This is a genomic window from Pedobacter sp. JCM 36344 (genome assembly GCF_046546555.1).
GTDB lineage: Bacteria > Bacteroidota > Bacteroidia > Sphingobacteriales > Sphingobacteriaceae > Pedobacter.
This window is the reverse complement of the sequence record NZ_JBKHKK010000009.1, coordinates 1-57671: the sequence shown is the minus strand read 5'-3', so window position 1 is coordinate 57671 and position 57671 is coordinate 1. Positions and strand designations below refer to the sequence as shown.

Annotated in this window: 56 protein-coding genes, 1 tRNA gene and 1 pseudogene (1 of these 58 running past the window's edge); 18 read left to right on the top strand and 40 right to left on the bottom strand. The window is 39.6% G+C overall.

The genetic code is table 11. From position 1 onward, the window contains the following. The 4 genes from ACHFIZ_RS10290 to ACHFIZ_RS10275 all read right to left on the bottom strand — a co-directional run. Positions 1-492, bottom strand: the 5' end (the start) of a protein-coding gene (locus ACHFIZ_RS10290; protein ID WP_410885474.1) for a sensor histidine kinase. Its footprint begins 831 nt before the window's first position; only the first 492 of its 1323 coding nucleotides appear in the window; the start codon lies at positions 490-492; its stop codon lies off the left edge, out of view. A gap of 1 nt (position 493) precedes the next feature. Beyond that, a complete protein-coding gene (locus tag ACHFIZ_RS10285; protein ID WP_410885472.1) occupies positions 494-1168 on the bottom strand; it encodes a response regulator transcription factor in 675 nt (224 codons plus the stop codon). 11 nt (positions 1169-1179) lie between these two features. Further along, positions 1180-2022: a hypothetical protein gene (locus tag ACHFIZ_RS10280; protein ID WP_410885470.1), complete on the bottom strand. Its 843-nt coding sequence runs from the start codon at positions 2020-2022 to the stop codon at positions 1180-1182. A 117-nt stretch (positions 2023-2139) separates the two neighbouring features. After that, positions 2140-2370 (bottom strand): hypothetical protein, encoded by a 231-nt coding sequence (locus tag ACHFIZ_RS10275; protein WP_410885468.1) that lies wholly within the window; start codon positions 2368-2370, stop codon positions 2140-2142. Between the two features lie 262 nt (positions 2371-2632). Here ACHFIZ_RS10275 and ACHFIZ_RS10270 point away from each other — a divergent pair, with 262 nt between their 5' ends. Both ACHFIZ_RS10270 and ACHFIZ_RS10265 read left to right on the top strand, forming a co-directional pair. Next, complete coding sequence (locus tag ACHFIZ_RS10270) at positions 2633-3433, top strand: DUF4382 domain-containing protein (RefSeq protein ID WP_410885466.1); 801 nt, start codon at positions 2633-2635, stop codon at positions 3431-3433. 32 nt (positions 3434-3465) lie between these two features. Next, positions 3466-3987: a hypothetical protein gene (locus ACHFIZ_RS10265; RefSeq protein WP_410885464.1), complete on the top strand. Its 522-nt coding sequence runs from the start codon at positions 3466-3468 to the stop codon at positions 3985-3987. Positions 3988-4085: 98 nt separating this feature from the next. On the opposite strand, the gene ACHFIZ_RS10260 is transcribed toward ACHFIZ_RS10265, so the two are convergent. After that, positions 4086-5129 carry a hypothetical protein gene (locus ACHFIZ_RS10260; protein ID WP_410885463.1) on the bottom strand — a complete coding sequence of 348 codons (1044 nt, stop codon included), beginning with the start codon at positions 5127-5129 and terminating at the stop codon, positions 4086-4088. Between the two features lie 295 nt (positions 5130-5424). On the opposite strand from ACHFIZ_RS10260, the gene ACHFIZ_RS10255 reads away from it, so the two are divergent. The 4 genes from ACHFIZ_RS10255 (at position 5425) to ACHFIZ_RS10240 (ending at position 9993) form a co-directional block, all read left to right on the top strand. After that, positions 5425-8748, top strand: coding sequence for a VCBS repeat-containing protein (locus tag ACHFIZ_RS10255; protein WP_410885461.1), 3324 nt, complete (start codon positions 5425-5427; stop codon positions 8746-8748). A 105-nt stretch (positions 8749-8853) separates the two neighbouring features. Further along, on the top strand, positions 8854-9285 hold the full coding sequence (locus tag ACHFIZ_RS10250; protein ID WP_410885459.1) for a hypothetical protein: 432 nt from the start codon (positions 8854-8856) through the stop codon (positions 9283-9285). Positions 9286-9387: 102 nt separating this feature from the next. After that, positions 9388-9519: a hypothetical protein gene (locus tag ACHFIZ_RS10245; protein WP_410885457.1), complete on the top strand. Its 132-nt coding sequence runs from the start codon at positions 9388-9390 to the stop codon at positions 9517-9519. A 111-nt stretch (positions 9520-9630) separates the two neighbouring features. Further along, complete coding sequence (locus ACHFIZ_RS10240) at positions 9631-9993, top strand: hypothetical protein (RefSeq protein WP_410885455.1); 363 nt, start codon at positions 9631-9633, stop codon at positions 9991-9993. 434 nt (positions 9994-10427) lie between these two features. On the opposite strand, the gene ACHFIZ_RS10235 is transcribed toward ACHFIZ_RS10240, so the two are convergent. From ACHFIZ_RS10235 to ACHFIZ_RS10200, 8 genes and pseudogenes are all read right to left on the bottom strand, one after another. After that, positions 10428-10925 (bottom strand): transcriptional regulator, encoded by a 498-nt coding sequence (locus ACHFIZ_RS10235; RefSeq protein WP_410885453.1) that lies wholly within the window; start codon positions 10923-10925, stop codon positions 10428-10430. Between the two features lie 8 nt (positions 10926-10933). Continuing rightward, positions 10934-11437, bottom strand: coding sequence for a hypothetical protein (locus tag ACHFIZ_RS10230; protein WP_410885451.1), 504 nt, complete (start codon positions 11435-11437; stop codon positions 10934-10936). A 90-nt stretch (positions 11438-11527) separates the two neighbouring features. Beyond that, positions 11528-11824: a tyrosine-type recombinase/integrase gene (locus ACHFIZ_RS10225; RefSeq protein ID WP_410885450.1), complete on the bottom strand. Its 297-nt coding sequence runs from the start codon at positions 11822-11824 to the stop codon at positions 11528-11530. Then, entirely contained in the window at positions 11821-12363 is a 543-nt protein-coding gene (locus ACHFIZ_RS10220) for a phage integrase SAM-like domain-containing protein (RefSeq protein ID WP_410885448.1), read from the bottom strand. The genes ACHFIZ_RS10225 and ACHFIZ_RS10220 overlap by 4 nt, the downstream gene beginning before the upstream one ends. Positions 12364-12421: 58 nt before the next feature. Continuing rightward, positions 12422-12658, bottom strand: a pseudogene (locus ACHFIZ_RS10215) (hypothetical protein); the annotation flags it as partial. Between the two features lie 403 nt (positions 12659-13061). Further along, positions 13062-13135, bottom strand: a tRNA-Asp gene (locus ACHFIZ_RS10210). An 86-nt stretch (positions 13136-13221) separates the two neighbouring features. Continuing rightward, positions 13222-14295: a peptide chain release factor 1 gene (gene prfA / locus ACHFIZ_RS10205; RefSeq protein WP_410885446.1), complete on the bottom strand. Its 1074-nt coding sequence runs from the start codon at positions 14293-14295 to the stop codon at positions 13222-13224. Between the two features lie 63 nt (positions 14296-14358). Further along, positions 14359-15105, bottom strand: coding sequence for a UDP-2,3-diacylglucosamine diphosphatase (locus ACHFIZ_RS10200; protein ID WP_410885444.1), 747 nt, complete (start codon positions 15103-15105; stop codon positions 14359-14361). Between the two features lie 127 nt (positions 15106-15232). Here ACHFIZ_RS10200 and ACHFIZ_RS10195 point away from each other — a divergent pair, with 127 nt between their 5' ends. Beyond that, positions 15233-16243, top strand: coding sequence for an NAD(P)/FAD-dependent oxidoreductase (locus ACHFIZ_RS10195; protein WP_410885442.1), 1011 nt, complete (start codon positions 15233-15235; stop codon positions 16241-16243). 2 nt (positions 16244-16245) lie between these two features. Then, positions 16246-16566 carry a 2Fe-2S iron-sulfur cluster-binding protein gene (locus ACHFIZ_RS10190; protein WP_410885440.1) on the top strand — a complete coding sequence of 107 codons (321 nt, stop codon included), beginning with the start codon at positions 16246-16248 and terminating at the stop codon, positions 16564-16566. Here the strand turns inward: ACHFIZ_RS10190 and ACHFIZ_RS10185 are convergent. The 3 genes from ACHFIZ_RS10185 to ACHFIZ_RS10175 all read right to left on the bottom strand — a co-directional run bounded on the left by ACHFIZ_RS10185 (position 16563) and on the right by ACHFIZ_RS10175 (position 19932). Continuing rightward, positions 16563-18254, bottom strand: a complete 1692-nt coding sequence (locus ACHFIZ_RS10185; protein ID WP_410885438.1) for a S41 family peptidase — start codon at positions 18252-18254, stop codon at positions 16563-16565. The two genes, ACHFIZ_RS10190 and ACHFIZ_RS10185, sit on opposite strands and share 4 nt — an antisense overlap. Positions 18255-18340: 86 nt before the next feature. Beyond that, positions 18341-18556: a hypothetical protein gene (locus ACHFIZ_RS10180; protein ID WP_410885436.1), complete on the bottom strand. Its 216-nt coding sequence runs from the start codon at positions 18554-18556 to the stop codon at positions 18341-18343. Positions 18557-18732: 176 nt separating this feature from the next. Further along, complete coding sequence (locus ACHFIZ_RS10175; RefSeq protein ID WP_410885434.1) at positions 18733-19932, bottom strand: anhydro-N-acetylmuramic acid kinase; 1200 nt, start codon at positions 19930-19932, stop codon at positions 18733-18735. Positions 19933-20548: 616 nt separating this feature from the next. Between ACHFIZ_RS10175 and nagB the strand changes: the two genes are divergently transcribed. Beyond that, a complete protein-coding gene (nagB, locus tag ACHFIZ_RS10170) occupies positions 20549-22468 on the top strand; it encodes a glucosamine-6-phosphate deaminase (RefSeq protein WP_410885432.1) in 1920 nt (639 codons plus the stop codon). A 27-nt stretch (positions 22469-22495) separates the two neighbouring features. Continuing rightward, on the top strand, positions 22496-23653 hold the full coding sequence (locus tag ACHFIZ_RS10165; protein WP_410885430.1) for an acyltransferase family protein: 1158 nt from the start codon (positions 22496-22498) through the stop codon (positions 23651-23653). Between the two features lies 1 nt (position 23654). On the opposite strand, the gene ACHFIZ_RS10160 is transcribed toward ACHFIZ_RS10165, so the two are convergent. Further along, positions 23655-25184: a glycoside hydrolase family 10 protein gene (locus ACHFIZ_RS10160; RefSeq protein WP_410885428.1), complete on the bottom strand. Its 1530-nt coding sequence runs from the start codon at positions 25182-25184 to the stop codon at positions 23655-23657. Positions 25185-25368: 184 nt separating this feature from the next. On the opposite strand from ACHFIZ_RS10160, the gene ACHFIZ_RS10155 reads away from it, so the two are divergent. Then, positions 25369-26277, top strand: coding sequence for a hypothetical protein (locus tag ACHFIZ_RS10155; protein ID WP_410885427.1), 909 nt, complete (start codon positions 25369-25371; stop codon positions 26275-26277). Here ACHFIZ_RS10155 and ACHFIZ_RS10150 read toward each other — a convergent pair. From ACHFIZ_RS10150 to ACHFIZ_RS10135, 4 genes are read right to left on the bottom strand one after another with little or no spacing between them, the layout of a single operon-like run. Next, on the bottom strand, positions 26269-29988 hold the full coding sequence (locus ACHFIZ_RS10150) for an ATP-binding protein (protein WP_410885425.1): 3720 nt from the start codon (positions 29986-29988) through the stop codon (positions 26269-26271). The genes ACHFIZ_RS10155 and ACHFIZ_RS10150 overlap by 9 nt on opposite strands. 30 nt (positions 29989-30018) lie before the next feature. Further along, a complete protein-coding gene (fabD, locus tag ACHFIZ_RS10145; RefSeq protein ID WP_410885423.1) occupies positions 30019-30906 on the bottom strand; it encodes an ACP S-malonyltransferase in 888 nt (295 codons plus the stop codon). Positions 30907-30919: 13 nt separating this feature from the next. Continuing rightward, the gene (folE, locus tag ACHFIZ_RS10140) at positions 30920-31549 is read right to left on the bottom strand and encodes a GTP cyclohydrolase I FolE (protein ID WP_410885421.1); all 630 of its coding nucleotides are present in this window, start codon (positions 31547-31549) and stop codon (positions 30920-30922) included. A gap of 10 nt (positions 31550-31559) precedes the next feature. Continuing rightward, positions 31560-31970: a 6-pyruvoyl trahydropterin synthase family protein gene (locus tag ACHFIZ_RS10135; protein WP_410885419.1), complete on the bottom strand. Its 411-nt coding sequence runs from the start codon at positions 31968-31970 to the stop codon at positions 31560-31562. Between the two features lie 68 nt (positions 31971-32038). Between ACHFIZ_RS10135 and mqnB the strand changes: the two genes are divergently transcribed. Next, positions 32039-32692 (top strand): futalosine hydrolase, encoded by a 654-nt coding sequence (gene mqnB, locus ACHFIZ_RS10130; protein ID WP_410885417.1) that lies wholly within the window; start codon positions 32039-32041, stop codon positions 32690-32692. Positions 32693-32705: 13 nt separating this feature from the next. After that, positions 32706-33548 carry a menaquinone biosynthesis family protein gene (locus ACHFIZ_RS10125; RefSeq protein ID WP_410885415.1) on the top strand — a complete coding sequence of 281 codons (843 nt, stop codon included), beginning with the start codon at positions 32706-32708 and terminating at the stop codon, positions 33546-33548. Here the strand turns inward: ACHFIZ_RS10125 and ACHFIZ_RS10120 are convergent. From ACHFIZ_RS10120 to ACHFIZ_RS10090, 7 genes are all read right to left on the bottom strand, one after another. Then, positions 33545-33922: a hypothetical protein gene (locus ACHFIZ_RS10120; protein ID WP_410885413.1), complete on the bottom strand. Its 378-nt coding sequence runs from the start codon at positions 33920-33922 to the stop codon at positions 33545-33547. The genes ACHFIZ_RS10125 and ACHFIZ_RS10120 overlap by 4 nt on opposite strands. Positions 33923-33926: 4 nt before the next feature. Continuing rightward, positions 33927-35159: an ABC transporter permease gene (locus ACHFIZ_RS10115; protein WP_410885411.1), complete on the bottom strand. Its 1233-nt coding sequence runs from the start codon at positions 35157-35159 to the stop codon at positions 33927-33929. 14 nt (positions 35160-35173) lie between these two features. Then, positions 35174-35812, bottom strand: coding sequence for an MBL fold metallo-hydrolase (locus ACHFIZ_RS10110; RefSeq protein ID WP_410885409.1), 639 nt, complete (start codon positions 35810-35812; stop codon positions 35174-35176). A 4-nt stretch (positions 35813-35816) separates the two neighbouring features. Further along, entirely contained in the window at positions 35817-36401 is a 585-nt protein-coding gene (locus tag ACHFIZ_RS10105; protein WP_410885407.1) for a gliding motility lipoprotein GldD, read from the bottom strand. Beyond that, positions 36401-37144, bottom strand: coding sequence for a shikimate dehydrogenase family protein (locus ACHFIZ_RS10100; RefSeq protein WP_410885405.1), 744 nt, complete (start codon positions 37142-37144; stop codon positions 36401-36403). The genes ACHFIZ_RS10105 and ACHFIZ_RS10100 overlap by 1 nt, the downstream gene beginning before the upstream one ends. Before the next feature lie 5 nt (positions 37145-37149). Beyond that, on the bottom strand, positions 37150-37920 hold the full coding sequence (locus ACHFIZ_RS10095) for a phosphosulfolactate synthase (RefSeq protein ID WP_410885403.1): 771 nt from the start codon (positions 37918-37920) through the stop codon (positions 37150-37152). Between the two features lie 65 nt (positions 37921-37985). Beyond that, complete coding sequence (locus tag ACHFIZ_RS10090; protein ID WP_410885401.1) at positions 37986-39389, bottom strand: tetratricopeptide repeat protein; 1404 nt, start codon at positions 39387-39389, stop codon at positions 37986-37988. A 233-nt stretch (positions 39390-39622) separates the two neighbouring features. Between ACHFIZ_RS10090 and ACHFIZ_RS10085 the strand changes: the two genes are divergently transcribed. Continuing rightward, positions 39623-41161 carry an aldehyde dehydrogenase family protein gene (locus ACHFIZ_RS10085; RefSeq protein ID WP_410885399.1) on the top strand — a complete coding sequence of 513 codons (1539 nt, stop codon included), beginning with the start codon at positions 39623-39625 and terminating at the stop codon, positions 41159-41161. 113 nt (positions 41162-41274) lie between these two features. Next, positions 41275-44169 carry an SNF2-related protein gene (locus tag ACHFIZ_RS10080; protein WP_410885397.1) on the top strand — a complete coding sequence of 965 codons (2895 nt, stop codon included), beginning with the start codon at positions 41275-41277 and terminating at the stop codon, positions 44167-44169. Here the strand turns inward: ACHFIZ_RS10080 and aat are convergent. After that, positions 44166-44798, bottom strand: a complete 633-nt coding sequence (gene aat / locus ACHFIZ_RS10075) for a leucyl/phenylalanyl-tRNA--protein transferase (RefSeq protein WP_410885740.1) — start codon at positions 44796-44798, stop codon at positions 44166-44168. The genes ACHFIZ_RS10080 and aat overlap by 4 nt on opposite strands. Before the next feature lie 15 nt (positions 44799-44813). Continuing rightward, positions 44814-45791, bottom strand: a complete 978-nt coding sequence (locus ACHFIZ_RS10070; protein ID WP_410885395.1) for an App1 family protein — start codon at positions 45789-45791, stop codon at positions 44814-44816. Positions 45792-45844: 53 nt separating this feature from the next. On the opposite strand from ACHFIZ_RS10070, the gene ACHFIZ_RS10065 reads away from it, so the two are divergent. Beyond that, positions 45845-46735: a diacylglycerol/lipid kinase family protein gene (locus ACHFIZ_RS10065; RefSeq protein WP_410885393.1), complete on the top strand. Its 891-nt coding sequence runs from the start codon at positions 45845-45847 to the stop codon at positions 46733-46735. Between the two features lie 12 nt (positions 46736-46747). On the opposite strand, the gene ACHFIZ_RS10060 is transcribed toward ACHFIZ_RS10065, so the two are convergent. From ACHFIZ_RS10060 to ACHFIZ_RS10020, 9 genes are all read right to left on the bottom strand, one after another. Continuing rightward, a complete protein-coding gene (locus ACHFIZ_RS10060; protein ID WP_410885391.1) occupies positions 46748-47392 on the bottom strand; it encodes an energy transducer TonB in 645 nt (214 codons plus the stop codon). A gap of 17 nt (positions 47393-47409) precedes the next feature. Further along, positions 47410-48081: a peptidoglycan DD-metalloendopeptidase family protein gene (locus ACHFIZ_RS10055; RefSeq protein WP_410885389.1), complete on the bottom strand. Its 672-nt coding sequence runs from the start codon at positions 48079-48081 to the stop codon at positions 47410-47412. Then, the gene (gene rbfA, locus ACHFIZ_RS10050) at positions 48082-48471 is read right to left on the bottom strand and encodes a 30S ribosome-binding factor RbfA (protein ID WP_410885387.1); all 390 of its coding nucleotides are present in this window, start codon (positions 48469-48471) and stop codon (positions 48082-48084) included. Positions 48472-48491: 20 nt separating this feature from the next. Next, a complete protein-coding gene (hflX, locus tag ACHFIZ_RS10045) occupies positions 48492-49682 on the bottom strand; it encodes a GTPase HflX (protein ID WP_410885385.1) in 1191 nt (396 codons plus the stop codon). Positions 49683-49704: 22 nt separating this feature from the next. Then, positions 49705-50496 (bottom strand): indole-3-glycerol phosphate synthase TrpC, encoded by a 792-nt coding sequence (gene trpC / locus ACHFIZ_RS10040; protein WP_410885383.1) that lies wholly within the window; start codon positions 50494-50496, stop codon positions 49705-49707. Between the two features lie 2 nt (positions 50497-50498). Continuing rightward, positions 50499-51071: an anthranilate synthase component II gene (locus tag ACHFIZ_RS10035; protein WP_410885738.1), complete on the bottom strand. Its 573-nt coding sequence runs from the start codon at positions 51069-51071 to the stop codon at positions 50499-50501. Between the two features lie 26 nt (positions 51072-51097). Beyond that, the gene (locus ACHFIZ_RS10030; RefSeq protein WP_410885381.1) at positions 51098-52501 is read right to left on the bottom strand and encodes an anthranilate synthase component I family protein; all 1404 of its coding nucleotides are present in this window, start codon (positions 52499-52501) and stop codon (positions 51098-51100) included. 241 nt (positions 52502-52742) lie between these two features. Beyond that, positions 52743-53189, bottom strand: a complete 447-nt coding sequence (locus ACHFIZ_RS10025; RefSeq protein ID WP_410885379.1) for a cytochrome B — start codon at positions 53187-53189, stop codon at positions 52743-52745. A gap of 38 nt (positions 53190-53227) precedes the next feature. Further along, positions 53228-53632 (bottom strand): Dabb family protein, encoded by a 405-nt coding sequence (locus ACHFIZ_RS10020; protein ID WP_410885377.1) that lies wholly within the window; start codon positions 53630-53632, stop codon positions 53228-53230. Positions 53633-53725: 93 nt separating this feature from the next. On the opposite strand from ACHFIZ_RS10020, the gene ACHFIZ_RS10015 reads away from it, so the two are divergent. Together ACHFIZ_RS10015 and ACHFIZ_RS10010 are read left to right on the top strand one after the other, a co-directional pair. After that, complete coding sequence (locus tag ACHFIZ_RS10015; protein WP_410885375.1) at positions 53726-54142, top strand: hypothetical protein; 417 nt, start codon at positions 53726-53728, stop codon at positions 54140-54142. Between the two features lie 68 nt (positions 54143-54210). Then, positions 54211-54801 carry a GNAT family N-acetyltransferase gene (locus tag ACHFIZ_RS10010; RefSeq protein WP_410885373.1) on the top strand — a complete coding sequence of 197 codons (591 nt, stop codon included), beginning with the start codon at positions 54211-54213 and terminating at the stop codon, positions 54799-54801. A 35-nt stretch (positions 54802-54836) separates the two neighbouring features. Here the strand turns inward: ACHFIZ_RS10010 and ACHFIZ_RS10005 are convergent, their stop codons facing one another. Then, complete coding sequence (locus ACHFIZ_RS10005) at positions 54837-57473, bottom strand: zinc-dependent metalloprotease (protein WP_410885371.1); 2637 nt, start codon at positions 57471-57473, stop codon at positions 54837-54839. Between the last annotated feature and the right edge of the window lie 198 nt (positions 57474-57671).

Sequence of the window (57671 nt, the reverse complement as noted above, 5' to 3'; positions counted from 1 at the left end):
AATTCGTATAAACGTTAGATCGATCAATATGGTCAAAACTATTAGCGTAATCAGCACGTACAATGTAAAGCGTTGAAGAGGTTTATTATATCGGTTGATACTTGCATCCGTCTTACCTATTTCGATAAGGTAATTTCTGTTTTTACTTCTAAACGAATAACTTAATATTCGATAATTGAGTGTGTCACCTTCTATCAATACCTGAGAATTTTTAATAGTATCTACAATTACCCTGGCTCCAACTGGTGAAATAGCGATAAACTCTTCCTTCAGCATTGTGTAGCCACTATAATTCGGCTCTCCCCGCAAATAATAATCAATACCATTTTCTTTTAAAATTGAGAGTACCTTTTTTCGCTGCTGCTTCAAAGTATAGTTGGCATATTGAGACGCAATTTCCTTAACCAGGAATGGCAACGCCAACACAAACAGTAGCACAATAACCAACTTTGATCCAGCAATAAAAAGAGTAAGTTTTGTAGAAAGCTTCATCTTATTTTTTTATTCGATAACCTACCCCTCTAACGGTTTCCAGCCAATCCGTTTCAGAATAAGCATTTAATTTTTTCCGAATATTTTTGATGTGGGCATCAATATAATTGGAGTCATAATCATCATTGACAAAAGTTCCCCAGATATGCTCACTGAGTTGCACACGTGTAAGAACCCTACCCTTATGCAATAAAAGGTAGCTAAGTAAGTCGAATTCTTTACGTGACAATTCTATTTGTTGTTGACTAAAAACGATCAGCCGTTTCTGAATATCAACACCAAATTTACCCAATGCAATAAGATCTTCAGTAATATTGAACTTTCTACGAGCTATTGCCTGCATTCTGGATTGAAGTTCGAGTAAATAAAATGGCTTTGCCAGATAATCATCAGCACCTAGATCAAGACCCATAACTCGATCTTTTAGATTTGTTTTTGCAGTGATGATAATATAGACGGCTTCAGGATTATTTTTTTTTGCATGTTTCAGGATTTCCAAGCCATCACCGTCTGGCAGACTCAAATCAATTAAAATAAAGTCGTATTGATTCAGCTCAAGCTGCATTACTCCGCTTTGGAAGGAATGGGCAAGATCGCAGTGGTAAAAACTCTTTTTCAGGAATGCCTCCATTTCATAAGCCAGTGTTTTTTCATCTTCTACAATCAATACTTTCATGGCTATGTCAATTAAAACTGGTAATAAAAAGCTAATCCAAAAAAGGACTGCTGCTGTTTGAGCCCAGGCGCTGCCTTAGCACCAAGGACTGACAGCTGATAGCTGATTTCTGCAACATAACCAGCTCTACTGAAACTGAGTGGAAGTTTGAAATTATAGGATAATAAATTGAAATTACTTGATTCAACGGCACTTGAGTTGATAGCTGGGGAACCTGAGCTTTCTGGAGATAAAGGACCCTTTCCTTTGCTCTTCTCACGCTTCACTTTAGATATTTTATAAGTCTCATAAAAATACCTTGTGCCTGCAACCACTTCTAAAGCAGGCTCAATGTAAACAGAATTCTTGTCATTGAATAAACTACCCAGACTGATTTCTTTTGAATTGGTCAAGCTTAGAAATATATCCCTTTGTTCCCCAAATGCATAGTCGGCATTCAGAGAAGTTTTCATCGACAGCCAGGAATAGGTGCCAGATAGGTTAAAATTATTCTCATTCGAAGCTTGAAGGAGCGGCGAGTTGGCCGGAAAAAAAGAGCGTGTAAATGCTAGCCCTATATTAAAATGTTCATTAAAGTCGTGATCGATGCCCACCCCTAGGTCTGTTTCTGATAAGCCCGAGCCATAATTAAGCAACTTAAAAGATCCCGCAGACAGATAAAGACCTATAGGGAACCTCAAGGTAGCATTTACCAAAACATAGGGCATTTTATCGCTGGTGGCCTGTCCATAATAGCTGACATCGCTGTTAAAAAGCGATGCTACTGTTATCGTAGCCTTCTTAGTGCTATCCTGCTGGGCAATTACTAGAATTGAAGACAAGCAAAAAAATGTTATCAATGATAATGTCTTCATTTGTTATTGATTTTAGTCGTAAGGATGGCTATACCGGTGCTCCAGATTCGTTCATAATGTTTCAATATTTTTCAAGTTAACTAAAAAGGTGGATTAAAGCTAATGGCGATTCTTCTGCTATGGTCTTTTAATTTTTGGCCGTATAATCTTGATAGGTTTCACCTTAATTGGTTTAACGATTATCTCAGGTCGGGACTGCTTTCGTGCCTTGGGCACCTCTACAATCTCGGACTTCCCTGGATCTGTCTTTTGCTCCTGTTTTTCCTTCTTATCAGACTCCTTAGAATCCTGTTTTTTATCATCCTTCTTTTTTTTCTCTTGCTGCAGGCATGGTACATCCAGTATCACAATTGGATGTTTTGCAAACACCAGCATGGGTAAGATCAACATCAACAGGAAAGCGAAACATCTTTTGAAAATAAATGAGCTGTGCATAAGATAAATGTATCAAGTTAAAGTTTTAAAACTGTTGTTCTTTAGACAAAAATCCTTTTTGAAGATGAAATTAACATGAAAATACATGCTCCAAAAAACTTGTAATTTCATGTTTGTTTCATGTTGAACCTGCAATTTTGATTTATAATCTAATTAAATACTAAAATCTAATAACATGAAAAACAAAATTGCTAACATCGCATTCGCCATTATACTAGGCGGGATCACTACTTTTACCGCGTGTAAAAAAAACAGCGACAACAGTGTTGCAGGAACAACTAAAGTACAAATTAGAATGACAGATGCACCTGGAAACTTTGAGAAGATCAACTTGAATGTTAAAGAAATTGTTCTGGTTTCGGCAGGTAAAAAGTACGTATTTGCCACAACCACAGCAAAATTCAACATCCTTGACTTCAGGATCGGAAGCAGCAATCCAGATATTCTGGTTGCCTCAGGTGAGATGCCTAGTGGAGACATCACCGAGATTAGACTAGTACTGAATGATTCTGGGAACACCATAGTTGTTGGTGGAGTTGAATCTGCTTTAACCACTCCAAGTGGACAGTCATCAGGTTGGAAGGTAAAACTGACTACTAATCCTTCGCTGGTTGCAGGAGTTACGTATTCGTTGCTTTTGGATTTTGATGCAGCAAAATCTATAGTAAGTACAGGTAGCGGCAAATACCTGTTGAAACCAGTAGTAAGAGGTATAACTGTAGCTAGTTCTGGATTAATTTCCGGCACAGTATTACCTTTGTTAAGTCATCCGGAAGTTCTTGTAATTACAGGAACAGATACTGTAGGCACTGTGGCAGATCCGTTAACTGGTAGATTTACAGTTGGTGGACTATCTGCGGGAAAATATTCGGTTAAATTTGCTCCTTTAGCAGGTTATAGGGATAGCACAGTTACCAATATTTCAGTTAGTCTTGGTCAAAACACCACATTGGGTACTATTAACCTAAAACAATAAAATAAACAAATTTCAGCATTAAATATATGATCATGAAAAAGCTATTTATTTTTATCGTATTGGCATTATTTGGTTTTGTGCCGTACCATGCATCAGCCCAGATAAATGTCGGCATCAACATCGGATCACAACCACTCTGGGGGCCTACGGGATATGACCATGTTGATTACTACTACTTGCCCGATATTGAAAGTTATTACTATGTACCAACTAGGGAGTTTATTCATTTAAATAACGGAAACTGGATACATACTTCTAACTTACCATCAAGATATCGCAGTTACAATCTGTACAATGGTTATAAGGTGATTATTAACTCACCGAAACCATATTTAAATTTTAAAGAGCAGAAAGTAAAATATGCCAAGTACAAATCTAACCACTCTCAAAAGGTGATTTTAAAAAGCAATAATCCTAAATATTATGTTTTAAAGAATCATCCAAAACATTCAGTGAAAATTAACAACAATCAAGGTAAACCCGAAAAAAACAAGAATAGGGGAGGTGCTAAAGGTCACAACGGATCCAATTCCAAGGGGAAAGGGAAGCATTGAGTATATTAACTGACAAAGGCCCTTCTGGGCCTTTGTCTTTTTACTAAACCAGTAAATGCATTAATTTCATTTTTGGTTATCCATATTGGAAACCTATTTTATAGAATCTGGTAGCGAACTTGTTTGTTTTCTTCCCATATACAAAGACTTCTCTCCCTATCAATAATATATAGCTTTGGCGAACTTCCCTTTCCAAGATCTTTGGTTGTATTGTCATCTAGATTCATCACAATGATATTGCCATTCGCCTGCCAGGCAACAACTGGACTGCCGCCATCTTGTGACATATTTACGTCCCTACCGGAACTTAGTCGCCTTTCGAGGAAGTTTTCACCCCAGAAGAATACTTCTCCATTGCGTTGCCAAGAAGTAGAAACCAAACCTTTATCATTTATTGAAAGGCCACCCCCATCCATAGGGCATCCATTTAGTTTCCAAGTCCCGGTTCCTGCTTTCGTTGGTATGCTAAAAGTTTCTCCTTTATCAACTGACCAAGTATAATAAATATCTCTGGAACCCGTAAGCCAGTTCCGAAACGTGATCGCAAGCTTGCCTGCATTAAAAGCAATATTAGGTTTGCAACACTCACATACATGACCTTCAGGAGACTGATAAACTAGTTTGTTTTTTGTCCATTTACCGTTTCCGTTAGCCTTTGATAAATAGATATTGTTTTGTTTAGACAATCGGAGGTCAAGCCAGACAGCATAAAAATTATCTTCTTTATCAGCAGTAAGTGCCATCAAGCCTTCCGGTGCAGAACCCCTAATATCATTAACTTCGGCAGCGCTTTTCCAGCCTCCACTTTGGTGTTTTAGTAAATAAGAATGAATATCACCAGTCTCGTCCATTGCGGTAATTATACTATAGTTTTTTGACGATGCAATTTGCGGCCCTCTGGTATGTCCAAGGTGCATACCCGATAGTTCAGCAACTAATACGGGTTTTGAAAAACTGTTTCCATTAGTGGTTGAAGTCATGCAGTAAATCTGCTTTCCTTTTCCAAAAGCAATCCTAACAACACCTTTTGTATCTATCGCTGCGTTAGGCTGCTCACCCAAAATTGCTGAATCTATTCTTTGAATGCCTGCTAAAGCCGCAAAATTAAATAGGATAAATAAGAAAGCTAAAAATGATCTCATAAAAGGTGATTGATGTAAAATTACATGACTTTTTCAGAAAGTCATGTAAAAATTATATGCACCAAATTAGCTAAATTGTTTCAATAATAATTTAAAAGCAGTTAAGAATGAATGGAACATACGTCGCGGTGCCGGACAGCCGCTATACTAGGAGTCAGCTGGGCAATGTTATAATGCATATTTATTACAAAGTCAAATTAAAAAGTATAACTTTAGTATAACCAAACAAACCAAGTATAACCGGATTGAGAATTTAAAGCATCTATATCCCAACTATACTTTAAATACTAAATCAATGAGGATACTAACCCTTTGTCTCTTACTTTTTCTTTTCCTAAATAGCTGCACACCACCTAATAAAACAGCAGAAAACAAAACGGAACCTCCTCTTTTTAAGCTACTTGATTCCTCACAAACTGGAATTGTTTTCAACAATGTTGTCAAAGAAGACTTTGAGAAAAACATGCAGGGCTTTTACCAGGGTTTTTATAGTGGAGGGGGTGTTGCCATCGGCGATCTTAATAACGATGGGCTCGATGATGTTTATCTGTCGGGAAATATGAATTCAAATAAACTTTATCGTAACCTAGGTCACATGAAATTTGTTGATATCACCCAAGTTTCAGGAACAGGCGGACGTATTCCCGGATGGAAAAATGGTGTCAATATGGTGGATGTCAATGGCGATGGATTTCTAGATATTTATGTTTGTTATGCAGGCAGGCAGGCAGGCCCAGAGTCTAAAAATCAATTGCTGATCAATCAGGGCTTAGATAAAGATGGGAATCCTACATTCAAAGATGAGGCAGAAAATTACGGGCTGGCAGACCCTTCCTACAGCACACAATCTGTTTTTTTTGATTATGATCGCGATGGTGACCTCGATCTTCTTTTAATAAATGACAATATAAAGGTATTAAGCAATCTTGATGATGTCACTATCGAACAACTGAAAAAACAAGATGACACCCTCGCAGCCTCTAAATTATTCAGAAATGACAACGGACATTTCAAAGAAGTTACTAAACAGGCCGGACTCACATTATCTACTTTATCTTATGGTTTAGGAGCTGGTGTTGCAGATATCAATGGCGATGGCTGGCCAGATATTTATTTATCCAATGACTATGCAGTTCCCGACCGGATGTACATCAACAATGGTGACGGCACATTTACTGACGAATTGCGCAACCAATTGGACCATATTTCCTTATTTTCTATGGGCAACAATATTGCTGACATTAATAATGATGGCCTTCAAGATATATTCACCCTGGACATGCTTCCGGAAGATAATAAGCGTCAAAAACTATTATCAGGTGGGCTCGATAACTATGAGTCGTTCAACATCAATCTTCGAAACGGGTTTTTCTATCAGTACGTTAGGAATATGCTACATATCAATAATGGCAATGGCACTTTTAGCGAAATAGGACAGCTCGCAGGGATTTCCAATACTGACTGGAGCTGGTCACCGTTATTTGCAGATTACGATAATGATGGCTGGAAGGATCTCTTTATAACAAATGGATTTATGCGTGATTTTACAAATATGGACGTACTTAAATTCAACGAAAACTATATGAGGAACCTAAACGGCGAAGTATCTCCAAAGGATCTGGAAACTATCCTCAAAAATGTACCCTCGTCTGACTTAAAGAGTTACTTCTATAAGAACAATGGAAATCTCACTTTCAGTAATAAAAGTACAGCATGGGGCATCACTATTCCGTCAAATAGTAATGGTGCTGCATATAGTGATCTGGACAATGATGGCGATCTTGACCTTGTCGTAAACAATATCAATAAAGTAGCATTCGTCTATCAAAACCAAGGTATTTCTACCTCACACTACTTAAAAGTAAAGCTGGAAGGAGCAGGTAAAAATACTGATGGTCTTGGCGCCAAGGTTACAGTATTTAACAAGGGCAAGCAGCAGTGTTTGGAGCAAATGCCTTCTAAGGGCTATTTGTCCAGCATGTCTCAAAATCTGCATTTTGGCTTGGGCACAGATAAATCTATAGATTCTCTTAGGATCGTATGGCTTAGCGGCAAACAACAGGTAATTAACAAAGTACCTGCGAATACTCAAATCATATTTAATGAAAAGGATGCAAGGGATACTTATCAGAGACCTAAACTAACTAAGCCTGTATTTACTGAGATCCCATCACCAATAGCATTAGCCCAAGTCAAAAACGAAATCAACGATTACAAACGCCAGCCTTTATTGGTTAATGCCCTGTCTTTTACTGGGCCTTGTATGGCTAAAGGCGACGTGAACCGGGATGGTCTGGAGGATGTATTTGTTGGTGGCGGTGTAAATCAATCAGGAGCGTTATTTATTCAACAAAAAACTGGGAAGTTTTTGAAAGAGAATAGACCTTTCATAGCCGACTTGGCAAGCTATGACTCAGATGCAGTATTTTTTGATGCAAATGCTGATGGGTACGTCGATCTTTATGTGGTAAGTGGTGGATATGGTAATTTTACCGAGAATGACCCCTTATTGCAGGACAGGTTATATTTGAACAACGGCAAGGGAGAGTTCACAAAAGCGACTAATTCACTTCCGCAAATGTGGGTAAGCAAAAGTTGTGCACGGATAGGTGACTTTAACGGAGATGGGTATCCAGACTTATTTGTGGGCAGCCGCGTCAAACCATCACGGTATCCCGAAACGCCGAATAGCTTTCTTTTGATCAACGATGGAAAAGGCCATTTTACCAACCAAATTAAGAAGTTCGCTCCCCAGCTTGAGCAAATTGGGATGGTTACCGATGCTGCAGTCTTAGATTTGAACGGAGACAAAAAGCAGGATCTCATTGTTGTGGGCGATTGGATGCCGATCACAGTCTTTATCAATGAAAATGGAAAGTTACAGAACAAAACCAACCAATATTTTGACGAGAAATACAGTGGTTGGTGGAACACGGTAAAAGTCGAAGACTTGAATGGGGATGGCCGGCCGGACCTGGTAGTAGGCAATCTTGGACTTAATAGTCAGTGCCGCGTGAGCGACAAAGAACCTGCGGAAATGATCTATAAAGATTTTGATGAAAATGGGTCTATTGACCCAATTATGAGTTTTTACATTATGGGCAAAAGTTATCCTTACCCAAGTCGAGACGAGATGTTGGACCAGATAAGCATGATGAGAACCCGTTTCCCTGATTACAAAAGCTATTCAGAAGCTGGTCTCAAAGATATTTTCACACCGGAGGAGCTTAAAGGCGCCAAGTATTTAAAGGCTAACTACCTTAAAACTGCATATTTTGAGGGGACTGCCAATGGGAGGTTTAAGAAAAAATCTCTGCCCATACAAGCTCAGTTTGCGCCTGTATATACCATCACGAGTCTAGATTATGATAAAGATGGCAACAAAGACCTGCTATTATGCGGCAACATTTACCAGTCGAGGATTCGTTTTGGTAAGTATGATGCCAATCATGGAGTATTATTAAAAGGAAATGGTAAGGGTAGTTTTACTTATATTCCTGAGGTTAATTCCGGTCTTATGCTTAAGGGAGACGTACGCAGTGTAATTGCGTTAAATAATACGCTTTTGTTTGGAATAAATCAGCAAAACATTAGAGCCTTTACATTTGGCGTTAAATAAAAGGTTCTTGAAGTGTATAAGAGTTGACGATTCCATAACTACTTGATATGGCTCAAAAAGAACATGTGACCGAATCGTATGATTTGATACGTAAGACAAAAAACTATGAAAACGCTAAAAAAATTATCTTTATTTGATCTTTCTAAGGAACAGATTACACTTACATTAGCTGAAATGCAAGAAATTTATGGTGGTGGGCCAGGAGATGATTGTGTATTTCAGACTTTATCTTACCTCTCTGCATTTTATGGGGGAACTTCTGGTTATAATGATTACAATAGTCAATACTCTGGAGACAGTTCATATGTGCATGAAGGTGATCAGGCCAAACTATTAAATAGAAACTTCGAAGGATATTACATTGCATCTAATCTTAGTGGTAAAGCCGTCAATGATGAATTAGCTGCTACTCTTTCTGAATGCAAGGCAATTAGTGTGAATCTAAAGCATGGTACAGGTGCTCCTGGTAGTGGATCAGGCGCATTACACAATGTTGCAATTACTGCCAGAGAAGCGAATGGAGATTATCGATACTGAGATGCTCAAAACAACAGATCCGGAATTATTCAAAACATTAATGAATGTGATACGAAAACAATGTTCATCGTTGATGGTATAAGAAAACCTTAATTTAAATAAATGAAAATTCCTTTTTGGTCGCTACTGTTGATTTTTTCAACTTTTGGTTTTGCTATTGCACAAGACTCTGTAAAAGTTGAAGAAACTGAAGCAGCTTTTTACTCATTATTAAAGGGAGGGAAGGTTGATTAAAAGGTTCCTAAAGGATATAAAAAAAAATTTATTGCACAAAATGCTCATATTGGAACAATATTGTTGTCTGGATCAAGACATCAACTTGAGAATCAGAAAGATAGTATTTTCATGTATTTTAGCTTTGATCGAATTGATACTGCTGAGGCATATATTTCCAAAATGAAAAGGTTTGGTTTTGGGTGGGATATGAATAAAAACTATCTGCAAACCCAGAGTGATACTGTGAAATTTCCGATAAAAAGAAACTCAACAAGTTTTACAAAAAACAAATATAATGCTGATGTTTCTGGATTTTATGAACTGCCCTTAAAAAAATTGTACAAAGAAAGATATAGTAAGTGTAAAGTGGCTTTCATTCATAAGGAAAATAGGGCAGATATAACTTTATATTTCTTTTATAATCCAAATAAGGCAGCAACTGTATCAAAACACATGGCTAAAGTTTTAAGAAACATCAAATTTGTCAGTTAAATGGTATATTACTGAGTGTCCGCGACAAAATTGATCTTAAAGATGTTACATTTATAATTCCTGTTAGAATCGATACTATTGAAAGGCTTGAAAACTTACTCTTAGTTACGAACTATTTACTTGAACATTTCACAACAAGCATTTATGTTGTAGAAGCAGAAGAAAGAAATAATTTGATTTTGAAACAAAGTCTACACTCGGAAATTCAATATTTTTTTATTGATGTATTGGTCGCTGTTGAGCACAAATTGAGATTGCAATTAATTTGCTTCGAAGGAGGTTAGATGATTTTGTATATCCTTATGACGGCCGATTTTTCGATACAGGAATCGAAATAAGAAGGAAGTTCATGACTCATAATAATATTAATGATCTACATGGAAACCTACCTTTTTGAGATATGTGCCTGATGGAACTATTATAATTGAAAGGAATTAAGCCTTGACTACCTGTTGCTGAAGCTTTTTAAGGGAATATTGATGATAGTCCCTGGTTTTTTCCTGTCTGGCGCGGACCAGTTCATTTTTATCCTCAAGGCGCAGCCATATTGAAGCACTTACAGGAAACGTGGCTTCAAGTATCATTGCGACATCAGCATTGATTTTGCGTTGTCCATTTAAAAGCTTGGTGAGGTTTCCTGTATCCCAATCAATATAATTGGCAAAGGTCTTTTGGTTGACCATCACAACATCCAAACACCGCTTCAAAAATGTTCCCGGAGGAATAATATTTGAGGACTCGTTTTCCAGATAATCCAACATGGCAAATCTTATCCCATCCAATTTGATATTTAATTTCTCAGACTCGGTGTACGAACTATATCTTTCAGCAATAGCTTGCTTAAGTCTTTTATACCCCTCACTGTTCTGATCTACACCATTAGGATCTCCAACTAATCCATCTTCGAGTAAATATTCTTCTTTTGCTTTCATATCTATAATTAGCTATCGTGGTTCCTAAACAAATATTCATTTATTAATTGCTTCCCTACTTTTGGCTCAATAAACATATAAGCCGGATCTACCCTAATCGCTCCATATTTTTCAGAGTAAACTTTGATCACTTTTTCATCCATACATTTGAAAGATAAAAATCCTTCAAAATGGCTTTTGCCGTCTAAAAAACTCAATTGGCAAGCCTTTGAAATTAGGCAGCCTGCAACAAAATCAAATTGCTTTCCCTTGCCCTTATTATGCGGTGCAGATTCCAAATAAGCCATATAGGGTTCTTCCTTACCAAGCATCTGAAAAAGCAACAAACCCTGTACAACATCTGGCACCGATCTTAGAACGATCTTAAAAGCCTTAGAATTTGGTAGTGCAAAATGCTTCTTCCAGCTGAATTCCCATCCGTCCGTAATGCGTTTCATGTCGGAAATATTCGCCGCCACTAAATTAGCATCTATAAGTTTCTGTGAAGCTGTGTCCAAAAGTAAAACTTCCATTGTTATAAAGATAATAAATAATTGTCAATTTTGTACTATTTAATTAGAGCTTGTTTATATTTACTGTTCTGAACTAGAAGAGTAGGGAGTCTATTCAAAAAGCTTGATGATACGGGCTTCTTTAGGATTAAGTTTCAATGACTTCAAATTTGAACATCCGAATTTTTGGTTAAGCCCTGCCATATCTGCACCTACCTTATGGTCTAATATTTTTGCATAGATCTGGGTTGTTCTAATATCAGTATGACCAAGCATTTTACTTACTGATTCTATAGGAATACCGTTACCTAAAGTGACGGTGGTAGCAAAAGTGTGCCGGGAAATATGGAATGTAAGGTGCTTTTTGATTTCGCATAGATCCGCAACCTCCTTTAAATAGGCGTTCATTTTTGGTTACTTACAACCGGCAGCACCATACCTGAATTTTTACAGACTGGATGATACTTATACCGTTCGATAATTTCCAATGCCACGGGGAGCAAAGGAATATGCGAAGCAACCAATGTTTTATGCCTGAGTTTTTTGATCCACGCCATTCCATCACTACTTATGCTAATCTCTGTTGAGGTAAGCTGCTGGACATCAATAAAGCTTAAGCCGGTATAACAACAGAACACAAACACATCCTTGACGACCTGCAAACGAGCTATTGGAAATACCTTATCTGCCAGGGTCTCTAGTTCCCTCTCGGTCAGTATCGCCCGTTCCACCTTTGTCACTTTATTCTTAAGACCTGCGAAAGGATCAAGTTGGATCCATTTATTGGCGACACAAATGCGCATCACTTTTCCCAGATTTTTTAAGTGCTTTACCGCGGAGTTGTTCGCACAGCCACCCTTCACTCGCAGGTAAAAACTGAACTCGGTAATAAAATGATTGTCTACACGAGATACTTCCAAATCAGTAACCTTGAATTTATAGAGCAAGAAATTCTTAAGATGTTTTAAGGTTGTATTGTACTTGGTAAGCGTAGGCTTTCTATAATCAATGCCTATAAGCGCCTGCCTCTACCTTGTCATTGTGATCCTGGAAGACTTCAATCAGTGTACGAGGCTTTTCTTCATCTAATCCAAGATATCGATTCATGATGGTCTGCGCTGTCGTTTCCTTTTCTTCTGTAATTAAGTCAGAATGGATTTGATCAATTTGCTTTTCAAGCGTAAACAAGTAATTATTGAAACTTTTGACTTCCTGCCTGCTGCCACTCATTCGGTTCGCTTTGGCATTCCATTGATTAGGATCACAGGTTTTACCGGAATAAAAGTCCTTCCGGGCACTATTAAATAGTAATGCGCATGTAGATCGGAACTTGCCCCTGGGTGTAGTTTTTTGGCTTCTTCAAGTAGAAGAAGGTACTAAAATTGTTTCTCATCGTTTTTTACGAATTAAATAGTTTAACAAAACTAGCAATGCAGATACTCTCAGTCAAGATGTTCGATGATCGAACATCTTGTATATCAGTGATTTAGATACGAATTCGGTGAGTCAACTGATTTAGCTGCTAGGCTCACCGAATTACTCACCTTTTATATGCGAAATCGTAGGTATTTGGGTGCCCCAGTTAACGAAAAAACCCTGTTTTCGTATGAAAACGGGGTTTTTGTTGGTTTTGACACCCTTTTTGCGGACCGGACGGGACTCGAACCCGCGACCTCCGCCGTGACAGGGCGGCATTCTAACCAGCTGAACTACCGGTCCGTTTTTCCGTTACTTTCGTTTCGGGATTGCAAATATAGTGTGATTATTCTATTTCGCAATAAATATTTTAAAATAATTGTAACTCCTTAAGCTACAGAACCCTCTTTCATCTTCTCCGCGTTCTCAGCAAACTGTAGTGCATCGATCAGCTCCTGTACCCCGCCATCCATAACCCCATTTAGGTTATAAAGCGTTAAACCAATACGGTGATCCGTAACCCTTCCTTGTGGATAATTGTACGTTCTGATCTTCGCTGAGCGATCTCCTGTAGACACCATCGTTTTACGACGGGCAGCTATATCGCCATTCTTTTTCTGCAATTCAATATCATATAGCTTACTTCTAAGCATCTCCATAGCAATGATACGGTTACCAAGCTGTGAACGATCCTGCTGACAAACTACAACGAGCCCTGAGGGCTTATGCGTCAATTGAACCTTAGTCTCTACCTTGTTCACATTCTGCCCACCTGCACCACCTGAACGTGACGTATGCAATTCAATGTCTGCAGGATTAATATACAGATCTATTTCTTCAGCTTCTGGAAGAACAGCTACCGATGCAGCAGAAGTATGTACGCGACCTTGGGTTTCTGTGTCCGGCACGCGCTGCACCCGATGTACGCCCGATTCGTATTTTAACTGTCCGTAAACGTCCTCTCCAGTCACTTTCAATATTACCTCTTTGTAACCGCCTGCTGTACCTTCAGTAACATCCACGGTTTCCACTCTCCAACCTTTTTGATCGAAAAATCTGCTGTACATACGGTATAGATCGCCCGCAAACAATGCCGCTTCATCACCACCGGTACCACCTCTAATCTCAAAAACGGCATTTTTTGCATCCTCCGGATCTACCGGGATCAGCATTAAACGAACGCGTTCTTCAAGTTCCCCTTGTTGCGCTAATAAAAGATCAAGTTCTTCTTTAGCCATCTCCCTCATCTCTGGATCTTTCTCAACACTTAAGATCTCTTTATTCGCATCAATATTGCTCATCACATTCTTGTAGACCCTGTATTCTTCTACAATCTTGCCCAAATCTTTATATTCCTTATTCAATGCAGCAAAACGCTTCATATCCTGCATTGTATCAGGGTTACTCAGCTGTTCCTCAACATCTTCCCAACGAATTTTGATGGCTTCTAACTTTTCTAACATATTCTTTTCAGAGAAATTAATAAATGTAATATTTATTTGGCGAGCAAAAATACGGCTTTTGCCCTAATATTCTTCGAAATATTTAAGGCTTAAATCCTTACCATCAAACTCAGCATAACTACAATGGTTGATCCATTCACCTGTATTTATGTACTTTGATCCATCCCCAAGATCCACCGAAAGCGGTAAATGCCGATGCCCAAAAATAAAATAGTCAAAGTGTTCACGCTTCAACTGCTCTTTAGCATAAACTGCAAGCCACTCGTTCTCTTCTCCCATAAAAACCTCCTCAGTACTGCTTGCTAGTCTGCTGTGGCCAGACCACCAAATACCAAATCCCAGTCCTATTCTGGGCGGAACAAGGGAAAACAACCACTGACATACAGGATTTCTAAAAATCCTTCTTAAGAATTTGTATTTATGATCTCCAGGGCCCAGGCCATCACCATGATGTATATAAAATTTTTTACCGCTTCGCTCAATTACCAGGTCATCACTAACGATCTGAATACCCATTTCTGTAGTAAAATAATCATCAACCCACATGTCGTGGTTACCTTTAAAAAAGTAGATCTTGATACCGGCATCACTCATCGAAGCAAGTTTTCCCTGAAGTCGGATAAAGCCCTTAGGAACCACCGTCTTATATTCAAACCAGAAATCGAAGACGTCTCCCACCAGGAAAAGCTCCGCACATGTAGGCGCTATGGCATCTAACCAACGGATTACACGGTCTTCCCGCTTGCGACTGGTTTCTAAAGTTGGAGATCCAAGATGAAAGTCTGAGGCGAAGTATAGGTTCTTAGTCATTAATCAACAAATATATATAAAATATCAGATCGGATAATTGTCAGAAGTTCTACAGGATAGGTAGAATAATCACAAATAGCCAAATTATTAAAACAAAAGTTCGTAAATTCGCACAAAATTTAAATACATGATTTCTACTGATATAGCCATTATTGGCGCCGGACCTGTAGGTTTATTTGCAATATTTGAGGCTGGTTTACTTAAAATGCGCTGCCATTTAATTGATTATCTACCTCAGGTGGGCGGGCAACTGTCAGAAATCTATCCTAAGAAACCTATATACGACATACCGGGTTATCCTACGGTTTTAGCACAGGAACTAGTAGAAAACCTGATGGAGCAAGGTAAACCTTTCCACCCGGGTTTCACTCTTGGAGAACGTATTGAAGGCTTGGAAAAAAGAGGCGAAGCAGATTTTGTTTTGACTACTAATATGGGTACCATCATCGAAGCTAAAGTTGTAGTAATCGCTGGCGGTCTTGGGTGTTTTGAGCCTCGCAAACCTGTTGTTGCCGGTTTAGAAGATTTTGAAAACGGAAGAGGTGTCAACTACATGATCCTTGATCCTGAGAAATACCGCGACCAGAAAATGGTTATCGCGGGTGGTGGCGACTCTGCATTGGACTGGACTATTTTCTTAGCAGATGTAGTTAGTGAGCTCACCCTAGTGCATCGTAGTGAGAGCTTTCGTGGTGCTCCCGATTCAGTAAATAAGGTAATGGAACTTGCCGCTAGTGGTAAGATTAACTTGATTTTAAATAGCAACTTAAACTCTGTTTCAGGAGAAGGAAAATTAGAGACGGTAGAGATTGTTCATAATAAATCATTAGAGAAAACGATAGTTGAAGCTGATCACCTGATTCCTTTGTTCGGATTAAGTCCGAAATTGGGCCCTCTTGAGCAGTGGAACCTAAACATAAGTAAAAGTGCTATTGAAGTTAACACCGATGATTATTCAACAAATATTCCCGGCATCTACGCGATAGGTGACATCAATACCTACACCAATAAATTGAAATTGATTCTTTGCGGTTTCCATGAGGCTGCATTGATGAGCCATAGCGCTTATCAATACATGAACCCTGGGGTTAAATATACCATGAAATATACAACAGTAAATGGCGTTTCTGAATTCTAGTTATGGACGAAAATAATATCCTCATTCACGTACAAAACCCTGATGGTTCATTAACTGATCTGGAAGCGCCCGTAGACATGGGCTTGAGTTTGATGGAATATCTGAAAGCATGTGAGTACGATATACTTGCAACTTGCGGCGGTATGGCACTTTGTGCTACTTGCTGCGTAGACGTATTGGAAGGTGAAGAAAAGTTAAATGAAATTACGGATGATGAGTATGCAATGTTAGACACGCTTCCTGATCTTTTGCCTAATAGCAGGTTGGCTTGTCAGCTTCAACTAAACCACGCAATGAATGGTTTGATTGTTAAGCTACACTAATTCTTAGCTGCTATTGTTTTAACTGGACTGCCAATCGTTTTATATTCTCCGTCACCTTTAAGAATTGCCAGCATTTTAGTCGAATTCCCCAGCACTGCTTTAGCAGCCGCCAATTCTTTATCATATTGGAATGCTTGCAAAACTTTTCCCTTTTCATAATAATAACGACTAACAATCTGTGTTTCTAATATGCGCTTGATTTCTGCTTTGTGGGTGGTTAAATCAGTCTTTTTTGCACCCAACATCTTTTCTTTCAGGTCATCAAGATCAGCCTTAACTGCAGCCAGCTTATTTTCCTTTTCAGCTTCAGCTCGTAAATCTGTAAGCAGGCGCTCAGTTTGAGAAGAATAAGAATAGTCCTTACCAGCTAAAGAGGACACGAAATCTGCGTAATCTGCTTCAGTCATCTGGAAGGTAGCAGCAGGAGCAATTTCCTTATTTTTCTTTTTATAGGCATTAGCATAATCAAAAAACAGGTTCTTGGAAATGATGGACATAGTTATAGGGCTGGGCTTATTGGCATTAACGAGAACGTCTGGATACACGCCATTTCCATCATACACGTTTCGCCCGGAAGTGGTATTGAATTTACTCATTACAGAATCAGCAAATTTAATAGTGTTTCCGTTTACGTCTTTGTGTGCATAATCCAAAGCCTGGATGCATCTCCCTGATGGAGTGAAGTATTTTGCTACCGTAACTTTAACTAAGCTATTATAGGGAAGATTAAAGGTTTGTTGAACCAGTCCCTTACCATAACTCCTTTGTCCTACTATAATTGCTCGATCCAGATCCTGCAAAGAGCCTGCAACTATTTCTGAAGCAGAGGCAGATGAACTGCCAACAAGTACGACCAAAGGGATCTGAGGCAGCAACGGGTCACTGTAAGTTTTGTAGACGATGGTTTTTTGAGGATTTCTTCCTTTTTGCGTTACCACCAATACATTTTTGTTTACGAAAAGATTTACGATTTTGACTGCTTCCTGAAGGATACCACCTCCGTTATAACGAAGATCCAGAATCATTCCTTTTGGCTGCTGCTTATTCAAGGCAATAGCCGCGTCTTTGACCTCTTGAGCCGAGTTTTCAAGAAACTTGTCTAATCGTATGTAAGCAAACTGATCCTCTGTCATACCAGAATAGGAAACATTGGGTTGCTTGATCTCATCTCTGGTCAGCTTTTTACTGATAACTGATCCCTCTCTGATAACTACAAGATCTAAAGCCGATCCTTTGGGCCCCCGAAGCAATTGACTGATTTGTGCGCGGTCTTTACCTTTAATCTCGTTACCATTAATTTTTACAAGCTGATCTCCTGGTTTAATTCCTTGTTTGTCTGCTGGATAGCCCTCGCTTACTTCATTAACAAAAAGCTTTCCTTCAATATATATTGTACTTGCGCCGATACCCCCGTATTGAGTACTCACATATTTCAGTTTGTAGTCTTCAATTTCCGATTCAGGTATGTATTCCGTATATGGATCCAGATTCTCGAGCATGGCGTCAATTCCATTTTTCATCAGCGCGGAAGGATTGGTTTCTTCTACATAGTTGATATTAATCTCTTTATATAAAGATGCAAAGACGTCAATGTTTTTAGAAACCTCAAAAAGATCTTCTTTGAAGGACCAGGTGAGTGTTGCAAAAGCAACTAGACAAAGAGCTGAAACTATCTTAATTTTTTTCATTGTTCAAAATCTGTGTAGAAGTAAACTTAGAAAAAAATGCGGTTAAAAGCAATCAGCTCAATAAGAAAGGCGTATCATGTTTATTACTATAGACGATTCCCATCAGGGTCTGCCAAAGCTTTTTTGATGGTAAACTCAATGTATTCTCTATCACGTTTTACCAAACCCATTAATTGCTCTACTAATTTATCCTCGCTTCCTGGTTCGAAAACAAGGTCTACCTGTGCTAAATCACAGTACTTTCTCAAGAACTTAATCTTAACTTTTTTGCAGGTATCAGTAGTAAGCGTAAAACTTGCCATAGTAGTTGTTTTGATGCAAAAATAGGAAAAAATGTATGTTACGCAAAGTGCCCCCCGCCAAAGTATTTGGCAGGGGGCACAATGATGAGACTATCTGACATCAACTACCTCGTTACGGAGCTCTTAAAAGAAGACCCAAAAATGGAAGAATACCAATTAAAAAGTCTCGAGATACTTTAAAACGGGAGGCAGACTTTCCCCATGCAAATAGATGGTAGACCAGATCTTTGTCCAAAATCAAGAGAGTCGCCAGCAAGTGTCTCATTTGCGAGTATGGCAAAGAGAACTGCTTCTTTCGCATCCGGAAGAATCCCTAGCTCATCAGTCGTAGCAAATCTCAGCTCAGGAAGATCCGCTTTCAGGCACGACACCAGTAATTTATTATGAATCCCGCCCCCACTAAAATAAACTGTAACCGCTTCATCATTTGTTATACATCGTTTGATGGAATTTACGATGACGGTAGCAGTGAATTTGTTTAACGTTGCAAGCACATCCTCCCGAGTAATATATTGGGTATTTGAATTCAATTGAGCAGAAGCAAGGAAGTTCAAATTAAACAACTCTGGCCCGGTCGTTTTTGGAAAAGGGAGGTCAATAAATTTATGTTTCAACAACGAGGTCAATAAATCGCTATTAACATGACCTGAGGCCGCTATCAATCCATCTACATCATAAGTCATTCCTTCGAAATTTGCCTGAACAAAATGATCCATTATCGTATTTCCAGGTCCAACATCTGTAGAGAAAATTCCTTCTACACTACTGTCGCCAGGCAAATAGGTAATATTAGCAATACCACCAATGTTGAGCATAATACGGGTTTCTCCTGGTTTTGAGAAGTATAAATAATCACCATAAACGGCTAGAGGAGCGCCTTCGCCACCAGCGGCGATATGCTTTTGCCTGAAATCAGCGATCGTAATAATTCCGGTTTTAAAGGCAATATGATCCCCATCACCTATCTGAAGTGTGGCATTTGGATAGCCTTGCAATCCATGCAATGATTTAGGAGCATGGTAAATAGTTTGTCCATGACTTGCAATCACATCGATCTCCGAAGGCTTGATTCCCCATTCCTGCAGCGAGCCTAGAACCATTTCAGCATGCAACAATGCAATTCTCTCGTTCATTAAAGCGATCATTTGGAGATCAACCATTGTTTTCGAAAAGATAGCCTGTATTTCCGTCTTAAGTTCATCATCATAAGGAACAGTATGAAATTTCATTAATTTTAGCTCTGTGTTGAGGCCATGTCCTTTTATCCTGCAGAGAGCAATATCAAGACCATCCAAGGAGGTGCCCGACATTAGTCCGATGATAACCCGTTCTTCTTTTTGTAGTATGTTAAAGAAGGTATTCCAATTTTTGCTCATTACAATTGATATAAGACGATTCAAACTTAAGAAATTTGGCCATCTAACAGTCTAAACTCCTAACAAAAAGCTTATGTTACAAGAGCATACTTGTCAATTATATAGTGAAATTGTGCTTAATTCCTTAGGGCTTAATCTTCACTAAACTGAAGATATTTAGCCATAAAATAAAACAGGAGTTTAGTTAACTCTTCTTAACTTTAAAAACATTAGGCACTCTATTGTAGTTAACAAATTACGGAAGGAGTCGAGAATAGGTCTTAAATAATAAGGAGGTAACAGGGACGTAACAGGGAGGTAACAGGGACATAACAGGGAGATTGCCCCTGTCAACTCCTTTTTAACTCCCGTTTAACCCCCTGTTACATAATGGTTACCTCAAATCAGGTTACAAAGCTAAACCAAACTAGGCTAAAACCGAAGATCGCGCAAATTAATAAAATAATATAGAGAAGTTCTTCATTGTAAACCTGATTAATTTATCGAACTCAGGTTAATAACCAACATTAAAAGAACGTATGATTATTAAAAAGAAATAAATACTTTTTAAAATAGTTGAAAAAGTGACTTTGCTCCGCTATATTTACTGCTCCGTACACCTTTTAACATTATTTAAATGGCAAGATTAAACCTCCTGGAGGCAACGCGCTTTGAAAAACTCCAAGTTTCTGTCTTTAAGAATCCGAAAGAAGCTTCACTTAATGTAGCTCATCGTATTGCAAATCTTATAAAAACTAAACAGCAAACAAGTGAAATGGCAGTTTTAGGGCTGGCAACAGGTGCTACACCCATCGCTGTCTATGCAGAATTGGTGAGAATGCATCAAGAGGAGGGTTTAAGCTTTAAAAACGTAATTACCTTCAACCTGGACGAATATTACCCGATGCAACCTAATGCTGCACAGAGTTACGTATCATTCATGAACGAGAATCTATTCGACTATATAGATATCGATAAAGCAAATGTGAACATTCCGGATGGGACTTTGAAACTTGAGGATATCCCTGGCTTTTGTTTAGCTTATGAAAAAAAGATTGGAGATTTGGGAGGATTAGATATACAAATACTTGGTATTGGTCGTACAGGTCACATTGGCTTTAATGAGCCAGGGTCTGCACCTAATTCTGGCACTCGACTAGTTACGCTTGATGATCTGACCAGAAGAGATGCTGCGAGAGACTTTGGAGGTAAGAGCTTTGTTCCAACAAAAGCGATCACCATGGGCATTGGAACAATCTTTAAGGCCAAAGAAATCATTCTGATGGCTTGGAACAGAAAAAAAGCATCTATTATAAAGAAAGCCGTGGAGGGGGAAATGTCAAGTGAAGTTCCAGCCACCTTCCTTCAGTTATCTGAGAACGTAGAATTTATTCTCGATCAGGATGCAGCCTCTTTACTTACCAGATTTGATACGCCATGGTTGGTAAAAGATTGCGTTTGGGATGAAGTATTGACTAGAAAAGCAGTGATATGGCTGGCAAACTATCTACGTAAACCTGTATTAAAACTTACAGAAGATGATTACAATAACCACGGGATGGCTCAATTGGCTTTAGAGAGTGGTCCTGTATACAACATTAACATTCACATTTTTAATAAACTTCAGCACACCATTACAGGTTGGCCTGGCGGGAAACCTAATGCAGACGATTCACAAAGACCAGAGCGGGCAGAACCATCAAAAAAAAGAACTGTGATCTTCTCACCACATCCTGATGACGATGTGATTTCTATGGGCGGAACCTTCATCCGCCTGGTTGACCAACAACACGACGTACACGTCGCTTATCAAACGTCAGGCAATACCGCTGTTTGGGACGATGATGCTTTGCGTTTCGTAGAATTTAGCGTCGGCTTTTCAGAAAAGATGGGCTTGGAAAGCGCGGACCTTAAAACACTGTATCAAAGTATGCGCAGTTTTATGGATCAAAAACTTCCCAATCAAATAGATACCCTTGAGATACAAACAGTAAAAGGCCTGGTTAGGAAAGGGGAAGCCATTGCAGGGGCACGCTATTGCGGCCTGGAAGACGATCATATTCACTTTATGGAACTGCCCTTCTACGAAAGCGGCAAAAACCAGAAGAACCCAGTAACAGATCTAGATGTGCAACTTACAATGGATTTACTGCAGAAAGTAAAGCCACATCAGGTGTTTGCGGCGGGAGATTTTGAAGATCCGCATGGAACGCATATCGTATGCTTTAATATCGTGATCGAAGCGCTAAGAAGGTTGGCGAAGACTGAAAGTTGGGTGGCTGACTGTTGGGTTTGGATGTATCGAGGTGCTTGGAAAGAGTTTGAAACTCATGAAATTGAGATGGCTGTTCCCTTGAGTCCACAGGAAGTGGAAAGGAAGAAATTCGCTATATTTAAACACCAGTCTCAAAAAGACAGGGCTGTATTTCCCGGTGATGATGCCAGAGAATTCTGGAAAAGGGCAGAGGACAGAAATAGGGAGACTGCAGAATCTTATGACGAACTTGGACTTGCAGAATATGAAGCGATGGAAGCATTTGTACGCTACAAGTTTTAATCCGTATTCCAAATAAACGTACATACCATGGCCATAGACCACCCACTAACGGAAGCTCCGGCTCGTTTGCTTTCTCTCGATTTTTTTAGAGGGGCTACCGTTGCCGCAATGATACTGGTAAACAATCCGGGAGACTGGGGGAATATTTATTCACCTCTAGAGCACGCGGACTGGAATGGATGTACCCCAACAGATCTTATTTTCCCATCGTTTCTCTTCATTGTGGGTGTATCTATAGCATATGCCATGAGCAGTAAGAAGGCTGATACTACATTACATGGAATAACAATATGGAAGGCACTTAAAAGAGCGCTGATTCTGTTCGGATTGGGGCTCTTTTTGTCGCTATTTCCAAAAGTATTTACTGCACCTATTGAGGCTTTTGAGCATGTTAGAATTTCGGGCGTACTGCAAAGAATAGCTTTGGTTTTCTTTTTTGCTGCTGTGATCTTTTTGAAGACAACAGAAAAGAACATATTTAAACTAATTATTGTACTTCTTGGAGCTTACTGGGCACTTATGACCTTTATGCCTGTTCCTGGTGTAGGAGCAGCGAACCTTGAGAAAGAAACCAATCTCGGCGCCTGGATAGATCGGTCAATATTAACCGAAGCACACCTATGGAAATCTTCAAAAACCTGGGATCCGGAAGGTATCCTTGGAACTATTCCAGCTATTGCAACCGCATTATTTGGAGTACTGGTAGGCGTTTATTTAAAACGTAAAGATTTGGATTCAGCTACTAAAATATCCTGGCTATTTTGTACAGGCTTAGTTGCTACAGGACTCGGCTTGCTCTGGGGACTTCAGTTCCCAATTAACAAAGCTTTATGGACCAGCTCCTTTGTGCTTTACGCAGGCGGCATAGCAACTATGATTCTGTCTTTGTGCTATTGGATCATTGATGTCCAGCAATATACTAAGTTTACAAAACCTTTTGTTGTGTACGGTGTCAATGCCATTACCGTGTTTTTCGCTTCAGGATTAATCCCCAGAATCTTGAACATGATTTCATGGAAAGCAACCGATGGTTCCCAACTGCAGCTTACCAACTATTTATATTCCGGATTAGAACACAACCTCTCCCCTTTAAATGCTTCACTGGCATGGGCAGTATGCTTTGTGCTTTTCTGGCTCGTGATTCTCTGGGTCATGTTCAAGAAAAATATTATGATTAAGGTCTAAGCTAACGCTGAATACCAACAGGACCACTTGGATCACTTTCATTTTTTAGTCGGTCCAGGGCGGTAATAAGATAGTTGTAACGCTTTCCTTTCTCTGCATTGGTATCGATGTAAGATGTAAATTCTTCGAAGCTTATCCTTAAGATGTTTTTAGGATTCAATATTCCAATCCCTTCTCCTTCTTCAAACCGATAGAGCACGTAACCTGATGCAGTCTCGCCATCGCTCGCTTTGATTGGCTTTATCCACTTTAAATGAACACCATCTGCTTTTGCTTCTGCAGAAAACTGCTGGGGCGCATTAGGTACCACGTCATCCAGCCATGGCATTTGTGGCGGTAAAGCAGGATACTTATATAGGTCATTCTTCAAAGAGTCACCAACTGCACGCGCGATGGTCGAAAAAGACTTAGAACTAAAATAAACACTGCCCTGCACTCTATTGTTATTTCGAATGTATCTTACCTGATCTGGGATCTGACTTGGGATGCTCCAGGCAGCTTCGGATCGCTGGTTGACCAGGTAAGCGGCTTGTCCAATGTAAAGATGTCTTCCGAATGTGTTGTTACTCCACCAATCTACCAAGGTTCCAAATGGTGCAACCCGGCGAGAGAAACTAAAATAAATTTGTGGATTGATATAATCAACCCAGCCTTCTTGAACCCACTTTCTCGAGTCTGCAAAGAGCTCCGCATAATTGGATAAACCATTCGTAGCTGAACCAAGCGTATCCTCTGATTTATTTCTCCATATTCCAAAGGGACTGACACCGAATTTCACGTAATTCTTATAAAAATGTATGCTGTCATCCAACTTTTTTATAAGCAGGTTAACATTGTTCCTCCTCCAGTCACTAATATCCGCAAACCCATCTGAGTACCTATTGAAGGTTGCGGCATCATTGATCTGCTGACCTTCTACTTTATAGGGATAAAAGTAATCGTCAAAATGAATGCCATCAACGTCGTAGCCTTTCACCACATCGAGAATGACCTGAACAATATAGTCCCTAACTTCGGGTATTCCGGGATCAAACTGCTTCTTACCGGCGTAAGTAAAAAACCATTCGGGGCGCTGCTTCGTCATATGGTTTTGGTGGGTAATAGCGTTTGCGCTCATTGTAGCGCGGTATGGGTTGAACCAGGCATGAAGCTCCATACCTCTGTAATGAGCCTCCTTAATCGCAAATTCTAAAGGATCATAGCCCGGAGCAGGAGCCACTCCCTGTTTACCCATTAACCACTGACTCCAGGGCTCTCGTGATTTCGCATAGAAAGAATCGGCAGCAGGCCGAACCTGAAGCATAATGGCATTCATACCATTTGCTTTGTGCCTTTCAAGCAATCCTATTAACTCTTGTTTTTGCTGATCTACACTCAGTCCAGGTTTAGAAGGCCAGTCGATATTAGATACTGTTGCTACCCAGACACCTCTAAACTCGCGTTTTGGAGCAATTTTTGAGGTATTTTGAGCGAATGATGCAGACGGAATTATTAAACATAATAAAAGCCCATAGATGCTGGTTTTTAGCATTTTTAGTTGTTTTGTTTTGATAGAAAATTAAGTTTCACTTGTGTAGTCATGTATACATTACGGACACATTTCCTAGCAAGTAAACGATTTTTTTCAAAGTCTCATATAAAAACTCGGTTTTTTTTACCTTTTTGCATAATTTTAATTATGTTCGCGTTTTACCTAAAACGAAAAGATTTTAATAATGAATGATAAGACTGATTTAGTAAATAAGGGTGACCGCAATAAGATCTATTTTCTTATTGTGGTTATTGTCGCGTTACTAGGTACAAATGCTTATCTTTTTTTTAAAGACAAACATGAAAGCGAGCGTTTTGTTAACGTTAATACTGAAAAAGACCGATTAGAACTAGAAGTTGAAAAAATTGAGGTTGAGCTCGATAAAGTAAATTCAATAAACGTATCATTAAATGATAAATTAATTGATGGGCAAAGAATGGCCAGAAAGAAAATAGCTCAACTGAAACAAGCACTCCAAAAAGGTTTATTAACTCAGGAAGAACTTGCAAATGCGCAAAACCAAGTAAGAGAACTTAGAGGATTTCTGCAGAATTATAACGAAGACATTATGAAGCTTAAGCGGGAGAACTTCCATCTTAAGTCAGAAATGGATAGTCTTGCGTCCTATGCCCTCACTACCAGCCAGGAAGCTGAAACGCTTTCAAAGCGAAATGTGGAACTTAACGCCAAAATAAAGACTAGTGCTGCATTGAAAGCCTCAAATATTGTTGTGACGGCTTTTAAAATTAAAAGCAGCGGTAAAAACGTGGAAGTTACTAAAGCTAATACCACAAAAAAGCTTACTGTTACCTTCGAGATAGTGCCCAATCAGCTTGCTGCGAAGGACTACCATCAAATATATTTAAGAATATTCAATCCTTCAGGTAACTTAATTGCAGACGATGCGAACATGTTTGAAGCAGATGGCCAGGAAATGCAATTTACGATCGCTACATCCATTTCTTTCAATGACGACAATACAGCCTATAAAATGGACTGGATAAATCCGGGGCCATATGTGAAAGGTGTGTACGCCATCATCTTATATGCAGACGGCTACACAATGGGCCGTGCATCAATCGATTTAAGATAAGGGACAGGTCAAATAAAACGTTGTACCAACATTCATCACAGATTTGAATGAAACTGACCCCCCGGCATTTTCGACTGCTTGCTTAACAAACGCCAACCCAAGACCAGTTCCTGAAGACTTAGTAGTAAAGTTTGGAACAAAGATTTTTGTGTGAAGTGGCTGCTCTATACCCTTTCCATTGTCTTCTACTTCGATGTAGACCTGTTTTTGATCGCTATTAATAGTGATCTTGATCAAAGACTTTTGATTGTCTTTAGTGGCCTCTATGGCGTTTTTAAGGAGATTATTGAATGTTCTTAGCAGTTGATCCTTATCACCCTGTATATTAATATCTCCCCTAGCATGATTTAAAATATAAATTTCTACTTGCTCACTATTAGTAAATACATTTCTTGCTTGATTGATGATTGGAAGCAGCGAAAGCCTTTCTAACTTGGTATCAGGCATTTTAGCGAAGTTCGAAAACTCAGATGCAATAGTCGATAAACTATCTATTTGTTCTATAAAGGATTTATTGAAGCGTTCGAACTTGGATTCAAAATTTGGATCCTTCTCTTTCCAGGATTTCTCTAATAGCTGGACACCTAGCTTAAGTGGAGTCAGTGGGTTTTTAATTTCATGCGCAACTTGCTTTGCCATCTCTCTCCAAGCACTCTCCCGTTCTGACTTGGCCAACTTGATCGCACTTTCTTCCAATGCTGCAATCACCTTATTATACTCGCGGATCAAGGATCCAATTTCATCATGTCTCGACCATTGTATTGGTTGATTTTTCTGACCAAGTTTAGTCTTACGGATACTTTCCTGAATAAAAGTAAGGGGACTAGTGATCTGATTGGCAAGAAAAACTGCCAAAATTCCAATCCCTACAAATACCAAAGCATAGATATTAATCAATGTGTTAATGAAGATACCTATCTTGTTCTGGTAGTCTGCCTCATTTGCATAATAGGGAACACCTATATAACCAACTGTCTGATTTTGGAAATTTCGAATGGGCGCATATGCTGCTGAATAAGTAAAAGACCCTATTTTTTCACCATAATTTATAAATTCTGATTTTTGCAGTTTGCTTAAACTTATGAAAGCAACGGCCCCCATTCTCCTGTTAATTATCCCAAGATCAAACATCTTTGGCAAAGATGTGTAAAGCAGAACGCCATCTTTGTCATACAGATTCAGATAGGCCGCGTTAATATCAGCGAACTGGTTGAAGTCATTGATCGACTTGTCCGAAACTTGAGGGATGCCGCCAACTGAGATTTGCTTCTCGTAAGACTGTTGAACCTTTCTTATTTTGTCTTTAATGAAATTGTCCTGCTGAATCCGGTATTCTTTACTGATATAAAAATAAGTTGCCCATCCTACAATCAATAAGGTTGCTACCACAGAGAGAACTATGGAAAGCTGAATCCTTGTTTTGTAAAGTATTTTGTTGGCATTGATCATCAGCGACCTATTAATACTAAACCATCCGCCCCAACTTTCATCAATGTTCTTTAAAAGCCAAATCATGGTGTAAAGGATCACAGAGAATATTATGAAAACTAAGAAGAAGAATGATAGTGTTGCAAGCAGCATAATACTGGAAACATTTTCTTTACTGATCACGACAAGCTTGGACTTAATCGGAGCATAAACAAGGTGAGAATAGTTGGAGGTATCGTTGTAAAAAAAGGTCTTCCTTAATTTTGAGCTATATTCTGCATTGGAAATTTTATAGGTGTAGGTTCCAGACTGGCTTTCCAGCTTGCCATCTTTATAAAGGGCAATAGAATAATTGCTATAATCATTGTCGTTCTTTATCATCTTATCGACTAGGATTTCTGGAAGTTGACCCTTGTAGTTATAAGATTGTGACTTCAGTTCGATTACTAAAGTGCCAAGATTTCTTGGGCCTTCATAGATAGGAATGATGCCGAAATAATTCTGATATCCAAATGTGTCATTAAGGCGATAAAAGAAGTTCGATTCTGAGATTTTAATTGAGCCTGCTTGTACAAGCTTTTTAAAATAAGAAAGAGGTAGCGTTTCCTGTACGGCAGCTGATGAATCAAGGTTATTGTAAACAAATACATTATATTCAAAGCGAGGCAAAAAATTATCCAGGTATTGTTTGTCAATGTTCTTCCTGAGTTCTAGAACACTATTTAGGGCAGGCCGCTTAAAATAGTCCAGCACAAAATTATTTGACAATATTCCGCTTTCCAGATTCTCAATTGTACTAATTACGGAAATGTCATCTGGTGCAATTAGTTTCTGACCTATCGCTATACGCTTATCTTGCTCCTTGTCATCGATAAACTGTTGATATTTAAGCGATGTTATCGAAGCCAAACAGAAAAACAATGCCGCGAAAACACTTATAGAAAACTTATTTTCTCTGATGTAAAAATTCCAGCCGATGATGAAGATGAAAAAAGCGTACAAAACGAAGAAAATTGTGAAACCCGCTTGAAGTCTGAAAAAGAAGTAGGCCAAAAAAACAGAGAAGAATAGTAATAGGCGCTCCCTATTGGTTACATTAAGCTGCAGCGTAACCTGCATAAAAACGCTTGCAATGATATAAATATTAAACCAAACGAGACAAAGAATCACAATACTAACCCAACTGATCCAACCGAGGTTGATGATGTTTGTGATGTCAAAATTGATTTTAGAATTTTCTATCAACCCAAGAAAGGTCTGATCAAACAGAAAAGCCAGGAGGCCAAAAACAATCAAGAGCGCAAATTGAAAGATCAATCCTCCCACTTTATTTCTAGACAGCCAACTAGGAAGACTATACTTATTGGCGTAAGTAAAGATGAATAATACGACCCATGATATCGCTATCACATTGAGTAAAAAATCTCCTAATGAGGGTAGAAAAAAACTTTCTGCATATACGCTTGGATTAAACATTGACAGCTCAAACTGTTGATTGAACCATCCATACTCTAGATCAGTGATTCGAATGGTAAAAAAAAATAAAGCGATTAGCGCTGTTGCTGCGATGAGATTTCCACGCTTAGCAAGCCAGGAACAAAAGGAATTAAAGAATAAACAAAAGCTAAAAAGGCCGACTATCCACAGCCAGATTTCGATGCTGGCATAGATACTTTTAGAATAACCTTGTTTTAGTTTTACTTCAAAAAGGACTTTACCAGCCAAATTAACTATCGGAGATACCTCGTAATCAGCAAAAGTAGCCCGGGCTAACGAATTGTTATCCAGCAAATAATTGGAAATTCCATTCTCCAGGTATTGGTTTTGTATGGAATACTGGGTCTCTACCTGAATTAAAAAGAAGATGGTTTCATCATCAATAGTCTTTTTTATCACCTCGTACCACCCATTGTTGAACTGTAGAAAAGAAGAGCCTTCTTTAATCAGTTCGGGATTTGAGGGGATTGCTTTAATAGAGCTCCAGAACTTAAGTTCATCACCCTCATACGTCAAAATATTTATCCCCAGATCACGATACTTTGCAACGAACGCAAGTCCAAGTTCCTCATTTTTATAAAACTTACTTGCATTTTTCAGCTCATTCTTATTGGAAAGAAATCGGTAAACAACCCTTTCCTTTTGAGCCAGGTTTGACTGAAGACTTGTCGCTTCGTAACGGAGTAACTCTTTTTTTGTTATGGAGTGCCTCAAAGAAACAGCTGTAATAATGCAGCAGGCGCCTAATATTAATAAAAGAAATCTTATTTTACTTCCTATACTCACGCCGCTATATTTAAGTTGCCGCTAACTAGACTAGACCGCAGCTATAGTAGCTGAACTCGTTGGCATTGTTCGGTTAACCTTTTTTACGAGACCTTGTAAAACATTTCCAGGGCCTACTTCAACAAACTCTGTAGCTCCATCCGCAATCATTTGTTCCATTGCCTGCGTCCACTTTACCGCACCTGTTAGTTGGGTTATAAGGTTTTCTTTAATCTTTTGTGGGTCACTGTTTGCTTCTGGGAATACGTTTTGGTAAATCGGACAAATTGGAGGCAATACGGACACCTTCTCAATCGCTGCCTTAAGCTCAACTCTTGCAGGTTCCATTAAAGGTGAATGGAAAGCGCCACCTACATTTAATTTCAATGCGCGTTTGGCACCAGCAGCAGTTAATTCTTCGCACGCTTTGTCTATACCTGCAATACTTCCAGAAATAACGATCTGACCAGGGCAATTGTAATTGGCCGCGACAACAATGTCCTCAATACCACTACATATATCTTCAACGACGTTATCTGAGAGCCCTAGAATGGCAGCCATGGTAGATGGCTGTACTTCACATGCCTTTTGCATCGCATTAGCTCTTGTGATCACTAACCTCAATCCATCCTCAAATGATAACGCGGACGCTGCAACTAATGCAGAAAACTCACCTAAAGAGTGTCCAGCAACCATATCTGGCATAAAACTATCTCCAAGCGTTTTTGCCAAAATAACCGAATGTAAGAATATAGCTGGTTGTGTAACATTAGTTTCTTTTAGCTGTTCCTCCGTACCTGAAAACATAATGTCGCTGATTCTAAAACCAATAATCTCATTCGCCCGCTCAAACAGTCGCTCTGCTATTGGATTTCCATACAACTCTTTTCCCATTCCTGAAAATTGAGCACCCTGCCCCGGAAATATATATGCTTTCATAGTATCTCTAATGTTAATGTAGGTTGGCCGTGATCAGCCTTAAAAATTCTGCCCTTGTTTTATCTTTAGCAAACTCACCGGTAAAAGCAGAAGTTGTGGTTACCGAATTCTGCTTTTGTATGCCGCGCATTGCCATGCAGAGATGTCTACACTCAATCACAACTGCCACACCAGCGGGTCGCAATGTATCTTGAATACAATCTCTGATCTCATTTGTAAGTCGTTCTTGTACCTGCAAACGCCTGGAAAAGGCATCAACTACACGTGGGATTTTACTTAGGCCTACAATATGGCCATTTGGGATATAGGCAATGTGGGCTTTACCAAAAAAAGGAAGCATATGGTGTTCACACATAGAATACACTTCTATATCTTTCACAACAACCATCTGACTATAATCCTCCTTAAACATTGCGCTACGTAGAATTTCTGAAGGGTTCAGGTCGTATCCGTGAGTCAGGTATTGGAGTGCCTTTGCCACTCGCTCAGGAGTCTTCAACAGGCCTTCCCTTTCAGGATCCTCACCAAGTTGAGTTAGAATGTCTTTATAATGATGCGCTATAGACTCAGTTTTTGCTACATTATAACGGTCTATTTTGATATATCCGTTCTCCTCATCGTCTAAATGTTCCATTTGATTCATAAGAGTTTTGTTAACCGAAGTACTCTACAAAGTTATTTTCGGTTTCATAAATTTTAATGCAATGTAGTTGTGCGTCGGACTCAGCAATCAACGGCTCAATTTGCTCCCATATAGCTACAGCAAGATTCTCGGTAGAAGCTAATTTATCCTTCATAAAATCAACGTCAAGATTTAAATTTCTATGGTCGATTTTATCTACTACAGAAGTATTCATAATGTCCTTAAGCCATTTTAAATCTACCAAAAATCCGGTCTCCGGACTTATTTCCCCTTTTACAGTTACATAGAGCTGGTAGTTGTGCCCATGCCAATTGGGATTTGCACACTTTCCAAAAACTGCTGTGTTTTCTTCTTCTGTCCAATCTGGCCGCGACAATTTATGGGCGGCATTGAAAGATGCTTTTCTGGTTATATATATCATGGCAGTTTATATTATTGACAAACTTAGATAAAAGTTTGCTAAATTCATGACCTAAAGGTTTCCCATCAATGAAAATCCTCCTTGTTGCCGCAACCCGGGTAGAAATATCAATACTTATAGAAAACTTTAATCTCCCTGATGGTGACTTTATACAATCAGAGAATTTCGACCTATTGATCACCGGTGTAGGTATGACCGCAACAGCGTTTGCACTCGGACAAAAGCTTTCCGATAAATATGGTCTTGTGTTGAATCTTGGTATTGCAGGGAGCTTTAATAAGAAGATTCCGCTGGGGACTTTACTGAACATCAATTCAGATGAATTCTCGGAATTGGGCGCCGAGGATGATGCTGAATTCTTGACTATTGAAGAACTTGGCTTTGGAAAAGGGGCTTATAACGTTGTAAATAATCTACTTGATGATAGATTTGAAAACATAAAAAAAGTGAAGGGCATCACGGTAAACATGGTTCATGGCAAGAAAAGTAGCATCGATCAGATCGTTAAGCGCTTAAATCCAACAACAGAAAGTATGGAAGGAGCCGCTGTGCTTTACTGTTGTGAGCAGCTAGCCATTCCTTGCCTTCAGATGAGAAGTATTTCTAATTACGTGGAACCCAGAAACAAAGAAAATTGGAACATAGGGCTTGCCATTGCCAACCTGAATAAATGGGCAATTGACTTTTTGACAAATGGGCAACTAAGCAGTTTCCGGTTGTAACTACCTTTATCCTATGAAACTTACACTTGGCTTTTCCCCATGCCCTAATGATACATTTATCTTTGATGCATTAATTCATCATAAAATTGATACGGAAGGAATAGAGTTTGAAGTTTCCTTTGACGATGTCGAAACGCTAAATCAAAAGGCACTCAAAGCTGAACTCGATATCACTAAGCTAAGTTTTCATGCCTACGCTTATGTGCATGAACAATATGTGATCCTGGATGCAGGTAGCGCTCTTGGGTTCGGAGTCGGGCCTTTATTGATCTGCAAAAATCAACACGTGGCAAATAATCTTGATCCCGAATTATTAGTTGGAATTCCAGGTTTGTACACCACGGCTAACTTTCTATTAGGCATCGCCTATCCACAACTTGGAAATAAAAAGGAATTGCTATTTTCGGATATTGAGTCTTCTCTGCTAGATGATAAAATAGATATCGGACTCATTATTCACGAAAACAGATTCACGTACGAAGGGAAGGGATTGCATAAAATTATTGACCTGGGAAGTTATTGGGAAACATTAACCGGATGTGCCATACCCTTAGGAGGAATAGTAATTAACAGATCCTTAGATCCGAATGTCCAGCATAAAGTAAACCGTCTCCTCAGAAAATCAGTAGAATATGCTTTCGCAAATCCTAAATCTGGTCTTGATTTTATAAAAAGTAATGCACAAGAAATGAATGAGGAGGTAATGTATAAACACATTGACCTTTACGTCAACGATTATTCAATTAATTTAGGAATAGAAGGGAGAAAAGCCATTAACGTAATGTTTAAAATCGCAGAACAAAAGGGAATTATTTCACCTTTAAAAACAGACATTTTTCTCATGCCACTTTCTTAATTACAAGGCCCGTCTGGAATCTCCTTCGTTATTTTCAACACTTTAGTTACCACCATTGTAGAATCAAAGTCGGCTGAAACCATTAAACGATCTGATTTGATCAAATGGCACTCCACTTCAATATAGACGGGTTCATATGGCTTTTCGAAATTAAAATTGCTATAGGCTAGTTCAAGAGTTTTCGCACTGTCGGCTACCCAGTATTCCTTTCCTTCTTCACAATCTGTAAACGATTTGATCTCGGGACCGAAACTATACAACCCTTTCAATATCTTAAAGGTATCCTTATTCTCCTCAACCTTATCGTGGTTACAGGCAGTTACCACTAGTATGATGGTAAAAGCTAGAATGATTGATCTCCTAAAAAGGTTCATAACTTTATAATTCTTGGTTTAAATGGTTTATTTTTTTTACACTTAAATTAGCAGACAAAGCTGATGCCACAAACGAAAATATACTCACTGTAAAAAAGACAAGTACAAAATCTGTCCATTTAAAGCTGATAGGGTAAGCATTTGAGATCATCAGGTTTTCCTGAGACATCTTGACAAATCCAAATTTTTGTTGAAACAAGCAAAATACAAAAGCCGCCAATAGGCCAAATACGCATCCAGTCATGGTAATCATCATGCCTTCAAATAGAAATATCCTCTTAATTAGCTTCTTGCCAGCCCCCAGACTACTCAAAATAGCGATATCCGTTAATTTATCTATTACCAGCATGGTCAAAGATCCTATGATGTTGAAAATAGCAATGATCAGAATAAATGTTAAGATAATATAGACAGCCCATTTTTCGCTTCCTAGAATGTTATAAAGAACCCTATTTTGCTGAATACGATCCTTGACATCAAACCGGCCTCCAATTCGATGTTCTATATTATCTTTAAAATCCGCAGCATTGACACCCCGTTTCAGATTGATCTCTATAGATGATATGTTTTCAGGCTCACTCAAAAGTTCTCGTGCAAACTTTAAAGGTACTATAGCAATGTTGTCAAAGTCCTGCTGCACTTCAAACACGCCCGATACAGGTATAGATAAAGTAGTAAAATCATCTGCCGGATTAATTGAACTTGCATTTGACCCTTTTTTAGGCGAGAAGACTTGGAGCTGGTTAAAGGGGTCTGTGATGTTTACCATCAAATAAGTTTGTATGGCAGAGCCTAGAACTGCAAAATTGCCTGTGCTGTTATTCAACATAAATTTGCCTTCCACGGTAATGCTATCCAACTTTTTATTTTTCAAATACTGGTCGCTAACGCCTTTTATTAAACCAACAGATTGTTTGTCGTTGTACCTAAGCAAAGCATTCTCCGAAAGAACTTCGGAATAAGAGTAAATGTCTCTACTCTTTTTAAGTGAAATGAAATAACTCGAGTTGGGAGCAAACGTTTTACCTTGCTTTGGCGAGATGACAATTTCAGGCGTAATGGTGTTAAACATTTTCAATACAACTTCCCCAAAGCCATTGAAGACTGACAGAATTATAATTAATGCCGCACTCCCTACAAATACACCAACAGCAGATATTGCTGAGATAATATTGATCGCATTTGTCGATTTTTTCGCGAACAGATATCGGCGAGCGATATAAAAAGGAGTGTTCAATTGCTATATATCAATTAGGTTAAAAACGGATTGTGTTGCTTTTCAAAACCGATCGTGGTAGAAGGCCCGTGACCTGGAAAAACCGTACAGTCGTCCCGCAATATAAACAAGTTATTCTTGATGCTGCTGATCAATTGTGCATGGTTTCCACCCGGAAGGTCTGTTCTTCCAATACTGTTTTGGAATAACACGTCTCCGCCAATTAAGAAATTATCTTCTCTTGCATAAAAGCACAAATGAGCAGGAGAATGGCCTGGCGCAAATATCAATTCCAAGGTACTTGAACCAAAGCTAACTGTTCCTTGCTCTGCAAGAAAAACTTCAGGTTCTGGAGAAAGCTCATAGGCTAAACCCATCTGAGGCGCATATCCGGGTATCGAATGAAGTACAATCAATTCTCCATGATGAAACTGTGGCTTCAATACCCAGTTATCAAAAACAAATTTATTCCCGAAAACATGGTCATAGTGGCAGTGGGTATTGAGCAACAACACTGGGTTTAATCGGTTATCCATTATAAACCTATAAAATTCATTTTGCTCCTCTGAATCATACATACCAGGATCAATAATCACGCAATCATTTGTGTCATCAAACAAAATGTAAGTGTTCTCTCTTACTGGGTTAAATGTAAATTTCTTAATCTTTATCATACTGCTAATGGTTCCATTTAAAAGTACTGATCATCTTGTCCAAGTCCTTTTTTATAAAATCAACAACCGGTTGAATCGAATCGTACTGCGGTCGCTCATTGAAATAGAGTGCCCCCCTAAAATAATGTTTAGCACTATCGGTAAGAAAAAATTGGACTGAAGAGGCCGTATTGCCTTCGATTGCGTAATATACGCCATAAACCTTTCTATCTGGATAATTGATGAGCTTTTGATCTATCGAATTGGCCTTTACTGTGTGTTTGAATGCGAAAGTCCTGGCATCTTCTACCAAACCTTCGTATTCATTCTTGGATGACACATCATAGTACGTCATATGAAGTCTTCCGTTAAACTGTTTAAAGTAAAGGTTGTACCAGCAAGCCTCTCCAGTCTTATTACCCTCCGCTACCATTTCTGCGTACAAGGGATATTCAAAAGAATAAGCACAACCTTTATCAAACAAGCGATACGTCTTCTTTGGAAATTCAATATTAAAATATCCACGGGGTTTCGGGGAATAACTCTCCCCTCCACATGAACAGAGCATAGTAACGAATCCCATAAACGCAAAAACTGGAAGATTTTTCATTATCTGTTCCAAAGATACCACGATCTTTCCGCCTGCAGGTATAACATTTCCAGGCCATTTTTGATTTTAGCATCCTGAACTTTGGCCTTATTTAAAAATGTGGTCTCTTCAGGATTGTAAACAAGATCGTAAGCCAAGTGGTTGGCCGTTAAGTACTGGTAAGGCAAATCTGGTGAAGATACAACGTTAGGTGACATCCCCAATGGTGTGGTATTGATAACTACAGTGTATTCCGAAAGTAGCTCTTCATCTATTTCGTCGTATAAGATCGAACTATCAGTTGGACTCCTGGTGACAATTATAAAGGGCATACCCAATTTGTTCAACACATACTTAATTGCTTTAGCAGCACCACCATCACCAAGAACTATGGCCTTGTTATGCCATGGTTCCAACAATGGCTTTAACGACTCTTCAAAACCATAAGCATCAGTGTTAAATCCCTTGAGTGTGGCAAATTTCTGCTTTCCGGTAATTCTTATGCAGTTAACAGCACCTATGGCGCGCGCAGCCTCATCAATTTCATTCAAAAAAGGCAGTACTTCTAACTTATAAGGAATCGTGACGTTTAGCCCCTCTAAATCTGGATTATCCATCAATAGTTCGCCCAGTAAATCAATAGTTTTTATCGGATAAAGATCGTATTCACAGTCTTCTATTCCCTCAGCCTGAAACTTCTGGTTGAAAAACTTCTTTGAAAAAGAATGAGATAAAGGATATCCAATAAGACCAAACTTTCTCATTATGACTACAAATTATTCAAATCAATGAAATGATCAAAGGTATCCCCACGTAATCCCAGTCGGATTGTCTCTAGCGGAATAACTTCCGCAGGTGCAATATTTCCTAGGTTAACATTAGCACCAAGAAGTTTGATGAACCAGACTTGCTGCTCCTTTTGTGGTGCCTCCCAAATGATTGTTTCTTCTGGGATTTGAGTTAATATTTCATCAACTAAACCTTCTCTAACTTCGCCGGAGCCGCGGTAAATCCCAACATTTCCACCTTCTCGCGCTTCCGCGATAACCTTCCATGACCCCGCATCAAGCTCGGCCTGCATCAATTTGATCCATTTATAAGGTGCAAATATTTTCGCCGCATCTTTTGAACCAACTTCAGATATCACAGTAACATGTTTTGATAGCTTACTTATAAACTCGCATTTAAGATCATGCTCTATTGTGATCGATCCATCAGAAACTTCTACATATTCCATGTCGTATTTCTCCAAAACCCGGCAATAGTCATCGAATTGATTCCTGATAATGAACGCTTCGAAAAGTGTTCCTCCAAAATAAGTAGGTATGCCTGCAGATTTGTATATTGATAGCTTCTCTTTTAGCTTTGGGGTTACAAACGATGTAGCCCAACCAAGTTTCACAATATCAGAATGAATACCTGCAACGTCAATAAAGTCTTCCGTTTGTCTTAAACTTAGTCCCTTATCCATTACCATTGTAATCCCTTTATCACGAGGCTTTACTGGGCGCTCTGGTATGTTGTTTAATGAATAATTCATATTACTGGCAAAGGTGAAAAAAATCAGACAGTTTTTCTAGGTAATATTTAATAAACTCCCCAGTGCTACTTTATGTAACGATTAATTACCTCTAAAATAGATCCATTTTCAGCCAGTTGCGGCAAGTATTCAAAAAGGATATGATGCTTATTCGGATCTGTCGTCAATGCTGTTTCTAAATAGATAAGTGCCTCATTCTTTTGTCCTAGTGCAAACAAATAAGCAACCATTCTATAATACAGTTCCGCAGCATCTGGATTATTTTTGATGGCATCAGAAATAGTTTCTGATGCCTCTAAGAGTTTACCCTGCTCGTACAAAACGGTAGAAAAATCTAGCCAGGCTTCCACATCGACGGGGTTATATTCCAACACTTTGTTGTAGGCTTCAACAGAAAGCTCAATCTGACCGAGTTTATAATATGCATCAGCCATCGCGAACCAGAAATCGGGATTTTCATCGTCAAGGTCAATGGCTTTCTTATAGAAATGAAGGGATTCAAAGAAACGTTCCTCAAAGTTCAGCGTTACTCCTATTCCGAACCAGGCATCTGCCATTTTAGCGTCCATCTTAACTGATTTCTTATAGTATGACCTTGCCTCATCCATTTTTTCCAACTTCTCATAGCACTCGCCAATTGCACAATACGTATCTGCATTCGGCTTCTCATACTCGAAAGTCTGTTTGTAGACTTCAATTGCTTCGGCATACTTGTCTAGCTGCACAAGGGCATTACCCTTGTTATAGTAAGCAGACGCAAAGTTATCTTTGATTAGAATTGCGTAGTCATAGGCATCAATTGCCTTTTCAAACAAGTCAATCTTATGGTAGGAGTTGGCGAGATTATACCATGCCGCATAAGAATACGGGTCCTTATCTATATACTCTTCATAAAATTGAATACTTTCTTCCTGCTTATCAAGAATATCGTAACAAAAAGCCAGTTCATATAACCCGTCTTTATTCTCCATATTCAATTCCAGGCTTTGTTTGATATATACGATTGCACTTTCGTAGTCCAACATGTTCTGATAGACATAGGCTATTTGCAGCAGAATCTCATCAGTAGTTTCCGCGAATTCCAAAGCCTGCTTAAAATTTTCCAACGCCTCAGGATGGCGTTCCAGGCTATTGTAAATATTTCCTCTTAAGATATAAATCTCCGGCTCCGATGCTTCCAGCATTTCGGCTTTCTGTAAAGACAGGAAAGACCGCTCTATCTGGTCAGTTACAAAAAACAATTGGGCTTGTTTAACGAGAAATACAGCAGCATAAGGATGCTGATTTGCGGCATACTCTACGACTTGAAGCGCCTTAACCGGATCGTTTTTTTCAATGTAGTAATCAATAATATTTTCAAAAGCCTGCGCATCGAAAAAATATTGATCTTGATTGCGTAGCATTTCCTCATAGCGCTCTACCGAACGTTGTGCATCATCACTAAACTCAAAATAAAATTCCTCTTCCATATATCGACTTATTTTTAACAGATCCCTGTGTTAAATATACCTGATAAGTTTACAATAATATTTATACAACTTTTCAAATAATTATCCACATACAAACAACACTATGTATAATTAACTGATAATAAATGTGATGGGTTTTGTCTGCAGAAATGTTTTACAAAATAACGTAACTTTAAATAAACACAAGTAATCACAGGGTCACGAATTCAGCCTGACTCCACAACAATATCCCTATGCAACACAATATTGAGGAAGTTTTAAGCAATCTGAATATCAAAGATCAAAATCCCGGTTACAGTACGGGAACCGAATGGCAGACCTCCTCCTCCGGAAAAAGAATCGACAGTTTTTCTCCCGTAAATGGGAAAGTAATTGCTTCTTTAAGCCTGGCCTCATCAGACGACTACAACCACGTAATTGATACGGCTCAGACTGCGTTTACATACTGGAAAACAGTGCCAGCACCAAAAAGAGGTGACATTGTTCGTGAACTTGGTAATGCTTTAAGGGCAACTAAAAACTACCTCGGTACACTTGTCTCGTACGAAATGGGCAAAAGCCTGCAGGAAGGATTAGGAGAGGTGCAGGAAATGATAGACATCTGTGACTTTGCTGTCGGATTGTCCAGGCAACTTTACGGACTCACCATGCATTCTGAGCGGCCAAATCACAGAATGTATGAACAATGGCATCCACTAGGTATCGTAGGCATTATCTCGGCATTTAATTTCCCCGTCGCAGTATGGAGCTGGAATGCTGCACTTGCACTTGTATGTGGTAATGTCTGCGTCTGGAAACCATCCTCTAAGACTCCGCTTTGCGCTATCGCTTGTCAGCATATTTTGGCTAAAGTCCTGAAAGAAAACAAAATGCCGGAGGGTATTTCCAACATTATTATCGGCAATCAGGTAGGAGACATGATGACTAACGATAGAAAACTTCCTTTGATCTCTTTTACTGGCTCTACCAAAGTTGGCAGAATAGTTTCTGCTGCCGTAGCTTCGAGGTTTGGTCGTAGTATACTGGAATTAGGCGGAAACAATGCCATAATTATTTCAAAATATGCGGATCTTGATATGTCGCTCATTGGTGCTGTCTTTGGCGCAGTAGGTACAGCAGGACAGCGTTGTACGTCGACAAGGCGACTAATTATTCATGAGGACATCTATGAACAATTTAAAGCAAAGCTGGTAAAGGCTTATGGGCAATTGAGAATAGGAAATCCTTTAGATCAGCACAATCATGTAGGCCCATTAATAGATAAGGAAGCAGTAAAGTTGTACAGTGAAGCTATTCAAAACGGCAAAGTCCAGGGTGCAAAATACATCGTTGAAGGCTTAGCATTAAGCGGTGATCATTACAGTTCAGGCTGTTACGTGCAACCCTGCATTGCTGAAGTAGATAACAATTTTAAGATTGTTCAGGAAGAAACTTTTGCCCCAATTCTATATCTGATAAAATACAGCAGCCTCGACGAAGCCATCCGCATACAAAATGATGTTCCACAAGGGTTATCATCTGCAATTATGACACTCAATCTCCGAGAAGCAGAACAATTTTTATCAGCTTCGGGATCCGACTGTGGCATCGCCAATGTAAATATTGGCACCTCTGGAGCAGAGATCGGCGGGGCTTTTGGTGGTGAGAAGGAAACTGGTGGAGGAAGAGAAAGCGGCTCAGATGCATGGAAAGGTTACATGCGCCGACAAACCAACACGATCAACTATTCAAACACGCTCCCACTCGCTCAGGGGATAAAGTTCGACCTGTAGAAAAAAATTAGAAATCTGGACTAATTGGCCTTTTATATTTGAAAGAACACCCAATTTGATGTAAGTTTAGAAATTTTTAATACTTAAGTCCCCACCATTTTAACTCTTGCTCAATGTTACGTGTAGATAATACCAAGCCTTGCAAAGTCGTATATTCATTATGTAAGCATGCGTATCTTGGTTATCTTATTGAACCTCACATTGTACAGCTAAACCCACAGGGTGATTTCTCTTTAACGTATCAAAGGTTATTTTCCCATACGGCTAAAGAGTTTGCGAGACATCTATCTGAGCGCGACTTCAAGCTTATTAAAATCCTTGATGAAACAGAACAGGATTACATCATCAAAAAGTACCAGAAGAAAGCAGTAAGACCAGTGGAATTTTTTAGCAAGTTCTTTAATGATAAGTTTTACGATAGCGTTCGCCCTAAAATAGAAAAAAGACTGTCCGAAGTCCTTGAAGTACTGAAAACAGAAGGATTATTATACCTCACGGATAAGGACGGCTGGCCGGCAGAACGAAAGATCGATATTGCAAATACAGCCTCTACAGTGCTCTTTCATTTTAGAAGGAACGACGTTGAAACAAGATACTTTCCGACAATAAAATATCAGGATCTACGAATAGACTTCATGTTTAAAGACGCTCAGGTCATAAGTAATCAGCCTGCCTGGCTATTATTGAACGATATCCTGTATTTTTTTGAACAGGATATCGAAGGCAAAAAACTGTTGCCCTTTCTAAATAAACGTTTTATAACAATACCCAAAGCGACTGAAGAAACCTATTTTGAGAAATTCGTTGCTCCGCTAATTGAGAAGTATCATGTGTATGCAGAGGGGTTCGACATCAAAACCGTTAGGCATAATCCAATACCAACGCTGAAGATTATTTACGTGGAAGGCGGAATATCACAGCTCCAGCTCTACTTCAGATATGGAACCTACGTATTCTCCATGGGCAATGAGAAGAAGGTAACGGTCCGCTTTGAGAAAGAAGCAGACAATTACATCTTCACAAGGATCAAGAGAGATGCCCATTTTGAGCAGCAACATTTCAACATACTTACCGGGCTCGGACTGAAAAAGACCAGCGCCCTATTTTACAACCTTGAAGTAAATCACGATGCTGAAGAGGGTCACTCTTACGCCATCATAAATTGGATAAATGAACATATTGAGTTGCTGAAAGAGAAAGGATTTGAGATCGAACCGCCCTCAGGAAATAAAAAGTTCTTGTTTGCCAGCAACAAGATCGACTTCGAAATCAATGAAGACAATGATTGGTTTGATATCAATGCAATCGTTTATTTTGGCAATCATCCAGTTCCGTTCATTTCCCTAAAGCAACATATCTTACATAAAAAACGCGAATTTATATTGCCTGACGGTTCTATCGCCATCATTCCCGAGAAATGGTTCACACAGTACAGCAGCCTGTTTAGCTTGGCTGATGGCTCTAAGGCACTGAGATTAAAAAAACATCACATTGGCCTGATTAATGAACTTGCTGAAGACGGTATCACCAGCGTTACACTAAGCCGTAAGCTAGAAAGGTTAAACAACTTCGAAAACATTGCAGACATACAAATGCCCGTTAATTTTAAAGGTGATCTGCGCAGTTATCAGAAAGCAGGTTACAACTGGTTTAGCTTTCTTAGGGAATACAATTTCGGGGGTTGCCTGGCAGATGATATGGGTTTAGGTAAAACCATTCAAACTCTGGCCATGCTCCAAAAGCTTAAAGAAGAGGATGAGCAAATTAAAACCCATAGTACTTCATTAATCGTGATGCCAACCTCTCTAATCTATAACTGGATGAATGAGGCAAAAAAGTTCACGCCAAAGCTTCAGATACATGCACACACAGGAACATTGAGGGATAAGGATGTGAGCATCTTCGCAAAGTTTGACATCATAATCACTACTTATGGCATAACAAGAGTTGACGTAGAACTTCTGAAAAATTTTTACTTTAACTACATCATTCTTGATGAGAGTCAGAATATCAAAAACCCTACATCCAAGTCCTTTAAGGCAGTTAAAGCATTGAAATCAAGGAATAAGCTTATCCTGAGCGGCACACCTGTGGAGAACTCCGTGGCCGATCTATGGACACAACTCACTTTTCTAAATCCAGGACTTCTGGGCACTCAGGCATTTTTCAACGAAGAATACGTACAGGCCATAGAAAAGAAAAAAGACGAGGATAAGGCACGAAAACTTCAGGCAATCATAAAACCTTTCGTGTTACGAAGAACTAAAGAACAAGTAGCTTCAGAATTGCCATCAAAAACAGAACAGGTGTTCTATTGCAACATGAGCGAAGATCAGGCTGCATATTACGAAAAGACAAAATCGGCCTATCGCAATGACATGCTTAGCAGTATGGATAATGGCACATTCAAGAAAAAGCAAGTACAATTATTGCAAGGCCTGACGGCGCTGAGACAACTTGCAAATCATCCGGTAATGATAGACGAAACTTATGAGTCTGACTCTGGTAAGTTCGAGAATGTTATTCATACACTTGACAACGTACTTAAAGGCGGCCATAAAGTATTGATCTTTTCGCAATTCGTAAAGCATCTTGGAATCTTTAAAAAATATTTTGAAAGGGAGAGCATTCCATTCGCTTACCTGGATGGTTCGACAAAGAACCGTGGAGAAATAGTTGTAGATTTTCAAAAGAATACAAAACTAAAGGTATTTCTGATCTCGATAAAGGCAGGCGGAGTCGGCTTGAACCTAACTCAGGCGGACTATGTGTTTATTCTTGACCCATGGTGGAATCCAGCGGTTGAGCAACAGGCAATAGACAGGACACATAGAATAGGGCAGGAAAAGAAAGTATTCATCTATAAATTTATAGCGAAAGACACGGTGGAAGAGAAAATCCTGGCGCTTCAGAACCGTAAAAAACGATTGGCAAGCTCACTAATCACAACGGAAGAAAGCTTCATTAAATCGCTTAGCAAAGAGGACATCAGAGAGATTCTAAGTTAACCCTGCAGATAGCTGTAATATTGGGCGCTACTAATAATCACGGCACCCATGCTTAGCAAATGATCGTTGGGAAGCTGACAATCGATAAGTTTAAATTCTCCAGACTTACATAAAAAGATCAGAGCAATTTTAGAAGCATTACTTTCCAGGCTAAACATACTTTCTCCGCAAAATACATCACCCATAAGCACACCATAAAGGCCGCCAATAAGCACACTTTCTCTCCAGACCTCTACACTACTAGCATAACCTTGGCGGTGTAAAGCAATATAAGCTTCCTGCATTTCTCGCGTGATCCATGTTCCGGGCTGGTCTTTTCGGCCGACTTTTGCGCAATTCAAAATTACTTCTTCAAACGCCTGGTTAAAGGTCAGCCTGAGCCCTGCGGTTCTTAACACTTTTCTCATGCTTTTACTAATTTTTATGCCTTCGGGATAGATTACACATCGTTCATGAGGAGAAAACCAGCAGATTGGGTCATCTTCACTAAACCAGGGGAAAATACCGTTCTCATAAGCCAAGAGCAGCCGCTCGGTACTCAAATCTCCTCCAACGGCTAAGAACCCATCAGGATCCGCCAGCTCTGGATTCGGAAAGAATAGCTCATCTTCAGGCAATCTAAAAACCATCAAGCAATATGATGATTATTCTACAATTAGTCCAATACTTCTGGAATGTAACATTGCCTCTTCACTGCTGTTAAAAAAGCAAGTGCTCACATTTTGTGCAGTTATTCTGGCTAAAAGTGCCTTCGTTTCCTTCTCTCGATCTTTACGAACGTTTCGGATATAAACGGCCTCGATATTCTTGGGGTACTTTTCAACGATTGCCGTATAGATAGCAGGATCCTTTTGTGAATTGTCACCGAAGAAGACAAACTTCTGATTTGGAAAAACATCCAGTATCCTCATCACCCGAATCAGCTTACCCTCATGCCCTGTTTTTCCAGTTTTAACCAAATCTTTCCATCGCTTGATTTGATTCAGCAGAAAGGCACCTTCTGGGAGCTTATAGAACCTAAATGTCTCCAAAAGATAATCGTATAAGTTCCATTCACTGCTAGATACATAAAAGAAAGGATTGGGTTGATTAATCTCTGTATGTGCTAACGAGAGCGCTGTGTAGTGCTGATGAAGGTCTTTGAAGGTCTTGCGGGTCCGAGGATTTTTAATAAGCAACTCCCGTAGCCGCTTACGAATGGTTGCGGAATGTGATACCATGATGGTATCGTCAATATCAGATATAAACGCATACTGCGTAATGTGGGGCACGAAGATCTTTCCTATTCCTACCGCGATCTCCTGTTCCTGCTCATCAAGCGCAACGATCTGAACGGTATGCCAGCCTGCCTTTACCTCTTCCAGCGCCTTCCATTCAAACTTAAAGAAGCCATCATATTCGGTCTTATGGTAAACCTCCTGACCGTTAAACGTTAGCTTGACTTTGACAAAAGGATAAGGCTTAACAACAAACAACTTTAAAAGATGCAAAATATTAACAAAGGAACTGTCACTGAATTTTTGCGTAGTTTTCGCCTTAAATCTAAATACATGGCCGTAAACTACCATATCGTTCGTATGACCGTACCCATGATATACTTTAACGCTTGCAGATTTATTCATTACAAAATAAAACAGAGTAAGGGGTTACTTGTTTGTCTACTTACAATATACCTATGAAAACGCAAAGTGCAAGACAGAAAATTCTATTTATTATTAACCCCGGTTCGGGTGGTCATCAACCAGACATTAAAGAAATAATTAGTGGTTATTTTAAAGGTTCCGAACATATTGCAGAACTTTATAGCATCCCCAAAAAATGCAATATTGGAAAGCTTAAGTCCACGATTGAAATGGCAAAGGCAGATAAAGTAATTGCTGTTGGTGGTGATGGAACGCTAAAATTAGTTGCAGAATGTCTTTTGGGCACTCAAACGCCTATCGGAATTATACCAGCAGGATCGGCCAATGGCATGGCCAAAGAGCTTGGCATCCCATTGGCTCCTCAGGAAGCCCTTGACAATTGCGTAAATGGTAGTGTAAAAGGGATTCATGCGGTTACAGTAAATAACGAGCTGTGCATTCATTTGGCAGATATCGGTTTCAATGCCTATTTGGTTAAAAAATTTGAGGGTCTTCAGCATCGCGGAATGTGGGGCTACGCAAAAGCCGCTTGGCAGGCGCTTTGGAGCCACCACAAGTTGGCTGTTGAATTCAAGATTAACGATAAAACGATATGCTGTGAGGCAGCCATGGTGGTGATAGCAAATGCAACAATGTATGGTACGGGGGTGAAAATCAATCCAAATGGCAAATTGGATGACGACGTATTTGAACTAGTACTGGTAAAAACATATTCAGTCATGGAGATCTTAAAGCTTAAGTTTACTCACATGAAATTAAATCCTGAGAACATCGAAACCTTCCAGGCAACCAAATTGTCGATAAAGACCAAGCATAAAGCTCATTTTCAAGTTGATGGGGAGTCAATGGGTAAAGTAAACCGCGTTCAGGCATCGATAATTCAGAAAGCGATAAATGTAATAGTTCCAGCGTCATCTGAATAACTTAACATCCTCCTACTTACAATACTTTTCCAACATCTCATCCGCTAATTTAGAACCCATATTCTTCACAAACTTGAAGTCCTCACAAGCACCCTGGTTATCCTTTTGTTTTAACTTTTTCTTACCATCATCAAACCGCCGTTGCAGGTCAACGTCATCGATACCCAATGTGGATTTTAATTCCAATGCCTTTGCTTCCGTTATTCCCGGCACCCCACCCTGTTCTAAAATCCGGTAATAATTCAAAACAGTATTCGTAAGATCTGTTGTCGACTTATAAGCGTCAATCGCCGCCTTCAGCTCCTGCGAACTTCTCCCGGAACAGTCACTCAATGAAAAGTTGATTGGAACAATGATCGCAAGTGCAGTGTCATGGTCTCCCGGTACAATCCACCGGCCACTGCTCATCCTGATCAATCTTAATGCCTCATCATCAAGGTCAGTCCCAATACCCTTACGTACCTCTGAATAATATACAACTCCTTTCCGATCTAGCTTAAAAGCAACATTAACGACACCTTGGATACAATTCGCAAGTGAATACCTTGGATATACTTTATTATTTTGCACAAAAGACGCCAACCCCCCTTTTATCGAAGGCTGTGCTTTAAGCTGAGATCCGATAATAACCAGAAAAAACAAAATAAATCTGCGCATACATAAACCTACGCATTTTAAAACGATGTGGTTTTAAAAGTATTGCTTAGAATAAAATCCGGATTTGGAGAGTTCGCAAGGTATTGGTCACGCATTGAATACTGACAAACACCCGGGTAATCACCTTTAAGCCCCCGCATGTCTTTAATTACCTGAAAATGAAGATGAGGCGGCCAGTGCCCATTCTCTTCTCTTTTCCCAAACTCTGCAAATCGAACTCCCCTTGTGACACTCAATCCTTCTTCTAAACCCAATATAGAAGATAGACTTAAATGACCATATAATACATAAAGATTACCACCTTCTAGACTATGCTCCAGTATAATTGTCGCACCGTAGTCACCAAAGCTATCATTGAAGTTGAAACTGTGAACAACCGCATCAGAAAAAGAATAGACAGATGTTCCTTCCGGAGCCCAGATGTCAGTTCCCAAATGCAACCGACGTGGTTCTTTCAGATTATCGAAGTGCACGCTTCGTGAATAAATAGTTCTATGCTCATTATATCCGCCGATCCCGTACCTACAATCACTTTCTCTCAGGGTTTTCTCAACCCAGTCTGAAAAAAGACCAGTGTCTGATAACATCACATCCGTCAGTTCCAGATTAGCAGAAGTAAAGTCAAAAGGGTAGAGCCGATCACCAAGTTCAAAATCGACAACCTTACCTATCCCAACTACATTACTCACTTAATCAGCCTCTTCCTGGGTCTGCTCGTCAGTCTCTTTACGCTCCCTCGAGATTTTGTCAAAGATCTTATCCATGTGCTCAACATATTGATTGGTATCATCGAGAAAGAAGGTGAGTGTAGGTACAACTCTTGCCTGATGACGAATCCGCGCACCTAATTTATATCTGATCTCTCCTGCATGAGAGTTTACCTCAGCAACGGAAAGGTTGGTGTTGTTAGTGTTAAGAAAGCTTAAATATACCTTAGCCACAGCTAAATCCGGAGAAACACGGACCTTTGTGATGGTTACTAATGTATTTGGTAAATATGAAGAGCCCTCACGCTGAAATATTGTTGCCAATTCTTCTTGTAGCACTCCGGCAAATTTCTGTTGACGTTTACTTTCCATAGTTTTTTTCTTGATGAAGACTAGTATAACAGTTTATCATAAGGATAACGCTCGGTATGACGCGCCAATACTTTATCATACAACAGCTGTTTAAATTCCTCTAAATTCTCTTTGTGCAGCGCAGATATAAACAGCGCAGGCGCATTGTTTAAAGCCATCCAACTTTTTTTAAAATCATCCAATGTCAGCACAGTTTGCTCTCCATCTTCATTCGTGTGCTCTGGATTCATGTAGGCATCAATCTTATTGAAGACCATGATTGTAGGTTTATCCCTTGCACCCAAATCTTTTAAGGTCTCATTCACCACATGGATCTGATCTTCAAAATGCGAATGCGAAACATCAACCACATGGATTAAAATGTCTGCCTCCCTAACCTCATCCAGAGTAGATTTAAAGCATTCAACGAGATGATGTGGCAATTTACGGATAAACCCTACTGTGTCTGAAAGCAAAAACGGCAGGTTTTCAATCACTACCTTTCTAACTGTGGTGTCAAGGGTAGCAAACAACTTATTTTCAGCGAAAACCTCAGACTTCGACAACATGTTCATGATAGTGGATTTGCCAACATTAGTGTAACCAACTAAAGCTATCCTAATCAGTTGAACGCGGTTTTTACGTTGGGTCTCATTCTGCTGATCAATCAGTTTCAGCCTCCCTTTTAATAACGAAATCTTCTCTAAGATCATCCTTCTATCACTCTCAATTTGAGTTTCGCCTGGCCCCCTCATACCAATACCACCTTTTTGTCGCTCTAAGTGAGTCCAAAGTCTGGTTAATCTCGGCAATAAGTACTGGAGCTGCGCAAGTTCCACTTGCGTTCTAGCCTGCGCGGTCTGTGCCCGTCCGGCAAAAATATCTAAGATCAAATTGCTTCGATCAAGCACCTTAACCTCCAGCTCTCTTTCAATATTTCTTAATTGTGACGGTGACAACTCATCGTCAAACACTACCATGTCAATTTCTTCAGACTTTACATAAGCCTGTATCTCTTCTAATTTACCGCTACCTACGAAGGTTCCGCGGTCTGGTTTCAACATTTTCTGAGTAAACTCATGCTCCACCACTCCGCCAGCTGTATCTACCAAAAAAGTAAGCTCATCAAGATACTCTCTGGTCTCCTCTGCCTTTTCTCCAGGCCTGATTACTCCAACAAGTACTGCTCGCTCTTGCTTGAGCGCCGTATCGTAAGTTTTCTGTTTTCCCATGTAAAGTACAAAGATACAAAAGTTATACCGAGATCAGTTCACTGACAAAGTCGCGCATTGCCGCCCCAGGGTCATCTGTTTTCATGAAATTTTCTCCGATGAGGAAACCATTGAATCCAACTTCCTTCAAATCCCTGATGGTGGCGGTGGCATTAATTGCACTCTCGGAAATCTTCATGAAATCATTCGGAATCTCATCTACCAGGTCAAAGGAAGTCTGAATATTCACTGTAAAGTCTGCAAGATTCCTATTGTTTACCCCAATCGCATCTAAATCAGGACAAATACTTCTCAATAGCTCTTCTCTGTTATGAACTTCCAGCAGCACATTTAGCCTAAGTGATTTAGCAACGGCAGATAAATGTTTGATTTCTGAGGGAGTCAGGATCGCGGCAATGAGCAATACAACATCCGCCCCCCAAGCTTTCGCTTCTAACAATTGGTATTCGTCAATCATAAAGTCCTTTCTAAGCAAAGGAATATCGTTCGCGGCTCTGGCCTCAAGTAAATCCTGCGGCCGACCGCCAAAGAAATCTGAGTCGGTAAGCACAGATAATGCGGATGCCCCCGCCGCAGCATAGGCGCTCGTCACATCTCCAACAGTCGACGCTCCGTTTATCAATCCTTTAGAAGGCGACTTCCGCTTAAATTCCGCAATGATACCTGTCCGTTCTGGTGACAGCAAAAAATCTTTAAAAGAATAAGTCTTGCGATTAAAATGCGCAGCCCTTTCCAGCTCTGTGATCGGCACTTGCTGTTTTGCATGAGCTACCTCCACTTTTTTTCGAAGTACAATCTGATCTAAAATATTCATAACTAAGCCTCCAACCAGTTTTTCATCATTTGCTTACCGTGTTCTGTAAGCACGCTTTCCGGGTGGAATTGAACACCACGCACATCCAACTCTTTGTGCCTCAATGCCATGATCTCGTTCGTTTCATCCGTTGCTGTAATTTTTAAACAATCAGGTAGTCCATAATTGTTAACTACCCATGAATGGTAACGTCCTACGTTAATCACTGATGGACAATCCTTAAACAAAACTTCCTGTTCATCCAACACCGTAATAGGTGTAGCAATTCCGTGCATTGGCCTACCCAAATTAAGCAGGCTTCCACCAAAAGCTTCAGCAATTGCCTGTTGGCCAAGGCAAACACCAAAAATACTCTTTGTAGGTGCATATGCTTTGATCACATCAAGCAGCAATCCCGCCTCTTGCGGAATTCCCGGGCCCGGAGAGAGTAAAATCTGATCATACTGGTCAACGTCGGCAAGCTCAAATTTATCATTACGCCATACTTCTACATCTCTGCCTAGTTCATTTACCAAATGCACAAGGTTATAAGTGAACGAATCGTAATTATCTATAACCAATACTTTCTTTTGCATCTCTATATTCTTTTCCATGGATACTTTTAAATGTGCGCTGCCATCTCAACAGCTTTTCTTAGTGCAGCGATCTTATTATTTACTTCGTGTAACTCATTCTCAGGGACCGAATCTGCCACGATACCTGCACCCGCCCTGTAATGAAGCTCGTTGTTCTTGCTCATAAAAGTCCTGATCATTATGCAATGGTTGAACTCATCATTAAAACCCATATATCCCAAAGCTCCAGCATAAAAGTTTCTTCCTAATCCTTCATATTCATCAATCAGCTGCATGGCGCGATATTTTGGAGCACCACTTAATGTACCTGCAGGATAGGTATCCGCAACAATTTTGAATGCCGGTACATCTGCCAGGAGATTCCCGCTAACCTTTGAAACCAAATGGATAAGATGAGAGTAGTACTGAACTTCCTTAAATGCTTTCACCTCCACCTTATTGCAATGTCTGCTTAAATCGTTACGTGCCAGATCCACGAGCATCACGTGCTCTGCACTTTCTTTTGGATCCTGCTCCAACTTTCTCGCCTGTTCCGCATCTTCCTCGTCATTTCCTGTTCGCTTAAATGTACCTGCAATTGGAAAGATATTAGCGACCTTATTCTTTATAGTGATTTGTGCCTCCGGTGATGACCCGAATAGCTTAAAACTTCCATAATCAAAATAAAACAAGTATGGAGAAGGGTTGATCGACCTTAAACAACGATAAACATTAAACTCATCTCCTAAAAACCGTTGTTTGAATGCTCTTGAAGGCACAATTTGAAATACGTCTCCCCTCAAAATGTGCTTCTTCATCTTGTCAACGATGTCCATAAAATTCTGGTCAGTCAGATTTGAAGACTCTTCACCCTCAGTTTTGAAGCTATATTCCGGGAAATTTTTGTTCTGAATGATGTATTCAATCTTCTCCAGATCTTCCGTCTCATCGTCATTAAAGGTATTCTTGAATAGCGTAATTTCATTGCGAAAGTGATCGATAGCGATGATATACCTGTAAAGATGGTACTGCATGGTTGGTATTTCTTCACTTTTAGGCACCTCTGCTGAAAATTTAATATCTTCAAAATGCTGAACAGCGTTCCATGTAAAGTAGCCAAACAATCCGCTTGAGATGTAGCGTTTTTCTGCAATCTCCGAAGGGGAAAAAGAAGCTTTGAACGTCTCTATCTCTTCTGTAAGTACAAACAATGTTTTCTCTTCCTTTTTTCCATCCGGAAAATAAGAAGAAAGCAGACCATCCTGAAGGACAATTCCCGCAACTGGCTGAGCACAAACATAACTTACAGAATTCTCCCGACTGTGGTAATCTGAACTCTCAAGCAAAATGGTGTTGGGAAACACGTCCCTAAGCCTCAAATAGATACTTACGGGTGTAGTAGTATCAGCCAGCCTCTTCTTGTAACTTGTTTTAATCTTATAATTGCCCATAAAGGTATTTACTTCAATGTTTTAAAATCTTGTTTCCCGAAATCAAATTAAAAGCAAAAACCCGACGTAGGTCTACGTCGGGTTTTCAATGTGGTTGATTTAGGTTGATAAACTATAAGGTACACAAGGATACGACGTAATTCTTTTCAGAATTATCACGCCATTGCCAAGTATTTGTATCGTTGATCATGCACAGCAAAAATATAAATAAAAGTTACAAAGCGAAATTAAATTATAAATATTATGAAATGCCAAACAATGAGCGTGTTGGATCAGCCTTAACCATTGCAAATACGGCAACCGTAATCAATATCAAGGCAAGTCCAAAATACAATGCAATATTTTTGTGTCTAACGGCCCCTGAATCGGCGGTCTTTTTCGAACGCGCATTTCCATAAGTAATTAATATTATCGCCAAAACCATCATAGCGATGTGTTCCATTTTCCAATAACGCCCAACGGCAACACTACTATCTGCTTTATACCAATCATTCATGAAGTAAAGAAGTAGCCCGAAAACGAGTTGGATATGCGCCGAGATTAGGGTAAATACATTCAACTTTCTATCACCTTCTGTATATTCCTTTTTACCTGCAGCACCTGCAATCGCTTTAACAACAGCCACCAACAATAAAATGACTACTAAATAACGCCAGCCGGAATGCGCACTTTTTAAAATTTCGTACATAAATATTTTTCTTTCAAACTTAGCAATTATGTTTCTTTTTAAGCGTCAATAGCATCATATACCAAAACTTTTTCCCAGAGGGAGCTGCAGTTCTTGATAAACTCCAAGTGCAGCGGGTGATCCTGGTAAATAGCCTGACCCTTTACATCACTAAAAAAAAGCAGCTCAGAAACACTCCAGCTGTTGTCCACAACATCTCTTTTCTCCGTTGATGCAACCACTCCCACATGAATATCTTTCACTGTTTCAATTTTTTTCAAGGCTTTAATACCCGCGACTAGTTTATCTTTATCTGCTTTTGATTCCGGATTCTTTAACCAGAAAAATACATGATGTACTACAGGATACTTTCTTTCCATAGTTGATATAGGCATTGCGGATGCGGCAACTGTACCCGCAACCAATGCGGCGGCTGTTCCAATAAATTTTCTTCTATTATTCATAATATGATTACTATCTATAAAGATAATATATTCTTTAGTCGGTCTGTAGCATTTTTCTAAAAAATAACGTCTTAGTAGATAAATCAAAACCACATGAAAAAAGTATCCATTCTTCTTGTAATCACTGCATTTATCTTGTCATGTGATAAAGCAGCAACCTCTGATTGCGCTGACATAGCCTGCGACCTTAGTTTAAAATATTTAACTGTAACTTTTATCAATAAAGATAGCTTGGGTGTGCCGGTGAGTGGCTATAGCGCCATCAACCAGCGAACCAAAGACACGGTGTATACTTCTCTAAGCGCAAGTGCAAACACAACACCCGGAACATTTATCGTGCTTGACGATAGTTACAGGACAAAGCTATCCAGAGGAGGAGACAACATCAAAGTTACGGGTACTTACGATGCTATCAAGCAGACCAAATCCACAATCCTTAAGGTCGCAAATCCGCTTTGCGGCTGTCACTTCGAAAAAATTTCTGGTGAACAAACAGTAAAATTCGACTAAGTAAAGGTCGCATTTCACAAAGGAGGGTCGGAAAATTATTCCTATGAATTAATCACTATTTTAGCTTCATGGATTTTACTAAAAATTACATTTTAGAAGATGACCGAGTCCTGTTGAGGCCACTTACCTATGAAGATTATGAGTTGCTGAGTCCTTACGCATTAACGGATCCAGACACGTGGAGGTACTCAGTAAACGAGCTGGTTGGCAAGAAAGGCATGCGTGAGTACGTTAATGATGCCCTGAAACAAAGAAAAAGTGAGTCCAGCTACCCCTTTATCGTATATGACAAAATCACCGGGGAGTATGTTGGTAGCACCCGATTCTACGACATACAAATAACCCATAGAACGACCCAATTAGGCTATACTTGGTACGCTAAGGGGTCCCGTGGAAGGGGAATCAACAAGCACTGTAAATATTTATTGCTTCAATTCGCTTTCGAAACTTTGAGCCTCGATCGGGTGGAGTTTCGGGCCGACCTTCGCAATGAAGTCAGTATTGCTGCAATGAAAAGCATTGGATGTAAGGTAGAAGGAATTTTGAGAAAGAGTCTGATCCTTTCTAATGGACATAGCAGAGATTCAATTATACTAAGTATTTTAAAGCCAGAATGGGAATCTGAAGTTAAGGCTTTACTTGAAAAAAGACTATTATAAAAGAGGTTCCCGCCTTCGCCGGAACCTCAATAAAATTATCTATTAACCGATAGTGCCTTATCTATTGTAAATACTAAAGCTGCTCTGTGTGCTTTAGTTTGCTCATCATTACTTACTGCAGTTCCCAACTGCTGCTTCACCTTTATCAAGGTAGATAACGCTGCAGCTTTACTTGCATTGTCGTATCCCCCAGCAGATGCAACGATCGCCGCCGAAGCTTTTATAAACTCCGTCTGTAGATTTTGGCGGAATAAATTAACATTACCTTTTAGGTCTGCCGCAAAGATGTCATCAGAAAGATCCTTCATTACACTAGCAACAGAATAGGTATTGCCGTAAAGCCCACTATTGTTAATTCTGCTCAAAGTACTCGGATGCAACAATTGTGCAAGTGTACTCAACTGCAATGATAAATAAGTGCTTTGCGGCTTGATATCCTCGTTATTTCCAGAAAACCCGAAACCTCTTCTTTGAATTTGAAGGTAAGGGAACAGATCCTTATCTGCTTCAAATGCGTTTGGAGCGAATACATATGTATTCAATAACGAAAGTGCTTTTTTCTGATACGCTTCCGGAACAGGAGTAAATGGCGCTGTTGATGTTTTTTGTCCTACAAAACTTCTATCTACGTACACGCCACCAACAAAACGGCTCAATGCTGCAGCCATACTTGCACGTTGGCCATTCAATTGCTGATAACGTGACCTAAGTTCCTGATAACTCTGGTTAGGCCGACTAAACCTCGCTTTGAGTTTTGGAATCATCGTATTGATCAGTTTGAATCTATCTTCTCCGTAGACCACCATATCGTTAGTTTGATCGTTGACATTCACTCTTGGGTCAATTCCACCGCCAGGGCTTCTCATGTCATCGGCATCATTGCCAAATGCCAATTGAGGATTTGTACTACGGCTAAGAATCTTATTTAGACCTGACTCTTCTTCAGCCTCCGTAAAAGGAGTATATCCATACTCAATAGCCCAAAGATCATACGGACCCGCCTTTGTAGTATAATAATCACCTTGCTTACTTCTATCGCTGCTCACATTTATCGCTGGGTAATCCATTACCGAACCTTGCAAACCTATTTTACGAGTTAGTTTTACATCGTTCATCTGAGCAGGACTCAACATCTGACTGGCTTTCATATTATGATTCAACCCCAAGGTATGTCCCATCTCATGCATGATCAGATAATAAAGAAACTGTTTATGCATTTCTTTAACTGTCTCTGTTCGTAAAGCCTCTGGAGCATCTGCGTCTAGTACCTCTATAGCTGCGAGACCGGTCTGATACTGTAAGCTCAACTCCTGAGCTATTGCGCAATTGGCCATATGATTATTGTCCCTATGGTTATTGCCCTGCTGTGTCTGCGCCGCAGCGGCTATAGGATTTTCCCATGGCAGTGAAATCGAAGCAGCCTGACCACCATTGTATAGGTCGTCCTGTACAGCTGTACCTGCTCCCGATTTCCACTCTACTGTAATGTCTGCGCCTAAGATCTGCCCAGTCCTAGGATTGAAGAAGCTGGGGCCGATCGCGCCATAAGATGGATAAGCCGACGATACCCACCTGATTACATTATAGTCGATGTCTGAAGGGTCCCATTTTGCATCATCTGGCATTTGTTTCATCACTACCGCATTCTTAAAGCCTGCTTTCTCAAATGCTTCATTCCATTTCTCGCCAGCCTCTTTAATAATCGGGCGGTATTCCAAAGGCGTTGTATTCTCAATCCAAAACACAATTGGCTCTACTGGATCGCTTAATTTAGTAGTAGGGTCTTTTTTCTTAAGATTCCATCTACTGATAAAATCCTTATATGGAGTAGGCGAAAGCGAAGTAAGGTTATCTACCTCTGCCCCAAAAAATCCTACCCTCGGATCGTCTCTGCGCGGGCGGAAATCATTCTTTGGCATATCAAGAAAGGAATGCTGCATTTTTACACGTACATAGCGTGCATCAGTAATGTCTTTACCTCCTCCATTAAAAGGCATTGGATTATCGTACGCAAGATCTACAACCACATCTGTGTTACTCGCGAACGATTTTACATTCTGGTATTTCGACTTAGAAGCATTCAAGTTCCCAAGGTTGAACATCGCGCCAGGAGGCGTTCCTGGAGGCATTGTAGGCTTTACCGGATCTAGTTTGTCAGACATATAAAGTCCGTCAACTGATACTAAATAACCACCTTCGTCACTAGCACTATACTTATCGGCAAAGAATACCGCGTCAGAAACATCTACATTAGACGCCTTGCTAACCGGATTAGATTTGTCATAATAAAAGTTTGTGTTCTCTTGCAAAAACTCTATTTTATCATTTGCTTTGGCAATATGAAACAACATAGTGCTTCTAATCATATTTTGATTAAGGAACAATGTTGTTGGTCCACCCATTGAAAAACTCTGGTAGATATAATCCTTATCTAGCTGACTTTTCTTCACATACATCTGCAAGCTACCTGTAAGCGTATCCTGATAAAGAGTAAATAGGCCATCGATCTTCTTGCTGGACTTAATTTTATCTGTTATACTGGCTTTATCTGGCGGCGCGATTACTTTCTTAACGGAATCGACTGTCTTCTCCAGTGCCTTTTTCTTATCCTGGGCCGAAGCACTACATGCCAGAAGTACCGCCGCAGAGAGTAATAAAGTAAACTTTTTCATGAACAATAATTTTTAGCAAAATAATAATTTTAAGGATAAAAATAATAGGATTTATACGTTTAAAGATGAAATAGTTATTCGTATCCCAAGTGACCACAAACATTAATTATAAATCCAACAAATACGAACAATCCTACCGTGATTGGATGCAAAGGCAGGATGAGAATGATCATCAGAAGTACCGCACCTTATTGCTTC

What these genes read in the sequence shown, in the direction of transcription:
- ACHFIZ_RS10285 (WP_410885472.1), bottom strand. Translation starts at nt 1,168, where the DNA reads ATGAAAGTATTGATTGTAGAAGATGAAAAAACACTGGCTTATGAAATG.
- ACHFIZ_RS10280 (WP_410885470.1), bottom strand. Translation starts at nt 2,022, where the DNA reads ATGAAGACATTATCATTGATAACATTTTTTTGCTTGTCTTCAATTCTA.
- ACHFIZ_RS10270 (WP_410885466.1), top strand. Translation starts at nt 2,633, where the DNA reads ATGAAAAACAAAATTGCTAACATCGCATTCGCCATTATACTAGGCGGG.
- ACHFIZ_RS10265 (WP_410885464.1), top strand. Translation starts at nt 3,466, where the DNA reads ATGAAAAAGCTATTTATTTTTATCGTATTGGCATTATTTGGTTTTGTG.
- ACHFIZ_RS10260 (WP_410885463.1), bottom strand. Translation starts at nt 5,129, where the DNA reads ATGAGATCATTTTTAGCTTTCTTATTTATCCTATTTAATTTTGCGGCT.
- ACHFIZ_RS10255 (WP_410885461.1), top strand. Translation starts at nt 5,425, where the DNA reads ATGAGGATACTAACCCTTTGTCTCTTACTTTTTCTTTTCCTAAATAGC.
- ACHFIZ_RS10250 (WP_410885459.1), top strand. Translation starts at nt 8,854, where the DNA reads ATGAAAACGCTAAAAAAATTATCTTTATTTGATCTTTCTAAGGAACAG.
- ACHFIZ_RS10245 (WP_410885457.1), top strand. Translation starts at nt 9,388, where the DNA reads ATGAAAATTCCTTTTTGGTCGCTACTGTTGATTTTTTCAACTTTTGGT.
- ACHFIZ_RS10240 (WP_410885455.1), top strand. Translation starts at nt 9,631, where the DNA reads ATGTATTTTAGCTTTGATCGAATTGATACTGCTGAGGCATATATTTCC.
- ACHFIZ_RS10235 (WP_410885453.1), bottom strand. Translation starts at nt 10,925, where the DNA reads ATGAAAGCAAAAGAAGAATATTTACTCGAAGATGGATTAGTTGGAGAT.
- ACHFIZ_RS10230 (WP_410885451.1), bottom strand. Translation starts at nt 11,437, where the DNA reads ATGGAAGTTTTACTTTTGGACACAGCTTCACAGAAACTTATAGATGCT.
- ACHFIZ_RS10225 (WP_410885450.1), bottom strand. Translation starts at nt 11,824, where the DNA reads ATGAACGCCTATTTAAAGGAGGTTGCGGATCTATGCGAAATCAAAAAG.
- prfA (WP_410885446.1), bottom strand. Translation starts at nt 14,295, where the DNA reads ATGTTAGAAAAGTTAGAAGCCATCAAAATTCGTTGGGAAGATGTTGAG.
- ACHFIZ_RS10200 (WP_410885444.1), bottom strand. Translation starts at nt 15,105, where the DNA reads ATGACTAAGAACCTATACTTCGCCTCAGACTTTCATCTTGGATCTCCA.
- ACHFIZ_RS10195 (WP_410885442.1), top strand. Translation starts at nt 15,233, where the DNA reads ATGATTTCTACTGATATAGCCATTATTGGCGCCGGACCTGTAGGTTTA.
- ACHFIZ_RS10190 (WP_410885440.1), top strand. Translation starts at nt 16,246, where the DNA reads ATGGACGAAAATAATATCCTCATTCACGTACAAAACCCTGATGGTTCA.
- ACHFIZ_RS10185 (WP_410885438.1), bottom strand. Translation starts at nt 18,254, where the DNA reads ATGAAAAAAATTAAGATAGTTTCAGCTCTTTGTCTAGTTGCTTTTGCA.
- ACHFIZ_RS10180 (WP_410885436.1), bottom strand. Translation starts at nt 18,556, where the DNA reads ATGGCAAGTTTTACGCTTACTACTGATACCTGCAAAAAAGTTAAGATT.
- ACHFIZ_RS10175 (WP_410885434.1), bottom strand. Translation starts at nt 19,932, where the DNA reads ATGAGCAAAAATTGGAATACCTTCTTTAACATACTACAAAAAGAAGAA.
- nagB (WP_410885432.1), top strand. Translation starts at nt 20,549, where the DNA reads ATGGCAAGATTAAACCTCCTGGAGGCAACGCGCTTTGAAAAACTCCAA.
- ACHFIZ_RS10165 (WP_410885430.1), top strand. Translation starts at nt 22,496, where the DNA reads ATGGCCATAGACCACCCACTAACGGAAGCTCCGGCTCGTTTGCTTTCT.
- ACHFIZ_RS10160 (WP_410885428.1), bottom strand. Translation starts at nt 25,184, where the DNA reads ATGCTAAAAACCAGCATCTATGGGCTTTTATTATGTTTAATAATTCCG.
- ACHFIZ_RS10155 (WP_410885427.1), top strand. Translation starts at nt 25,369, where the DNA reads ATGAATGATAAGACTGATTTAGTAAATAAGGGTGACCGCAATAAGATC.
- fabD (WP_410885423.1), bottom strand. Translation starts at nt 30,906, where the DNA reads ATGAAAGCATATATATTTCCGGGGCAGGGTGCTCAATTTTCAGGAATG.
- folE (WP_410885421.1), bottom strand. Translation starts at nt 31,549, where the DNA reads ATGAATCAAATGGAACATTTAGACGATGAGGAGAACGGATATATCAAA.
- ACHFIZ_RS10135 (WP_410885419.1), bottom strand. Translation starts at nt 31,970, where the DNA reads ATGATATATATAACCAGAAAAGCATCTTTCAATGCCGCCCATAAATTG.
- mqnB (WP_410885417.1), top strand. Translation starts at nt 32,039, where the DNA reads ATGAAAATCCTCCTTGTTGCCGCAACCCGGGTAGAAATATCAATACTT.
- ACHFIZ_RS10125 (WP_410885415.1), top strand. Translation starts at nt 32,706, where the DNA reads ATGAAACTTACACTTGGCTTTTCCCCATGCCCTAATGATACATTTATC.
- ACHFIZ_RS10120 (WP_410885413.1), bottom strand. Translation starts at nt 33,922, where the DNA reads ATGAACCTTTTTAGGAGATCAATCATTCTAGCTTTTACCATCATACTA.
- ACHFIZ_RS10110 (WP_410885409.1), bottom strand. Translation starts at nt 35,812, where the DNA reads ATGATAAAGATTAAGAAATTTACATTTAACCCAGTAAGAGAGAACACT.
- ACHFIZ_RS10105 (WP_410885407.1), bottom strand. Translation starts at nt 36,401, where the DNA reads ATGAAAAATCTTCCAGTTTTTGCGTTTATGGGATTCGTTACTATGCTC.
- ACHFIZ_RS10100 (WP_410885405.1), bottom strand. Translation starts at nt 37,144, where the DNA reads ATGAGAAAGTTTGGTCTTATTGGATATCCTTTATCTCATTCTTTTTCA.
- ACHFIZ_RS10095 (WP_410885403.1), bottom strand. Translation starts at nt 37,920, where the DNA reads ATGAATTATTCATTAAACAACATACCAGAGCGCCCAGTAAAGCCTCGT.
- ACHFIZ_RS10090 (WP_410885401.1), bottom strand. Translation starts at nt 39,389, where the DNA reads ATGGAAGAGGAATTTTATTTTGAGTTTAGTGATGATGCACAACGTTCG.
- ACHFIZ_RS10085 (WP_410885399.1), top strand. Translation starts at nt 39,623, where the DNA reads ATGCAACACAATATTGAGGAAGTTTTAAGCAATCTGAATATCAAAGAT.
- ACHFIZ_RS10080 (WP_410885397.1), top strand. Translation starts at nt 41,275, where the DNA reads ATGTTACGTGTAGATAATACCAAGCCTTGCAAAGTCGTATATTCATTA.
- aat (WP_410885740.1), bottom strand. Translation starts at nt 44,798, where the DNA reads ATGGTTTTTAGATTGCCTGAAGATGAGCTATTCTTTCCGAATCCAGAG.
- ACHFIZ_RS10070 (WP_410885395.1), bottom strand. Translation starts at nt 45,791, where the DNA reads ATGAATAAATCTGCAAGCGTTAAAGTATATCATGGGTACGGTCATACG.
- ACHFIZ_RS10065 (WP_410885393.1), top strand. Translation starts at nt 45,845, where the DNA reads ATGAAAACGCAAAGTGCAAGACAGAAAATTCTATTTATTATTAACCCC.
- ACHFIZ_RS10060 (WP_410885391.1), bottom strand. Translation starts at nt 47,392, where the DNA reads ATGCGCAGATTTATTTTGTTTTTTCTGGTTATTATCGGATCTCAGCTT.
- rbfA (WP_410885387.1), bottom strand. Translation starts at nt 48,471, where the DNA reads ATGGAAAGTAAACGTCAACAGAAATTTGCCGGAGTGCTACAAGAAGAA.
- hflX (WP_410885385.1), bottom strand. Translation starts at nt 49,682, where the DNA reads ATGGGAAAACAGAAAACTTACGATACGGCGCTCAAGCAAGAGCGAGCA.
- trpC (WP_410885383.1), bottom strand. Translation starts at nt 50,496, where the DNA reads ATGAATATTTTAGATCAGATTGTACTTCGAAAAAAAGTGGAGGTAGCT.
- ACHFIZ_RS10035 (WP_410885738.1), bottom strand. Translation starts at nt 51,071, where the DNA reads ATGCAAAAGAAAGTATTGGTTATAGATAATTACGATTCGTTCACTTAT.
- ACHFIZ_RS10030 (WP_410885381.1), bottom strand. Translation starts at nt 52,501, where the DNA reads ATGGGCAATTATAAGATTAAAACAAGTTACAAGAAGAGGCTGGCTGAT.
- ACHFIZ_RS10025 (WP_410885379.1), bottom strand. Translation starts at nt 53,189, where the DNA reads ATGTACGAAATTTTAAAAAGTGCGCATTCCGGCTGGCGTTATTTAGTA.
- ACHFIZ_RS10020 (WP_410885377.1), bottom strand. Translation starts at nt 53,632, where the DNA reads ATGAATAATAGAAGAAAATTTATTGGAACAGCCGCCGCATTGGTTGCG.
- ACHFIZ_RS10015 (WP_410885375.1), top strand. Translation starts at nt 53,726, where the DNA reads ATGAAAAAAGTATCCATTCTTCTTGTAATCACTGCATTTATCTTGTCA.
- ACHFIZ_RS10010 (WP_410885373.1), top strand. Translation starts at nt 54,211, where the DNA reads ATGGATTTTACTAAAAATTACATTTTAGAAGATGACCGAGTCCTGTTG.
- ACHFIZ_RS10005 (WP_410885371.1), bottom strand. Translation starts at nt 57,473, where the DNA reads ATGAAAAAGTTTACTTTATTACTCTCTGCGGCGGTACTTCTGGCATGT.